The 57,671-nt window shown below is 38.7% G+C and carries 54 protein-coding genes and 1 other RNA gene (1 of these 55 only partly in view); 27 read left to right on the top strand and 28 right to left on the bottom strand.

Translation table 11 applies throughout. The features are described 5' to 3' along the window. From F0919_RS11640 to F0919_RS11655, 4 genes are all read right to left on the bottom strand, one after another. On the bottom strand, positions 1 to 518 hold the 5' portion of the coding sequence (locus F0919_RS11640) for a ClpP family protease (RefSeq protein ID WP_150032941.1). It extends 175 nt beyond the left edge of the window; only the first 518 of its 693 coding nucleotides appear in the window; it begins with the start codon at positions 516 to 518; its stop codon lies off the left edge, out of view. Positions 519 to 757: 239 nt separating this feature from the next. Further along, positions 758 to 1,219 carry a hypothetical protein gene (locus F0919_RS11645; RefSeq protein ID WP_150032942.1) on the bottom strand — a complete coding sequence of 154 codons (462 nt, stop codon included), beginning with the start codon at positions 1,217 to 1,219 and terminating at the stop codon, positions 758 to 760. Beyond that, on the bottom strand, positions 1,216 to 1,749 hold the full coding sequence (locus tag F0919_RS11650) for a YcxB family protein (protein WP_150032943.1): 534 nt from the start codon (positions 1,747 to 1,749) through the stop codon (positions 1,216 to 1,218). The genes F0919_RS11645 and F0919_RS11650 overlap by 4 nt, the downstream gene beginning before the upstream one ends. 6 nt (positions 1,750 to 1,755) lie before the next feature. Further along, positions 1,756 to 2,136: a RidA family protein gene (locus F0919_RS11655; protein ID WP_150032944.1), complete on the bottom strand. Its 381-nt coding sequence runs from the start codon at positions 2,134 to 2,136 to the stop codon at positions 1,756 to 1,758. Positions 2,137 to 2,175: 39 nt separating this feature from the next. On the opposite strand from F0919_RS11655, the gene tsaB reads away from it, so the two are divergent. The 5 genes from tsaB to F0919_RS18770 all read left to right on the top strand — a co-directional run bounded on the left by tsaB (position 2,176) and on the right by F0919_RS18770 (position 7,222). Further along, complete coding sequence (gene tsaB, locus F0919_RS11660; protein WP_150032945.1) at positions 2,176 to 2,823, top strand: tRNA (adenosine(37)-N6)-threonylcarbamoyltransferase complex dimerization subunit type 1 TsaB; 648 nt, start codon at positions 2,176 to 2,178, stop codon at positions 2,821 to 2,823. Between the two features lie 34 nt (positions 2,824 to 2,857). Then, positions 2,858 to 3,391, top strand: coding sequence for an acyl-CoA thioesterase (locus tag F0919_RS11665; RefSeq protein ID WP_150032946.1), 534 nt, complete (start codon positions 2,858 to 2,860; stop codon positions 3,389 to 3,391). Between the two features lie 39 nt (positions 3,392 to 3,430). Next, entirely contained in the window at positions 3,431 to 3,940 is a 510-nt protein-coding gene (locus F0919_RS11670) for a PH domain-containing protein (RefSeq protein WP_150032947.1), read from the top strand. Positions 3,941 to 4,191: 251 nt separating this feature from the next. Continuing rightward, positions 4,192 to 4,707 carry a T9SS type A sorting domain-containing protein gene (locus F0919_RS11675; RefSeq protein WP_150032948.1) on the top strand — a complete coding sequence of 172 codons (516 nt, stop codon included), beginning with the start codon at positions 4,192 to 4,194 and terminating at the stop codon, positions 4,705 to 4,707. A 52-nt stretch (positions 4,708 to 4,759) separates the two neighbouring features. After that, positions 4,760 to 7,222 (top strand): collagen-like protein, encoded by a 2,463-nt coding sequence (locus F0919_RS18770; protein ID WP_190277365.1) that lies wholly within the window; start codon positions 4,760 to 4,762, stop codon positions 7,220 to 7,222. A 75-nt stretch (positions 7,223 to 7,297) separates the two neighbouring features. Here F0919_RS18770 and F0919_RS11685 read toward each other — a convergent pair whose 3' ends face one another. After that, positions 7,298 to 9,136 (bottom strand): DNA polymerase III subunit gamma/tau, encoded by a 1,839-nt coding sequence (locus F0919_RS11685; protein ID WP_150032949.1) that lies wholly within the window; start codon positions 9,134 to 9,136, stop codon positions 7,298 to 7,300. 226 nt (positions 9,137 to 9,362) lie between these two features. Between F0919_RS11685 and F0919_RS11690 the strand changes: the two genes are divergently transcribed. The 9 genes from F0919_RS11690 to F0919_RS11730 all read left to right on the top strand — a co-directional run bounded on the left by F0919_RS11690 (position 9,363) and on the right by F0919_RS11730 (position 19,461). Continuing rightward, positions 9,363 to 10,262 (top strand): WD40/YVTN/BNR-like repeat-containing protein, encoded by a 900-nt coding sequence (locus F0919_RS11690; protein WP_190277366.1) that lies wholly within the window; start codon positions 9,363 to 9,365, stop codon positions 10,260 to 10,262. A 71-nt stretch (positions 10,263 to 10,333) separates the two neighbouring features. Beyond that, positions 10,334 to 10,639, top strand: coding sequence for a hypothetical protein (locus tag F0919_RS11695; RefSeq protein ID WP_150032951.1), 306 nt, complete (start codon positions 10,334 to 10,336; stop codon positions 10,637 to 10,639). A gap of 70 nt (positions 10,640 to 10,709) precedes the next feature. Then, positions 10,710 to 11,294, top strand: coding sequence for an RNA polymerase sigma factor (locus tag F0919_RS11700; RefSeq protein WP_150032952.1), 585 nt, complete (start codon positions 10,710 to 10,712; stop codon positions 11,292 to 11,294). Further along, positions 11,275 to 12,636 carry a hypothetical protein gene (locus F0919_RS11705; protein WP_150032953.1) on the top strand — a complete coding sequence of 454 codons (1,362 nt, stop codon included), beginning with the start codon at positions 11,275 to 11,277 and terminating at the stop codon, positions 12,634 to 12,636. Before F0919_RS11700 ends, F0919_RS11705 begins: the two co-directional genes overlap by 20 nt. 40 nt (positions 12,637 to 12,676) lie before the next feature. Next, complete coding sequence (locus F0919_RS11710) at positions 12,677 to 12,895, top strand: hypothetical protein (RefSeq protein ID WP_150032954.1); 219 nt, start codon at positions 12,677 to 12,679, stop codon at positions 12,893 to 12,895. Between the two features lie 168 nt (positions 12,896 to 13,063). Further along, complete coding sequence (lysS, locus tag F0919_RS11715) at positions 13,064 to 14,581, top strand: lysine--tRNA ligase (RefSeq protein WP_150032955.1); 1,518 nt, start codon at positions 13,064 to 13,066, stop codon at positions 14,579 to 14,581. A 145-nt stretch (positions 14,582 to 14,726) separates the two neighbouring features. Next, positions 14,727 to 15,674, top strand: a complete 948-nt coding sequence (locus F0919_RS11720) for a hypothetical protein (protein ID WP_150032956.1) — start codon at positions 14,727 to 14,729, stop codon at positions 15,672 to 15,674. Positions 15,675 to 15,710: 36 nt separating this feature from the next. After that, positions 15,711 to 17,138 carry a leucyl aminopeptidase family protein gene (locus F0919_RS11725; protein WP_150032957.1) on the top strand — a complete coding sequence of 476 codons (1,428 nt, stop codon included), beginning with the start codon at positions 15,711 to 15,713 and terminating at the stop codon, positions 17,136 to 17,138. A gap of 172 nt (positions 17,139 to 17,310) precedes the next feature. Beyond that, positions 17,311 to 19,461 (top strand): S46 family peptidase, encoded by a 2,151-nt coding sequence (locus F0919_RS11730; protein WP_150032958.1) that lies wholly within the window; start codon positions 17,311 to 17,313, stop codon positions 19,459 to 19,461. Between the two features lie 86 nt (positions 19,462 to 19,547). Here F0919_RS11730 and F0919_RS11735 read toward each other — a convergent pair whose 3' ends face one another. After that, positions 19,548 to 19,943 carry a hypothetical protein gene (locus tag F0919_RS11735; RefSeq protein ID WP_150032959.1) on the bottom strand — a complete coding sequence of 132 codons (396 nt, stop codon included), beginning with the start codon at positions 19,941 to 19,943 and terminating at the stop codon, positions 19,548 to 19,550. Positions 19,944 to 20,558: 615 nt separating this feature from the next. Between F0919_RS11735 and F0919_RS11740 the strand changes: the two genes are divergently transcribed. Then, a complete protein-coding gene (locus tag F0919_RS11740) occupies positions 20,559 to 21,077 on the top strand; it encodes a Dps family protein (RefSeq protein WP_150032960.1) in 519 nt (172 codons plus the stop codon). A 143-nt stretch (positions 21,078 to 21,220) separates the two neighbouring features. Then, positions 21,221 to 21,550 carry a phosphoribosylpyrophosphate synthetase gene (locus tag F0919_RS11745; RefSeq protein WP_150032961.1) on the top strand — a complete coding sequence of 110 codons (330 nt, stop codon included), beginning with the start codon at positions 21,221 to 21,223 and terminating at the stop codon, positions 21,548 to 21,550. A 327-nt stretch (positions 21,551 to 21,877) separates the two neighbouring features. Here the strand turns inward: F0919_RS11745 and pruA are convergent, their stop codons facing one another. Continuing rightward, positions 21,878 to 23,503: an L-glutamate gamma-semialdehyde dehydrogenase gene (gene pruA / locus F0919_RS11750; protein WP_150032962.1), complete on the bottom strand. Its 1,626-nt coding sequence runs from the start codon at positions 23,501 to 23,503 to the stop codon at positions 21,878 to 21,880. A gap of 289 nt (positions 23,504 to 23,792) precedes the next feature. Between pruA and F0919_RS11755 the strand changes: the two genes are divergently transcribed. Together F0919_RS11755 and F0919_RS18775 are read left to right on the top strand one after the other, a co-directional pair. Beyond that, a complete protein-coding gene (locus tag F0919_RS11755; RefSeq protein ID WP_150032963.1) occupies positions 23,793 to 25,517 on the top strand; it encodes a DUF7619 domain-containing protein in 1,725 nt (574 codons plus the stop codon). A 236-nt stretch (positions 25,518 to 25,753) separates the two neighbouring features. Next, positions 25,754 to 27,586 (top strand): PKD domain-containing protein, encoded by a 1,833-nt coding sequence (locus F0919_RS18775; protein WP_150032964.1) that lies wholly within the window; start codon positions 25,754 to 25,756, stop codon positions 27,584 to 27,586. A gap of 57 nt (positions 27,587 to 27,643) precedes the next feature. On the opposite strand, the gene F0919_RS11765 is transcribed toward F0919_RS18775, so the two are convergent. From F0919_RS11765 to F0919_RS11820, 12 genes are all read right to left on the bottom strand, one after another. After that, complete coding sequence (locus F0919_RS11765) at positions 27,644 to 27,889, bottom strand: VF530 family protein (RefSeq protein WP_150032965.1); 246 nt, start codon at positions 27,887 to 27,889, stop codon at positions 27,644 to 27,646. 1 nt (position 27,890) lies between these two features. Then, on the bottom strand, positions 27,891 to 28,661 hold the full coding sequence (locus tag F0919_RS11770; RefSeq protein ID WP_150032966.1) for an ABC transporter ATP-binding protein: 771 nt from the start codon (positions 28,659 to 28,661) through the stop codon (positions 27,891 to 27,893). A gap of 131 nt (positions 28,662 to 28,792) precedes the next feature. Then, positions 28,793 to 29,443: a fructose-6-phosphate aldolase gene (fsa, locus tag F0919_RS11775; RefSeq protein ID WP_150032967.1), complete on the bottom strand. Its 651-nt coding sequence runs from the start codon at positions 29,441 to 29,443 to the stop codon at positions 28,793 to 28,795. An 88-nt stretch (positions 29,444 to 29,531) separates the two neighbouring features. Next, an RNA gene (gene ffs, locus F0919_RS11780) (signal recognition particle sRNA small type) lies at positions 29,532 to 29,630 on the bottom strand. A gap of 96 nt (positions 29,631 to 29,726) precedes the next feature. After that, positions 29,727 to 30,605, bottom strand: a complete 879-nt coding sequence (locus tag F0919_RS11785) for a transglutaminase-like domain-containing protein (RefSeq protein WP_190277367.1) — start codon at positions 30,603 to 30,605, stop codon at positions 29,727 to 29,729. Positions 30,606 to 30,711: 106 nt separating this feature from the next. Beyond that, entirely contained in the window at positions 30,712 to 32,397 is a 1,686-nt protein-coding gene (locus F0919_RS11790) for a M20/M25/M40 family metallo-hydrolase (protein ID WP_150032969.1), read from the bottom strand. Between the two features lie 127 nt (positions 32,398 to 32,524). Further along, positions 32,525 to 33,430 (bottom strand): type IX secretion system ring subunit PorN/GldN, encoded by a 906-nt coding sequence (porN, locus tag F0919_RS11795; RefSeq protein WP_190277368.1) that lies wholly within the window; start codon positions 33,428 to 33,430, stop codon positions 32,525 to 32,527. Between the two features lie 28 nt (positions 33,431 to 33,458). After that, positions 33,459 to 35,000, bottom strand: a complete 1,542-nt coding sequence (gene porM / locus F0919_RS11800) for a type IX secretion system motor protein PorM/GldM (RefSeq protein ID WP_150032971.1) — start codon at positions 34,998 to 35,000, stop codon at positions 33,459 to 33,461. A gap of 113 nt (positions 35,001 to 35,113) precedes the next feature. Continuing rightward, positions 35,114 to 35,953, bottom strand: a complete 840-nt coding sequence (gene porL, locus F0919_RS11805) for a type IX secretion system motor protein PorL/GldL (protein ID WP_150032972.1) — start codon at positions 35,951 to 35,953, stop codon at positions 35,114 to 35,116. A 70-nt stretch (positions 35,954 to 36,023) separates the two neighbouring features. Continuing rightward, a complete protein-coding gene (porK, locus tag F0919_RS11810) occupies positions 36,024 to 37,304 on the bottom strand; it encodes a T9SS ring complex lipoprotein PorK/GldK (protein WP_190277369.1) in 1,281 nt (426 codons plus the stop codon). 543 nt (positions 37,305 to 37,847) lie between these two features. Further along, positions 37,848 to 39,881: a thioredoxin domain-containing protein gene (locus F0919_RS11815; RefSeq protein ID WP_150032974.1), complete on the bottom strand. Its 2,034-nt coding sequence runs from the start codon at positions 39,879 to 39,881 to the stop codon at positions 37,848 to 37,850. Positions 39,882 to 39,895: 14 nt separating this feature from the next. Further along, positions 39,896 to 40,519, bottom strand: coding sequence for an alpha/beta hydrolase (locus tag F0919_RS11820; RefSeq protein WP_190277370.1), 624 nt, complete (start codon positions 40,517 to 40,519; stop codon positions 39,896 to 39,898). 177 nt (positions 40,520 to 40,696) lie between these two features. On the opposite strand from F0919_RS11820, the gene F0919_RS11825 reads away from it, so the two are divergent. The 6 genes from F0919_RS11825 to F0919_RS11850 all read left to right on the top strand — a co-directional run bounded on the left by F0919_RS11825 (position 40,697) and on the right by F0919_RS11850 (position 49,549). Beyond that, positions 40,697 to 42,925 carry a TonB-dependent receptor plug domain-containing protein gene (locus tag F0919_RS11825; protein ID WP_150032976.1) on the top strand — a complete coding sequence of 743 codons (2,229 nt, stop codon included), beginning with the start codon at positions 40,697 to 40,699 and terminating at the stop codon, positions 42,923 to 42,925. Positions 42,926 to 42,992: 67 nt separating this feature from the next. Continuing rightward, positions 42,993 to 43,490: a thioredoxin family protein gene (locus tag F0919_RS11830; RefSeq protein ID WP_150032977.1), complete on the top strand. Its 498-nt coding sequence runs from the start codon at positions 42,993 to 42,995 to the stop codon at positions 43,488 to 43,490. Positions 43,491 to 43,557: 67 nt separating this feature from the next. Next, entirely contained in the window at positions 43,558 to 44,337 is a 780-nt protein-coding gene (gene rlmB, locus F0919_RS11835; RefSeq protein WP_150032978.1) for a 23S rRNA (guanosine(2251)-2'-O)-methyltransferase RlmB, read from the top strand. A 116-nt stretch (positions 44,338 to 44,453) separates the two neighbouring features. Further along, positions 44,454 to 45,425, top strand: coding sequence for a thioredoxin-disulfide reductase (gene trxB, locus F0919_RS11840; RefSeq protein ID WP_150032979.1), 972 nt, complete (start codon positions 44,454 to 44,456; stop codon positions 45,423 to 45,425). A 66-nt stretch (positions 45,426 to 45,491) separates the two neighbouring features. After that, positions 45,492 to 45,989, top strand: coding sequence for a methylated-DNA--[protein]-cysteine S-methyltransferase (locus F0919_RS11845; RefSeq protein ID WP_150032980.1), 498 nt, complete (start codon positions 45,492 to 45,494; stop codon positions 45,987 to 45,989). A 98-nt stretch (positions 45,990 to 46,087) separates the two neighbouring features. Beyond that, entirely contained in the window at positions 46,088 to 49,549 is a 3,462-nt protein-coding gene (locus F0919_RS11850; RefSeq protein WP_150032981.1) for a pyruvate carboxylase, read from the top strand. Positions 49,550 to 49,715: 166 nt separating this feature from the next. On the opposite strand, the gene F0919_RS11855 is transcribed toward F0919_RS11850, so the two are convergent. The 8 genes from F0919_RS11855 to F0919_RS11890 all read right to left on the bottom strand — a co-directional run bounded on the left by F0919_RS11855 (position 49,716) and on the right by F0919_RS11890 (position 54,632). Further along, positions 49,716 to 50,243, bottom strand: a complete 528-nt coding sequence (locus F0919_RS11855; protein WP_150032982.1) for a DinB family protein — start codon at positions 50,241 to 50,243, stop codon at positions 49,716 to 49,718. A gap of 61 nt (positions 50,244 to 50,304) precedes the next feature. Then, entirely contained in the window at positions 50,305 to 51,081 is a 777-nt protein-coding gene (locus tag F0919_RS11860) for a hypothetical protein (protein ID WP_150032983.1), read from the bottom strand. Continuing rightward, positions 51,078 to 51,809, bottom strand: a complete 732-nt coding sequence (locus F0919_RS11865) for a carboxypeptidase-like regulatory domain-containing protein (protein ID WP_190277371.1) — start codon at positions 51,807 to 51,809, stop codon at positions 51,078 to 51,080. The genes F0919_RS11860 and F0919_RS11865 overlap by 4 nt, the downstream gene beginning before the upstream one ends. 259 nt (positions 51,810 to 52,068) lie before the next feature. Further along, positions 52,069 to 52,374, bottom strand: coding sequence for a hypothetical protein (locus tag F0919_RS11870; protein ID WP_150032985.1), 306 nt, complete (start codon positions 52,372 to 52,374; stop codon positions 52,069 to 52,071). Positions 52,375 to 52,441: 67 nt separating this feature from the next. Continuing rightward, complete coding sequence (gene rpmA / locus F0919_RS11875) at positions 52,442 to 52,708, bottom strand: 50S ribosomal protein L27 (RefSeq protein WP_150032986.1); 267 nt, start codon at positions 52,706 to 52,708, stop codon at positions 52,442 to 52,444. 64 nt (positions 52,709 to 52,772) lie between these two features. Next, positions 52,773 to 53,078 (bottom strand): 50S ribosomal protein L21, encoded by a 306-nt coding sequence (rplU, locus tag F0919_RS11880; protein ID WP_150032987.1) that lies wholly within the window; start codon positions 53,076 to 53,078, stop codon positions 52,773 to 52,775. A gap of 49 nt (positions 53,079 to 53,127) precedes the next feature. Continuing rightward, entirely contained in the window at positions 53,128 to 53,562 is a 435-nt protein-coding gene (locus tag F0919_RS11885; protein WP_150032988.1) for an META domain-containing protein, read from the bottom strand. A gap of 44 nt (positions 53,563 to 53,606) precedes the next feature. Next, positions 53,607 to 54,632 carry a glycosyltransferase family 9 protein gene (locus F0919_RS11890; RefSeq protein ID WP_150032989.1) on the bottom strand — a complete coding sequence of 342 codons (1,026 nt, stop codon included), beginning with the start codon at positions 54,630 to 54,632 and terminating at the stop codon, positions 53,607 to 53,609. A gap of 177 nt (positions 54,633 to 54,809) precedes the next feature. Here F0919_RS11890 and F0919_RS11895 point away from each other — a divergent pair, with 177 nt between their 5' ends. The 3 genes from F0919_RS11895 (at position 54,810) to F0919_RS11905 (ending at position 57,022) form a co-directional block, all read left to right on the top strand. Next, entirely contained in the window at positions 54,810 to 55,595 is a 786-nt protein-coding gene (locus tag F0919_RS11895; protein WP_150032990.1) for a T9SS type A sorting domain-containing protein, read from the top strand. 122 nt (positions 55,596 to 55,717) lie between these two features. Continuing rightward, positions 55,718 to 56,233: a hypothetical protein gene (locus F0919_RS11900; protein ID WP_150032991.1), complete on the top strand. Its 516-nt coding sequence runs from the start codon at positions 55,718 to 55,720 to the stop codon at positions 56,231 to 56,233. 30 nt (positions 56,234 to 56,263) lie between these two features. Then, complete coding sequence (locus F0919_RS11905; protein WP_150032992.1) at positions 56,264 to 57,022, top strand: oxygenase MpaB family protein; 759 nt, start codon at positions 56,264 to 56,266, stop codon at positions 57,020 to 57,022. Between the two features lie 53 nt (positions 57,023 to 57,075). Here F0919_RS11905 and F0919_RS11910 read toward each other — a convergent pair whose 3' ends face one another. Beyond that, entirely contained in the window at positions 57,076 to 57,498 is a 423-nt protein-coding gene (locus F0919_RS11910; RefSeq protein WP_150032993.1) for a hypothetical protein, read from the bottom strand. Positions 57,499 to 57,671: the final 173 nt, after the last annotated feature.

Genomic DNA, 57,671 nt, shown 5'->3' on the forward strand with positions numbered 1-57,671 from the left:
TTAACGGTAATACTGATATCCGTTGCCTGTCCGCCAATGGCGCTGCTCGGCTGATGCATCATAATACGTGCGTGACGTAAAGCAGTACGTTTGCCTTCTGTTCCGGCACACATCAATACGGCACCCATACTTGCAGCAATACCTGTACAGATAGTAGCAATATCAGGGTTTACTATCTGCATAGTGTCATAAATACCCAAACCTGCATAAACGCTACCACCGGGACTATTAATATACATTTGTATATCACGCGTACGGTCTGTACTTTCCAGGAATAATAATTGTGCCGTAACAATATTGGCTACATAATCGTTTATGGGTTCACCCATAAAAATAATACGGTCCATCATCAACCGGCTGAAAACATCCATAGAAGCAACATTCATAGGACGTTCTTCAATGATATATGGCGTTAAAGCTGTTGGTTGTGCACTTATATGCGCGGCATAGCTATCAAATGTATTGCTGCTGATACCACGATGTTTGACCGCATATTTGCGAAACTCGTTAGAATTCATTTTTAAGAAATTGAATATTTTATAAAGAAATAAAAATAAGGCATTTTTGAATGCAAAATTGAAATGCCGTTTTATTAGGTGTAGCAAATATCAAACCAAACGGTAAAAATGCCAATTCGGCATTCCAACAAATAAAATGATGGATTTGTTGACGGATATTTTTCCATTATTGGCAAAATAACCCGCAGATTTCGCAGATACATACTGAAGAAAGGTCATTCCGAATTATGGAAGAATCTCTATATCTCTACTCCAAACTGTTTCAAATGATGTAAAGCATGTTTATGCAATAATTGAACCTGCATTTCAAAATTCAAATTACCAAAAAACGGATTCATAATTGATTTTTCCGGTTCCTTTTCATAAACCTGAAAGAAATCATCAATTTCTGTTTGAAGTTCAACCAACGCCGCCTGCATGTCAGCATGCTTTACAGATACCGGCTCTAAAGACATTAAGCTATTGGGGGTATTTTCCTTGAATGGCTTATCGCTCATCATGAAAGCCTGCATTTTAGGTATATGCTCTTCCTGTGTAACCAAAGTCTGCGGTAGTTTTCCGCTTGCAACCTGAAAGCCTTCACGGCTCATGTGCTCCGTCATTTGCTGCAAATTCATTTTGCCCCACAGCGGTTTGAACTCCGGAGAAATAGCGGCTATAGCCGGTACTAATTGTTCTTTTAAGAATTGTGATTTGCTCATGATTTTGAATTATTTTCTGTCAATTTTCTTTCAATAAATAACTTTATATCGTATTGTTCCTGTGAAAGTAAAAAGACTTTTTTGGGAATTATTATTGCCTGCAAGTTTGACACAAACAAGAAAAAATACTCCTTAGACTCGCCAAATTTCACGAAGCTGTTCCAGTTATAGCTTGTTTCAGCTCTGGATGTTTTAGCAAACAAAGATGTTTCTGAAAAAGTCAATATTCGTTCACCAAACCAGGAAGCATATTCTTTCTTACCATATTTATATTTCCAATACCAGCTATAAAACCATTTAGTCTTTGACAAAGTGTAGGCTAACAAAAAAATAATTAGTGCAATGTTACTTGTATCAAAAACTATCAGTTCCTGAAGAAAAAAATAATAATATAAAGTAGCAATCAGAATTATAAGCAACATTATCACAGGTAGAAGTGATATTGCTTTTTTAATACGGGATCCGTTTTTTCTGTTATAAAAACCAAAAGCAATTAAATCATCAATTGTCAACTCAAATCTTATGGTCATACAATCTTAATTACTTGCTATCACCGAAATCTCTACATTCACAAATTTAGGTAAAGCCGCTACCTGAACAGTTTCGCGGGCTGGTGCATTCGTTGGAAAATATTTAGCATAAATCTCATTTATCAACGCAAATTGGTTCATATCGGTAATGAAAATGCTGCTTTTAACTACATTTGAGAAATCCATTCCGGCTTCTTTCAAAATAGCAGCAAGGTTTTCCATTACCTTTTCAGTTTCATCCTGAATGCCTGATTTTACAATTTCGCCGGTTACAGCATCCATCGGTATTTGTCCCGAAACAAATAAGAAATCGCCCACTTTCATGGCTTGATTATAAGGTCCTATCGGAGCAGGCGCTCCTGTCGTATTGATAATTTGCTTTTCCATGAAGCAAATGTAATACTTTTGCACTCTTATTTTTTCAGGATGTCCAAGCTACTTTTTATAGATACTTCCGCTTCTGTGGCAACAGTTGCATTATCAATTGATGCTGAAACAGCTGTTATCCGAACTCATGAAAATGCGAATGAGCAAGCGGCGGTTATTAATTTTATGATTGAGGAAGTGCTTCAAAAAGGATCTTCAACCATTAATGACATTGATGCAATTTGTGTTTGTGCAGGACCTGGTTCTTACACAGGTTTGCGCGTAGGTTTGAGCACGGCAAAAGGATTGGCTTATGCAAGTGACAAACCTTTGATGCTTTTCAACAGGCTGGATATCTTGTCATGGAATATAAATGCTGATACCAAATTCATAGTTGCGTTAAAAGCCAGAACAGGCGAATATTTCATAGCATTATTTGATAAGGATGGCAATGCAGTAAATGAACCGCAACATGCATTTGAAAAAGATTTGGCAGAATATACTATAGAAGGCTTTCAGTTTTTCACTGACGACGAACATTTATCTATTGCAGCGCCAACAAAGGTAATGTCAATGGACACCGCTATCGATGTCCGAAATTGGATTACAAAAGCAACAGTAAGATTTACGTTGAAACAGTTTGATGACCTTGCCTATTCAGAGCCATTTTATCTGAAGGCCGCTTATACAACTGTGAGTAAAAAATAAATTTCAGATAACAAGTTTCAATTTTCATTTGAAAATGACTAATAAATCAGCAGAAACCAAACCTGCAAAAAAAGCGAGTAGTTCCTATACAATAATGAGTGAATTGGTGTTGCCGGGAGAAACCAATACTCTTGCCAATCTGATGGGTGGGAAACTAATGTATTGGATGGACATAGCGGCCGGCATTGCGGCTCAAAAACATTGTAACACTGTTGCTGTTACCGCCTCCGTCGATAATATTTCATTTGCCAATCCTGTAAAGCTGGGCGATATTGTGACCATAGAAAGTATCGTGACCCGCTCTTTTAATAGTTCTATGGAAATATATTTAAAAGTATGGGGTGAAGATCTCAGAGCTCAACATAAATATCTGAGCAATGAAGCTTACTTCACTTTTGTTTCCTTAGGCGCAAACGGCCGCCCGTATATGGTTCCCGAAATCACTCCTGAAACGGAAGAAGAGAAAGAAAGATACAACGGAGCGCTGCGCCGCAGACAATTACGTTTAATTCTGGGTGGCAAGATGAAACCTGAGGAAGCGGGAGAATTGAAAGCTTTATTTGTATAATTCTTTCCCTTATTTTTATGGGAAATTAAATTTGATCTTATGCAGCAGTTTAATCAAAACAATCTGGATTTACAAAATTCGGGAGAACAGATTGTTTGGAAAGGCTCTTCTTCTCAGTTATTGAATTTTAAGCATTTTACAATTGCAATCATAATAATCATTGCAGCCATCTGGGCATCTTTACAATTCAAAATAACGGCAATTTTATTAGTTGGTGTAATAGCTTTGGTATATGCACTTTATCATTATCTGATTGTAAATGCCGCAACTTATACTATAACAAATCAAAGGCTTATCAGCAAGGTTGGTTTATTTAACAGAGCTACATCTGAAATAGAATTATATAGAGTAAAGGATGTACATCTATTCGAACCTCTGCAATTACGAATGTTTGGCTTAGGCACCATTCATCTTATTTCCTCACAAAGAAGCTCTCCTCTTTTTGAATTAAAGGCAATAAAAGGCGCCGTAGAATTAAGAGAGCAATTACGGCATCTTGTAGAAAACAGAAGAAATGAGAAAGGTGTCGGAGAATATGATACGAATTAAATAGCTATATGAATAATATATATAATATTTCAGAATAAAAAAAGCATTTAACATACTTCATATTTATGAATATTACTACTTGCTATTTAGTCAATTCTAAATTTTAAGCTCTCTTTTTCTAAAAAAATGGTTAATAACATTAAAAATCAAATTTTCAATCTTGTTTTTAACATTTTATTGATATTTTTGAATTACAATTAAATGGTATAAATAATGTAATTACCTGTTAGACCTATAATAACACTATCTAAATGAAAACAAAAATTACTATCACTACGTGCTTGATAATAAGCATGGTTACGGGTGTGTATGCTCAAAGCATAGGCCCATCTACAATTAATGCTTCCGGAGGAAGCAAAGTTATTTCGGGCAATACCTACGAATTCTCTATTGGTGAAATGGCACTTGTAAATACTGCTTCCGGTTCAAACATTATTGTTACAAACGGAGTTTTACAACCTGTCGCATCTACTACAAGAGTAAAAGATGTCAATTATCTTTCCGACAATCTTAAAGTATATCCTAACCCAAGTGATAATGTACTTAATATCCAACCTGATTTTGAAACCGGTGGTCAACTTACCTATCATCTTTATGATGCTTTAGGCAGAGTAATGTTAACCGGTGAATTTAATTTAGCGTCGGGAAAGGAAAAACAGACTATTTCTTTAAGCCAACTGGCAGCAAGCAGCTACGTGCTACATTTAAATCTGAATAAAAAAGGGATTACTTATAACGCCTCCTTTAATGTGCAGAAAATAAATTAACGTATTACCCTTCTTCTATAACATCATCATTTTATTAAAAAAACATATCACAATGAATAAAGTTATTACATTGTTTCGGCTGACGTTTGTTACGCTGATCTTACCTTTTGCTTTAAGAGCCCAGGCGCCGGCAAAATTCAATTATCAGGGAGTCGCCAGAAATACTACCGGCGCGCCTATTGCCAGTCAATCCATCGGTTTGAAAATTTCCGTTTTGGATGGTTCAGCAACCGGTACCGCTGTTTATGTAGAAACACAAAATGCCACTACAAATGCTTATGGTTTATATAATCTTGCGATAGGCGGCGGCACGCCGGTTACCGGCACTTTAGATGCTGTAGATTGGAGCACCGGAAGCAAATTCGTAAAAGTAGAAATCGATCCCAACGGAGGAACAAATTATACTGATTTAGGGGCAGCACAGTTATTAAGTGTTCCTTATGCTTTATACGCACAAAGCGGAGGTAGCGGTGCGCAAGGGCCTGCAGGTCCGCAAGGGCCAACCGGCGCGGATGGCGCACAAGGACCAGCAGGTCCGGCAGGTCCTACAGGGGCAGATGGTTCACAAGGAGTACCAGGTCCGGCAGGACCAATAGGGCCAACCGGACCACAGGGAGCTGCAGGGCCAACGGGTGCAGCAGGACCACAAGGACCGGCCGGCACTATCGGAGCTACAGGACCACAAGGTTTGACCGGGGCAGCGGGACCACAAGGACCCGCAGGCCCTACGGGCGCAACGGGCCTTACCGGTGCAACCGGACCAGCTGGTACTCAAGGAGCTGCAGGGCCTACAGGTGCAACAGGACCACAAGGACCAATAGGGCCATCTGGTGGACCACAAGGTCCTGCAGGACCACAAGGGCCGGCTGGTGCTGATGGTGCTACGGGACCACAAGGACCAGCTGGAGCCATAGGTGTTACAGGACCGGCTGGACCAACAGGATCGCAAGGACCAGCGGGACCACAAGGAGCGACCGGACTTACGGGAGCACAAGGACCGGCAGGACCAATAGGACCTACCGGACTTACAGGAGCACAAGGACCAACAGGCGCTACCGGACTTACAGGAGCGCAGGGACCGGCCGGACCGGCAGGTCCGACAGGACTTACAGGGGCACCGGGAACTCCGGGTGCAACAGGACCTCAGGGGCCACAAGGACCTGCAGGGACCGGTTCTTATACTGCAGGAACAGGCATAACCATTAGCGGAAGTACTATAAATGCACAAACTTCAACAGCATTATGGAACGCCAATCAGCTTCAGGGAAAAGACATTTCAACTACACTACCTGCAACCAATCAAGTATTGAAATACAATGGAACTGCATGGGCACCCGCTGCTGATGGTGATGCACAAACATTGTCCATAACAGGCTCGAACCTGAGCATCTCCGGAGGTAATACTGTAACATTGCCAACTGGTGGTGGTAGCGGAACCGTAAACGGAACTACTAACTATATAGGAAAATTCACAGGGGCTACAACCATGGGCAACTCTGCTTTATATCAAACACCAGCAGGTTTATTAGGGCTTGGTTTTACAACACCTTCTTCCAAATTACATATTAAATCTGCTGATGAGGTTACACCACAGGAAATATCATATACCAGCACTTTATATACTCCAAACGGAGCATTAAGAGTTTTTGACAGCTCTGCAAACGGCGGTACCGCAATATTTGCCACATCAGTTGCAAATATAAATCTGGCCCAATCAACAGGAGTTTTGGGAGGCGGTACCAATGTAGGAGTAAGAGGACAAGGGCAATCAACTTCGAGTGATGGTGAGGTTTTCGGGGTATATGCAGATGGATATTCACCCGATACTACATTTGGTGTTTATGGTCTTGCCTATCTGTACGACGAAACAATTATTTCAGGAACAAAATATGGGGTTTATGGCCTTGGGGTCGGAGGAAATACCAATTACAGTGTCTATGGTGTTTCAATACCTTTTCCCGGCACCACCAATTATGCAGGTTATTTTGACGGAGATGTGCAGATTATAGGTAGTATTAGTAAATCTGCAGGTACATTTAAAATAGATAATCCTATCAATCCTGAAAACGAATATTTATATCACTCTTTTGTAGAAAGCCCTGATATGATGAATGTCTATAATGGTAATATTGTTACAAATAATTCAGGTTATGCAACAGTTACCTTACCAGATTATTTTGAAACATTAAATAAAGATTTCCGTTATCAGCTGACTGTTATCGGAGGCACTTTTGCTCAGGCAATTGTAAGCAAGAAAGTAACAGGCAATACATTTGAAATCAGAACAAATGAGCCGAATATTGAAGTAAGCTGGCAGGTTACCGGTATCAGACAAGATGCTTATGCAAATGCACACAGAGTAGTACCTGTCGTTAAAAAAGAAAAACAAAATATCGGCAAATACCTTAATCCTGTGGAATTAGGAAAAGATCCTAATCTGAGCATCTCGCCTAAACCTGTATTCAAGCCAAATAAAGAATTGCTAAAACAATCAGCAACTCAAAAAAGGAAATAATCTTTTGAAAGACTAAAATGGCCATCTTCTAAAAAAGATGGCCATTTTAGTCTTTCAACATTATCAAACTGTCTTTTACTCCACCTGCAGGTTCAACGTATCTTTCAGCATACGCAATGCCGGATTTTGCCTGGCCATCAGGTCAAAAATTTCAAGCTTGCCAAGCTTACGCTCCACAATTTCTTCTTTTTTTGCCGAAGCATCTAACTGAACCATGATTCTTAAATCAGGAATACCGGTTTTTTTCTTGCCGAAATCCATGAAAACCTCACGTTGGTTATTGGCATAAATCTGGTTTACTTCCGTAACACAAACTATCTGTAATTCATTATAGGAAACAAACCGGATACTCATCATGTCCAACTGGGAAGCTAAAGGAATCTGCTTCAGTTCCACTCTTACATGCTCTTTAAATTCATGAAACAGTTGTTCCGCATTAGCCTGATTCAATTCAATCTTCTCGCCTGTATGTTCTGCATCCTGTAAGCTTTGTTCCTGAATTTCCTGTAGTATATTCAAGCCCAATTTTGGTCTTTTGGATGTTGGCGCAGGTGAATTACCGCTTACCGGTTTTGGCAAAGAAACAGGTTGAGCTTGAACAGCAGATACAGGAATTTGCGGAACTGCAGTATTAACTACCTGTTGTTGAACAGGTACATTCGTCTGAATTTGAACCTCAGGATTAGGCGACTGAAAATTATCAGTAGATGCAGTGTTATTTACCGGTGCAACAGGTTTCTGAGGAAGCACTAAGCCATTTGGCTCATCCCGTTTTTTTTTTAGTTCAGAATTATTTTCTGATTGAGTTGTATTCAAAACATCATTGACATAACACAGTCTTATCAGGCAAAGTTCCAGATGTAACCGTTTATTCAAAGCAGTCCTGAATCCTAACTCTGCTTCATTCAGAAGGCTTAATGCACTCAGAATATATGCCGAAGGCATAATCTGTGCCTTATCGAAATATACTTTTCTGTGCTCTTCCGGAACGTCCAGAAGCTGTGCCATACGCACGTCTTTGCTCAATAACAGATTCCTGAAATGTTCAGCAAAACCATTTAATATCACATCACCTTCGAAACCTCTCTGAAGGATATTGTCCAGTCGCAACAAAGCCCCACCAACATCTTTACTTAATAAGATATCGCTTAATTGAAAATACACATCGGCATCCAGAATATTAAGATGCTCTACCGTTTGTGCATAAGTCAATTGCCCATTCGTAAAACCTGCAATTCTGTCCATCATAGACAAGGCATCACGCATGCAGCCCTCGCTTTTTTGCGCTATGATGTGCAATCCTGTATTTTCAGCCACCACACCTTCTTTGCTGCAAATATTTGCCAGATGTCCTACAATGTCTTCAGTCTGGATGCGCTTAAAGTCAAATATCTGGCAACGGCTTAAAATAGTAGGAAGTATTTTGTGTTTTTCGGTAGTTGCCAAAATAAAAATGGCATAAGATGGTGGTTCCTCCAGTGTTTTAAGGAATGCATTGAAAGCTGCCGTGCTCAACATGTGTACCTCATCTATAATATAGATTTTGTATTTACCGTGCTGCGGTGCATAACGGACTTGTTCCGTTAAAGAACGGATATCATCCACCGAGTTGTTACTGGCGGCATCCAGTTCAAATACATTGAAAGAAGTATTGTCTTTAAAAGAAAGGCACGTACTGCATTCACCGCAGGCTTCCATGTCTGCAGTCGGATTTTCGCAATTGATAGTACGCGCCAGAATACGTGCACAGGTTGTTTTACCCACACCACGCGGTCCGCAAAACAAATAAGCATGTGCTAAATGTTGGGTACGGATTGCATTTTTAAGTGTGGTGGTAATATGCTGCTGTCCAACGACGGTATCAAAAGTCTGTGGGCGATATTTCCTGGCTGATACAATATACTGTTCCGACATGGCTGCAAGTTCAGAAATTTGACGGAGATAGCAAAAATTTGAATTAATCAATATTTATACCTCATCATCCTGCATTTCATTTTCTTTAATTAATTTTAGCGCTCGTCTTTATTGAAAAAATCAATTGTTTTATTTATAAATGAAATTCATTCCGGGTTATTGCAATACAAAATCATACTTACAACTACTTCTGTCATGTATTTTCTTTTTTTCATGTAAAAAAGACATGCTTTATCCGCAGGATTCGCAGGAAATTGTAACCGGAGCAAAAAGCGATATTAACGGCATTCTTTTCATTAACGATTCCGTAGGTTATATAATCGGGGGTGAAAAATATGATTCTACTTTATTAATGACCACAAATGACGGGGGCAAAACATGGATTCGTTTTGCTTATAATGGCGAGCATCCGAAGGGAGTCTTTGGCATTGCCTATGATGGCAAAAAAGTAATGGCCGGAGGTTTTGAAGGTCGCTCTTATTCACCTGTCGGAAATTCGGCAGATTGGGAAATGCGGCAGATGCAAAATTGGGATTGGATTCAGAATATGACATTTTCGGCCCCAAATAAAGGCTTTTTAGTGACGGGTGAAGGTTATGCTTTCGGAAGAATTTACAAATTCGACACAGCATTTAATGTAAGTCTCGTCGACACTTTTGCTTATCAGTTGAGCGATATTGCGTTTGCCAATGAGCAGATTGGTTATGCCTGCGGATATGGCGCTGTTTTAAAAACCACAGATGGCGGCAACAGCTGGCAGTTACAGGATATTCAGGGCGATTTTTACAAAAGCCTGAGCGTAATGGATGCGGAAAATATATGGGCAGTGGGTTACAACGGCAGCATTATCCATACAGCTGACGGGGGAAAACATTGGGAAAAGCAAAGAAACGGCGATAATCCATTAATTTCAAAATACAGATTCAGAGACGTGGTGTTCAAAAACAAAGAAATAGGATATGCTGCAGGAGACAAAGGCCTTATTGTTAAAACGGTCGACGGTGGAATACATTGGTCTTTATTTAAAGAGGTTACAAATGAAGATTTAAAATGTATTACATTAAAATCCGATGGCAGCCTGTGGATTGGCGGTTCAAACGGATTTGTTTTACACATAACAGAATAATTACCCAATATTTAGATAACTTTATGCGTCTATACCATTACTAATCAAATTAAAAAGTTCAGAAAATTCTTATGAAGAAGATTTCGATTTTATTAGGTGCTGCCTTAATCTTTTTAGGTGCTTGTACAAAACATGACCAAAACAGGAATACGGCTCAGATTACCGGCTATGCTACAACAGCAGATCCATGTAGCGGAGGCTTTACCATTAAAGTTACAGATGACGACGACAAAGGTAATTTGGTAGCAAAAACTTTACCTGCCGAGGCAGGCATTACACAATATTCCGTTTTTCCGATAAATGTGGAAATTGATTATACACAAGACGATAAAACCTGCGAAAGCCTTATTACGGTTACGCGCGTAAGAAAATTATAAAAAAACGGAAGATCTGTAAGCGAATGTAGAGACTCAATAAAGGATAAACAGCAAAAGCAGCGAGGTTTAGATGCCCGAATATACTGAACAGGATATTATTGAAGGTTGCCGACGTAATGATCGTTTGCTTCAGGAACATCTGTACAAAAAATACTACAGCTTGTTCCTGAAACTTTGTGCTCGTTACGCAAGAGATTTATATGATGCGGAACAATTATTACAGGATGGTTTTTTGAAGATATTTAACCATATCAAAGATTATGCCGGTTCGGGTTCTTTTGAAGGTTGGATGAGAAGGGTGATAGTCAATACATGCCTGGATTATTTGAAGAGTAAGTATTTAAAAAATGCAATGCAACTTCATTTTCCAAATGAAATGGCCGAATCACCCAAATTTGTTACAGACAATACAGCGCTTGATAAGATTGCAATGAAAGATCTTTTAGGTATTATTCAAAAATTACCGCCCATGAGCAGAACAGTTTTCAACCTGTTTGTGTTTGATGGGTACAGCCACAAAGAGATAGGAAAATTATTAGACATGAGTGAGGGGACATCTCAATGGCACGTGAACAATGCCCGTAAAAACCTTCAGCAAATCATTATAGCAAATCAAAAAAAAGAGAATAAATATTATGAGCAAAAACGAATTTGATGCGTTGCTCTTAAAAAAACTTCAGGAAGAAGCGTTTGAGTACAATCCGGAAAGTTGGAAACAACTATCGGACAAACTCAATATTGCCATGCCTGTAAATGAGGAAATTACATCTTTTGATACGCTTCTTGTAGCAAAGCTTCAGGAAGAAAATTTTGAGTACAACCCTAAAAGCTGGAATCAATTAGCTGAAAAACTTGACAATAAAGTTCCTGAAAGTAAGCCTGTAATGCCTTTCCCATTAAGAAAATGGGGCATTGCCATCGGAACTGCAGCTGCAATAGTTGTTGCTGTCGGATTAGCCGTTAAATTCAATAACCCTGATAATAAGATCGAGACAAATAATCCTGCTGTTGTAAAAAACACAACATCGGGACAGCAAGTACCGGAAATTTCGCAACAACAGAACGAAGCACAACAGAATCAACCTGTAACAAATCCGGTGCCTTCTCAATCAATGGCGCAACAATCCCAATCAGGACAAATTCATAACAGCAATATTTTATCCAATCTGCCTGTTGCAAATAATCAGAATGCGGTTTTAAACCCTAACAATAATCAGCCGGTAATAACGGTACCTGAAAATAAAGCAGAAGCAGTTCAGACACCGAATGCTCCTGTAATTGTTAAAGCACAAACAAATGAAGTTAATACCATTAATAAAGAAATAACTGCCCCGGCAAAGCAGGAAAGCAATTCCGGTTATATTGCTCAAAATCAATCTAATCATTCATGGCCCGTATCGGAATATGGTACTCCTGCTCCATCAAAACCCAAGACAAATATTTCTTTCGGTGGCGGCGTTAATTATGGCAACATCAATACAGGCTACACAGCAGGCATCAGTGTTAAAAGAAAAATCGGCAGCGACTTCTTTGTTGACGGAACTGTTGCTATGATGTATAATAACAATGCCAATAATGTTGCCGCTAACAATGGCCCTTCGGTAAATCCTGCAGGCACGGCAGCCAGACCATCCAGCAGCTCTATCAATAGCTTTAGCACACCGGCTTTGGATCCTATTCAGAAATTGTATTATGTACAGATGAATCCATCATTCGGTTATCAGATAGAAGATAAGATAGCGCTTAGCGTAGGTGGTGACTTCCAGAAAATGCTCAACAAAAAAGATGAAATTGTTCAGCCCGACAACAATAACACCAAAATATTTCCGACAATGGATATTGGGCTGACTACCAAATCCGAGTTTATTATTTCTCCGAATCTTCAGGCAGGCCTGGTTTACAGAGAAGGCTTGAACAATCTTTTCAAGGGCGACGCTCCTTATGTTAACAGACGCTACGTACAGGTTCAGTTTAAGTATAATATTCCTTTGAGGTAGAAGAAAATTATTACTTGCCGAAAATTATCAACTTTGGATAATGAAAATAGAACTTCAATATGTAAATGACATTCATGGGGAAACACAGGCCGTACAACTACCTTTGACAGATTGGGAAAAGATTTTGAACAAGCTGAAAAAATATGAACAGGCCCTTAAACTTAAGTCAGACCTTAAAGAAGCGTTTGAACAGGTATCACATCTTAGAAAAACAAAAGGACCTAAGCAAACTCTAAATGATTTTTTGAATGAGCTTTAGTTTAATCCCAAGCGAGAACATTATTAAAACATTATAGTTCAGGTTATTTTTCCATTACAGTTATAGGTGCGGCCTTCCGGCATGCACCTTATTTTTTTGATATCACATAAGCCATACATTCCGTACTTTTGCAGCCATATTTATAAAAAACATTACATTCAACTGATTATGCAAACAACACTAAGCGAACAGGAATTGGTTCGCAGAGAGAAACTTTCCAGATTGCAGGCAGCAGGTATTGATCCATACCCCGCCCCTTTGTATCCTGTGACACACCATTCTGCCGATATAAAGGCAGCGTTTACAGAAGAAAATAAGGAAGCATTCAGTAAGGTTTGCGTGGCAGGAAGAATTGTAAGCATCAATGATAAAGGAAAAGTATTTTTCATAAAAATCCAGGACAGCAAAGGAATTTTTCAATTGTATGTAAAACGCGATGAGCTTTGTCCTGACGAGGATAAATCTTTCTGGGAAAATGTAGTGAAACATGGCCTGGATTTAGGCGACATTATCGGCGCAACAGGCTATGTCTTTATTACAAAAACAGGAGAAACTTCTCTTCATACAGAAACAATCACCTTACTTTCAAAATCATTGAAACCTTTGCCGGTTGTGAAACGCGACGAAGACGGCAATGTTCACGATGCGGTTACTGACCCTGAATTCCGCTACCGTCAACGTTATGCGGATCTGATAGTTACTGATGGCGTTAAAGAAACTTTTGTGAAAATCACAAAGATGAAAAACGCTATCCGTGAATATCTGAACCAGCAAGGAGCATTGGAAGTAGATACCCCTGTATTGCAAAGCATTCCGGGCGGTGCTGCTGCGCGTCCTTTTATCACGCATCACAATGCATTGGACATTCCTTTGTATTTGCGTATTGCAAATGAACTTTACCTGAAACGCCTGATAGTAGGCGGTTTCGACTTTGTATATGAGTTCAGCCGTAACTTCCGTAATGAAGGTATGGACAGAACGCACAATCCGGAATTTACGGTATTGGAGTTCTACGTTGCCTATAAAGACTATTACTGGATGATGGAAACAACCGAGCAAATGTTGGAAAAAGTAGCGCTCGCTACCAATGATACAACCGTTGCAAAAGTTGGTGAAAATGAAATCAACTTCAAAGCGCCTTATGCCCGCGTAAGCATTTATGATGCTATCAAAGAGCATACAGGCTTTGATATAAGCGAAATGGACGAAGCAGGTTTGCGTGATGTCTGCAAGCAATTGAATATACCTGTTGCACCAAGCATGGGACGTGGTAAATTGATTGATGAAATCTTCGGAGAGAAATGCGAAAGCAATTATATCCAACCGACATTTATCATCGACTACCCTATCGAAATGAGCCCGCTGACTAAAAAGCACAGAACCAAAGCCGGATTGGTAGAGCGTTTCGAACTTATGGTTAACGGCAAGGAAGTGGCAAATGCATACAGCGAGTTGAATGACCCGATTGAACAGCGCGAACGTTTTGAAGACCAGCTGAGCCTTATGGAAAGAGGTGATGATGAAGCTATGTTCATCGACCATGATTTCTTACGTGCACTGGAATATGGTATGCCACCAACTGCCGGTATCGGTTTTGGAATTGACCGTCTGGCAATGATGCTTACCGGCCAATCTTCCATTCAGGATGTATTGTTCTTCCCGCAAATGCGCCCGGAAAAAGGATAATAACGAATCAAACAAAATCCTGTTAAGCCTGCGTAGCTTGACAGGATTTTTTATTTGAACCACATCTGTAAGATAAATCCGCTTTTACATCTGATACAACGGAATAAGATTATCTTGCTTCTTATTATAAAATGAATCGCTGAAAATGTTGCCTTCTATAAAAAATCTTTGCCCCGCTTTATTGCTTCTTATTGTCAGCATGCTTTCTTTTCGTGCGCATGCACAAAAGAAAGAATATATATTGACAGGCTATATGGGCGTGCAAGGTGGTGAATCTTTCCATTATGACATGAAGCTGAAAGATTCTGCGGGCAATATGCTGAGCGGTTACGCAAACACTTATTCCAAACCTGAAAATAATGTGAGGGCATACGTCGTAGCTGAAATAGACCGCGATGCAAGGACTATCCACATAAGGGAGAACACTATTGTAGAGAACAATTATTTTGTAAGCGAATACATCATCTGCCTTGTAGAGGCAAACCTTAAATTTTCCGGCACGGAGAAAACATTATCAGGGCCACTTATAACCATGACAGCCGGAAACGGCGCCAATTGCAGCAAGGGAAGCATCACTTTTTCTGACATGAATGAAATAAATGCATTGTTCAATCCTGCTGCTAAAGCAGCACCTCCCGCTGCTGTAACAACCGTTCCTAAAACAACGCCCAAACCACTCAAAATCGTTTATGATACGGCAAGCAAAAGCAAGCTCGTTATCGCAAGTCAGGTACCTGTTGTTCCGACGCAGGTAATCATCACTGAAGGTAAAGACAAGACTTATAACTGGAATAGTGATGAGGTAATATTAACTATATGGGATGGCAATACGGAAGACGGTGATAAAGTAACGATATCTTACAACGGCAATCCTGTTATAAAGGATTACGTACTTACGAAAAAGCAAAAGGAAATAAAATTACCTATTGGCGGTAATGAATTAAACATCATAAGCATCCAGGCTATTAATGAAGGAGGAGAGCCGCCCAATACTGCAAACATTACCATCAAAGACGGCGATACCGCGTATGATATTATTGCACACAATACCTTTGGTAAGACGGCTTTAATTAAAATCAGGAAAAAGCTGTAGGAATATTATTTTTGCGTACGCAAATAATAATGTTTTATGTTTCTAAAGATTGCCAAAGTACCCAAAGGACATTCCGTTTTTATCATTGATAATATTTCACAATTAAAGACACTTTCTTTTTCAAAAGAAGAAACAGTCTTTGCGGAGCAGCAAATCAAAAATGATAGAGGCATCATTCTCATCAATCACCTGGATGTTCAGTTGTTCATCGTTTATGTCAATCCTGAAAAGGAAAACTATCTCACAAAAGAGCTTTTGCGTAAACGTGGAGCTGCTTTGCAATTGCAGCTTACAGCATTATCTATAAAAGAAGTTGTCATTACCAATTGCGGGAAAGAACCTATGGCCGCATACCATGTTGTGGAAGGCCTGGTATTGGCAAACTACCAATTCCTGAAATATAAGGCGGATGCAAAAAAGCTTGCCAATTCCCTGAATGAAATTGCATTCGACAAACAAAGTATTACACTAAAAGATTTAAAGCAGTTACAAGCTATATGCGATGCTATTTATCATGTTCGGAATCTTGTAAATGAGCCGCTAAGCTATCTTACAGCAGAACAACTTGCGCAGGAAATAGGCAACCTTGGTAAAGAGGCGGGTTTTAAGGTAAGTGTTTTAGGCAAGGCCAAGTTGGAACAAATGAAGATGAATGGATTGCTTGCGGTTAATAAAGGCAGCATCTTACCTCCTACATTCACCATTATGGAACACAGGCCCACAAAGGCTATCAATAAGAAACCGATTGTACTGGTGGGTAAAGGCATCGTATATGATACCGGCGGTTTGAGCCTGAAGCCTACGCTTAATTCGATGGATAAGATGAAGAGCGATATGGGTGGTGCGGCATTGGTTACAGGTGTCATGTATGTAGCGGCACAACTGGATTTGCCTTTACACCTTATTGCTTTGGTACCCGCAACGGAAAACCGCCCGGGAGAAAATGCTTATGTGCCGGGCGATGTAATTACGATGTACAGCGGAACCACTGTTGAAGTGCTGAATACGGATGCCGAAGGCAGAATGGTGCTTGCAGATGCATTGCATTATGCAAAAAAATACAATCCTGAACTGGTTATAGATTTCGCAACCCTTACCGGAGCTGCATCACAGGCTGTTGCAGACGTGGCGATGGTTGCCATGGGAACGGCAGATATTTCGGTAAAAAGTAAAATGCACATCAGCGGGTACAATCAATATGAAAGATTAATAGAATACCCCTTATGGAGTGAATACGGAGAAATGATTAAATCGGATATTGCAGATCTGAAGAACGTGGGTGGCCCGAGAGGCGGTGCTATTACTGCAGGAAAATTTCTGGAACATTTCACCGATTATCCATGGATGCATTTTGACATTGCAGGCGTTTCCCATCATGATACAAGGAAAGATTACAGAACCGCGGGGGCTACGGCGTATGGGTTGCGCATGATGATTGATTTTTTGTTGAATTATGGGAAGTAAACCCCAACCCAGAGCTTCGCTCGTAACCTATCGGTTACCCCAAAGGGGAAGGGGACGCGGGAAAAAAGCTATTTAACCTCCCCTCATTCCCCTCCTTTGGAGGGGAATGAGGGGAGGTTAACAACCTAAACACATACGAAACATTTTTAAATAATAAAACAACACAACTTTTATGAAGAAAATTCTATTGAGTTTCATCGCCACAATGACCTTTTTTGGGTTGAAAGCTGATGAAGGTATGTGGATTCCGATGCTGATCGGGAAGAACTATGAAGAAATGCAGCGATTAGGCCTGAAGCTTACTGCAGATGATTTGTACAATGCCAATCATTCCAGCCTTAAAGATGCCATCGTTCAGTTTGGCGGCGGATGTACTGCGGAAATGATTTCTGCATCCGGCCTGTTGATTACAAACCATCACTGTGGTTACGGAAGCATTGCCGATGTCAGCACAGTAGAACACAACTATCTGGAAAATGGTTTCTGGGCCAAGCGCATGGACGAAGAAATTCCTGCTCCCGGCCTTACCGTAAAGTTCCTGGTACGCATGGAAGATGTCACTAATGACATGAACAAAGCGAACGTCGGCACTACCGAGGATAAGAAGAAAAAGTCATTTGACAAGATGAAAGATGCTCTGGAAAAGAAGGCTGCTGAAAACGGTAAATATACTGCTGTTGTTACGCCTTATTTCAACGGCAATCAATACATCCTGCTGGTGTATCAGATTTATACCGATGTTCGTCTGGTAGGTACGCCGCCAAAGGCTTTGGGTAAATATGGCGGTGATACGGACAACTGGATGTGGCCACGTCATACTGCCGATTTCTCTATGTTCCGCGTATATGCGGATGCCAATAATAATCCTGCAGCTTTCTCCAAAACCAATGTACCCTATAAGCCAAAGAAATTTTTGCCTGTAAGCATCGGCGGTGTGAAGGAAGCGGACTATACGATGATTATGGGTTATCCCGGCCGAACCAATCGTTATGAAACATCTTATGGTGTTGACTTATCGATCAATGAGCTGAATCCTTCTATCGTTAAGATACGCGATATGCGCCTTACTATTATGCGTGGTTATATGCGCAAAGATGCGGGCGTTAACCTGAAGCTTGCTTCTACTTACGCCAAGATTGCCAATTACTGGAAGTATTTCATAGGGCAGACAGAACAGTTGAAGAGACTGAATGTTATTGACGAAAAGCAGCAACAGGAAACCAATTTCACTGATTGGGCGAAAGCTAACAACAGTGATTATAACGGACTGATGTCAAGATTCAGCAAGCTTTATGTGGATTACAAGCCTTATGCCAAGCAAAGCATTTATTTCACAGAATGCTTCAAAGGTTCTGCATTGGCGGCCCTTGCTTCAAAAACAGATACCTTGTATCAATTGTTGTCTGATAAAAAATCTACGCCTATTGCTATTTCCAATGCAGTACAGGCTTTGAAGAAAGCACGTAAAGAAACCATGAAAGAGTTTGTGGCGGCTCCGGAGCAGGAAATATTTGCACGCACGGCAGAGATGTATTACAAGGATATACCTCAAAGCCAGCAACCGGACATCTTCCAGAAATTCATTTTCAAGCAGTTTGGAAGCAATGACTGGACCAAGACTTTCAATGACTTTGCAAACTATACTTTCCTGAATACTTTCTTATTGGATGATGTTAAGTTTGAAAACTTCTGCAGCAATCCTTCACTGGATAAAATGAATGCTGACCCGGCCATTCAGTACGCGCTTAGCTTCACCAAGAATTACAATGATAATTACAAACCTATCGTTGATGCGTTCAACAAGAACAAAGGCGAGTTAGCTAAAACTTATATCAAAGGACTGATGGAAATGAACAAAGGAAAAATGTTCTATCCTGATGCAAACAGCACGATGCGTATTTCTTACGGAACCGTTGGCGGGTACCGCCCGCAGGATGCCGTTAATTACGATTATTATACAACGATTGATGGCCTTCTGGCTAAATACAAACCTAATGATTATGAGTTCGGCCTTCCGGATGATTTCTTAACGCTTTGCAAGAATAAGGACTATGGCCGCTATGCAAATGAAAAAGGTGAACTGGTAACATGTTTCCTTACCAATAATGACATCACCGGTGGTAATAGCGGAAGCCCTGTTATCAATGCAAACGGTTCTTTGTTAGGCCTTGCGTTTGACGGCAACTGGGAAGCCATGAGCGGCGATATTGCTTTCGACAAAAAGTATAAGAAGACGATAGTGGTTGATATACGTTTTGTAATGTGGTTGATTGATAAGTATGGTGGTGCGCAGAATCTGATTAATGAAATGGTAGTTCAGTAATAAATAATCAAAATACAAGCGTCCGACACCTTAAGGTGTCGGACGCTTGTATTTTGATTATTTATCTCAACCAAATGAATAATTATTTAAGGTACCACTTTCAAACTAAAATTATAAATTTTAGCTTCAGTTGAAGCACTTTTAAATTCTAATGCCAACTGATATATTTCTCCAACAGGTGCATTAGCTGCATGAAATCCAATGCTAGTTGCGAAGTCAGGAGTTCCAACAATGTATGAGTTTTCAAGCACAATATGCGTTGATAAGACACCCCTCACTTGCATTTTTACTTCTTCTGCTGTTCCTGTTAAACGAGAAATTGATATTGGCATTGAAATACTATCTTTGGATGACATTGTTAGATCATGTACACCTTCTACAGAATAAGTAAATGTTTCAACTTTTGGTTCCTCCTTTTTCGAGCAAGAAAAAATAAATATTGATACTATTGATACTATTAATACAAATAAGAATGTCTTCATTTTTTTAAAATTTTCTGCAATGTAAGAAAATTTATATAGGCTAAACAAGGCACTAAAAAATCATTTAATAATAATTTATCAGGCAGACAATCACAATAAATTCCTCTTAAATGGCGATTTTTATCCTCTATTTTTTTTGTATTCAGATACATATTCATCACTTTTAGCAGTGCATTGAAATCGCCCATTTATTGTACCTTGAGTATAAGTAAAGTGATATGCTTTACTTTCTTTGGCTTAAGCACATTTGCAACAGTATTAAAAAGAATGCATTACTTACGGTAATAATATCTCTTTTTCTGGGAAATATTACTAAACTGAAGACATAGTATATATTCTAGAGGCCCCATGGGCTTTCAGAATCATAACTTTGATTATGATATAATTTCTATTATAAAAAATATGGTTTCCGATTCTGAACCAGTATCCCATTCTTCCGTCTTATTGCTTCTGTTTTAACAAATATTGTATTTTACAGCAGTAGCAATATTGCTGTTTTTCAACATTTTATGTGTAAATTGGGAAATATAATTACTATGTTATCTAATCTGTTTTTCTAAACTTTTTGTGTAAACAATTGTATTTATAATAACAATCAAAACCAATCATTAAATCATGGCAACAACAACCAAAACAAAAGCCACGACTGCTGAAAGTAAGGAAACCAATATCGGCATTGTGGAGTCCAACAAACAATCAGTAGCCGATGAGTTGAACAAACTTCTTTCCGATGAATTTGTTCTTTATACCAAGACAAGAAAATTTCACTGGAATGTGGAAGGGGCGCAATTCCATGACCTGCATCTCTTTTTTGAGAAACAATACAATCAGCTTGCGCTTATCATTGATGAAGTTGCCGAACGTGTAAGAAAACTGGGACATTATGCTTTAGGTTCGATGAAGCATTACCTGAAAGAAGCCTCTTTGCTGGAAAATGAAGACAAGGCCAATACTGCTGAAAGCATGTTGCAGGAATTACTGGATGACCATGAAACTATTATAAGGCGTTTACGTTCTGATATTGAAAAGTTTCAGGATAAATATAAAGATGCGGGCAGCGCAGATTTCATTACGGGATTGGTAGAACAACATGAAACAATGGCCTGGATGCTGCGGGCTACCGCTAAAAGATAAAACAATAAGGTTGTTTTATTGTTGAATTGCAAAAATTGCTTTCTTGATGTGCGAACCATTTGCATTTGATTATAAAGGATGAAAAACAATTAAACCATAGAACAATTAAACCATTTAAATTATCATTACCTAAAACTAAGACAATGGCAGATATACAAGATATGAACGAACACCCGAGATTTGCAACCGTGACGGAAGCTATGGCATGGCTGGAATCGAAGGGATATACTTATGATTTCAATCTTGATAATGATTGCATAAGTTACGACGGAGGTCAGAAGAGACTGAATCCTGAGGATTTCAATATTGATATGATGTTCCGTTTTGAAGGGGCAACAGACCCGGGCGATGAGAACATCGTTTACGCTATTTCATCGGGAACACATGATGTAAAGGGTATCCTCATGAATGCTTTCGGGGTGTATTCCGACCCGATATCAGATAAGATGATAAAGAAACTGGCTACGCATTAAACCGTAGTCTTTTGTTAAGAATAGGTGGAGCCGCATATATTTTGCGGCTTTATCTATTTTCAGGAAACATATTATGGCTCATCATCCCTTCCCCCTTCATCTCGTCATCTCGACCCGAGTGTTTTAATGAAGCGATAGCGGAATTAAAACACGAAGCGGAGAGATCTCCCGGGGCTGAGTTAACTCAACGCTTGGGAGATCTCTCCGCTCCATAAAAATCACTTGCTGTCGCTGCGTGATTTTTATTCCGGTCGAGATGACGGGGTAATAATAATAAGAGAGGCACATGGTGTTGTGCCTCTCCTTTTTTATAATGTAAACAAAGCCTTATTGATGAAAAGGATAACGATAATTCGTTACCGGAACATAAGTTTCTTTGATAGTACGTGCGCTCAACCAACGGAATAAGTTCAGGATAGAACCTGCTTTATCATTCGTACCGGAAGCTCTTGCTCCGCCAAAAGGTTGCTGGCCCACTACTGCGCCGGTCGGCTTATCGTTGATATAGAAATTACCTGCTGCATTTACTAATTTCTTAGTCAGGAATTCAATAACGTTGCGGTCTTGTGCAAAGATAGCTCCCGTTAATGCGTAACCTGATGTATGGTCAACTTTGTCTAAGATACCTTCCCAATTATCGGCATCATAAACGTGGATAGTCAATACCGGTCCGAATAATTCATCGCACATCGTAACATAATCCGGCGTTTTTGCTTCGATTACTGTCGGCTCGATGAAATAACCTTTTGACTTGTCGTAAGAACCACCGTGAATAATTTCGGCATCTGCACTACCCTTCACGCCATCAATGTATTTCACTAAGCCATCAAAAGATTTTTCGTCGATAACTGCATTGATGAAATTGCTGAAATCATCAACGACACCCATTTTCAATGTCTTCAATTCGGCAATGAACTTGGTTTTTGCTTCTTCGGCAATATTGGATGGCAAATAAACTCTTGAAGCAGCAGAACATTTTTGCCCCTGATATTCAAAAGCGCCACGAACCATATTGGCAACTACTGAATCTACATTAGCAGAAGGATGCGCAAAGATGAAATCCTTACCACCGGTTTCACCTACAATGCGTGGATAAGTTTTGTATTTCGCAATGTTATTACCGATGGTCTTCCACATTTGCTGGAACACACCTGTAGAACCTGTGAAGTGTACACCTGCAAAATCAGGATGCGCAAAACAGATATCGCCAACTACTGGTCCGCTTGTATATACCAGGTTGATAACGCCATCAGGCAATCCTGCTTCTTTCAGTATTTCCATGAAAACAGAAGCAGAATAAATTTGTGTGTTGGCAGGTTTCCAAACTACTACGTTTCCGCACATGGCGGCAGAGGTAGGTAAGTTACCGCCAATCGCTGTAAAGTTGAAAGGCGTAACGGCCAATACGAAACCTTCCAATGCGCGGTATTCCATACGGTTGTTGAAACCTTCAGGAGAAATAGGTTGCTGGCTGTAAATCTGGCTTAAGAAGTGAACATTGAAACGCAGGAAATCTATCAATTCACATGCGCTGTCAATCTCGGCCTGAAATGCATTTTTACTTTGTCCCAACATCGTAGCAGCATTCATCCTGAAACGATATTTGTTTGCCAGTAATTCGGCGGCTTTCATAAAAACGGCAGCACGATGTTCCCAGCTTGTATTTGCCCAGCTTTCTCTTGCAGCAAGTGCAGCAGCAATCGCATCTTTCACATGGCTTTCATCGCCGGCATGAAACTGACCCAATACATGCGCCAATTCATGAGGCGGACGGATTTCTTTTGTGTTACCACTGCGTACTTCCTGTCCGTTGATATACATCGGAATGTCTCTTTGCTGCGCTTTCAATTCAGCTAAAGCAGCTTTCAATTGTTTTGCATCTTCCGAACCCGGTGCATAACTGCGAACCGGTTCATTTTTCGGCTCGGCAAAATAAAAATATCCGTTATTCATTTGTAAGAAATTGTTTTAAGATTTTGGAAGCGCAAAGATAAATATTAATTATGGAAGGGAAGAATAGGGCGAAACAAATCGGGTATTCGGAATGTCTATAAAGTTGTTGCCTGCACCATCAAACCATAAAATTGCCTTAAATCCTACGTTATCAAGAAAAAAGCCCCGTTCTCAAAAACGAATCAAACAGCATCATTTTTCATCATATATTCGTATTTACAGGTAACCGGTAAAACAATTCAGCTCTTCAATTACCATCAATTAAGTCATCATTTAACCACCAAGCATCATGACAAAGAAATTATTTTGTTTCATTCCGATGTTAATGTTTATAACATTAACCAACTTTGCGCAAAGTCCATCCTTTACTTCCTTTATTCATAGCGGCGACAGTTGTTTATCGAATACTCCTGAACATTTGATACGCGTTTACGGTTCAGTTACCAATGCGGATAACGCCATGGATATAACCATATATTGGGGCGATGGGACATCAATAAATCCACAAATAATTTTTTCTACAGGTCTTCCTCCAAGTGCAATATTTTATCCTTCCCATACTTATTTACTGCCGGGAATATATACAGCCATCGCTGTTTTGTTCGATGCTAACGGAGATCCGGTTGATAGTAGTCAATTAACCATAAATGCATTTTGTCATTCTGTTATGGGTAAAGTTTACAAACGAAATGATGCAAATTGTGCTTTTGACCCTGGCACTGACAATCTTCTTAATATTTTTCAAAAGATAGAGGTTAGGAAAAACAATATACCGATTGATACTTTTGTTGCAAATTCACAATATCATTATAGCATTCCTCAAGTAGATTTCACATCTGAATTTAGCTTTCATCCATTAAATACGTCAGATTATCAACAAGTTTGCCCGGGTGTTAACAGTCCCTATAAAGTAAGGTTAGATACACTTAATGGTTTGAATAACAATATGGATTATGCTTATGAATGTAACGCAACAGCTTCTCCGGATCTATTTGTGTATATGTCGGGTTATCTCAGGTTTGTCAATAATTCTTCTTTAACCATCACTACCGGCAATCTATCGTGTACGCCACAAAATGGGACAGTAACATTGAATATCGATCCACAATATACTTATTACACTGCATCTTTAACTCCTGCAAGCGTCAACGGACAAACTGTTACATGGAATCTAACCAACCTTTCCGGCAATAATTATCCACATATTTCTGTAATACTTCACCCTGCTGATACATTAACACCCGGCGATACTTCATGTCATACAGTATCAATTACTCCAATTGCAGGAGATATAAATGTAGCGAACAACACTTACACTTTCTGCGATACCATTCATGCATCTTATGACCCTAATGAGAAAAAAGTTTCTCCTATGGGAGATATTGCCGCAGGACAACTATTAACCTATACAATCAATTTTGAAAACCTTGGAAACGATACTGCTTTCAATATTCACATCGTTGATACGCTTTCGGCTAACGTTGATCCGAGCTCTTTTGAAATTATTGCAAGTTCCCATCATGTCAATACCGATTTGTTTGATTACGGTACAACCAAAATTGTAAAATTTGAATTTAACAATATCAATCTTGAAGACAAAGACCATCCTGATGGCAATAAGGGATTTGTGATGTATAGGGCAAAAGCAAAAAGCAATCTGGTTGCAGGCAGTGAAGTGAAAAACACGGCTCATGTCTTTTTTGACATTAATCCTGCTATTGTAACAAATACAGTTTCCAATAAAATTCCGATTCCTAACGGAATCAAAGAAGTTGGCAAATATGACGGATTAAAAATCTATCCTAATCCTGCAAAGAGTATGGTAACTATTGAAAATAAAGACGGGCTTTTCAATCAGGTAAAAATATTTAACGCAATTGGTCAGGTGATTAAGGAAGTAGCCTTAAAAAATGGGATTAATAAAGTAGATGTGTCAGCAATGAATGCAGGTATTTATTACTTGATCATTAACGGAAATAATGGCGCGCGTTCTATAAAGTTTGTGAAACTGTAATTTATGGTCCATTGTTTTCATACAAAAATAAATGGGGTGGCCAAAAGCTACCCCATTCCTTATGTGCCATGCCTTTAAATTTAAATATCTGAATTAGTATAAAAGCAGTAAAATAATTCAAAGTAAACAGATGCGCGATGTATAGTTCAGAATTTTATTTTCCTTCCGGATAAGGGTATTTTAATTTTTTGACCTCTTAGGTATATTCTCACAAATCATTAAAAAACAACAACCTTATGAAAAAGATTTTCTTTCTCCTTCTGTGCTTTATAACAGCAGGAACAACGGCATTAAATGCCCAAACCTGCAATGCAGCTTTTGGCTGGCAGGCAAACCCAAATGGCAATAACATATGGAATGTGGATTTCTACAATAGCTCAAGCTCCAGCTCTGGTTCCAATACTTATAGTATGTGTACTATTAATTACGGAGACGGAAGTGCGGTGCAATATTTTGGTACGGGTTCTCCTTCCACAAGCCATAATTACGCTAACTCCGGCACCTATAACGTTACCGTAAGCATCCAAACGTACGACAGTAGTTCAAGCGGAAATACCATTGTTTGTAGTGATGTAGAAACACAAGTAGTAACTATAAGCGGTTCAGCTTGTGCCTCAACGGTAGCTACACAAAACAACGGCAGCGGTTCTTATACTTTCACTGCTACCAATCCTGCAGGTACATCAGGTATGACTTATTCATGGGATTTTGGTGATGGCAATACGGGTTCAGGCAATCCTGTAACGCATACTTATTCAACAGGCGGAAATTATACTGTAACGCTTACAAGCACAGGTGGCGGATGTAGTTACACTAACGCACAAGCTGTCAATTATTTTTCATCTACTTTTAATTGCAGCAGCGCGACTGCAGGTTTTACAAGTACTGTAAACAATTCTCTTGTTCAGTTTACCAATACTTCTTCGGGCAACCAGAATGTACCCGGAACTATGTATCAGGGAAGCTGGGACTTTGGAGACGGTACAACTTCAACTTTCAATTACCCGAATACTTATACAGCCAGCCCTACCCACAATTATACAAGCACCGGAACTTACAGCGTTACACTTACTTATGAATGGGTGGACAGTTCAGGCAATCAGGTATTGTGCACTAAAACAGCAACAAATAGCGTTACTGTTACCAATCTGACCAATTATATTGACGGATACATCTGGGGCGATACAGCTTACAACAATCCGGGAGGTTTTACTTCAGACGTAAAAGTATGGCTTATCGTACATGATGCAAATGCCAATACATTGACTGCCGTAGATTCTGTTGCCTTATTGTTCACACCTTTTTCCGGCACACATTATCAGTTTGACAATGTTCCGGCAGGAGATTATTTGGTTAAGGCGGCTGTTCAGGGACAAACAGCGGGAACGACAGGTTGGTTACCAACATATCACGACGCAAGCGTTTACTGGACTAATGCAAATACTATTAACCATACCGGAAATATAAGTACCGACAGAAATATCAATATGCAAAGCGGTACAGTAACTTCCGGCCCGGGATTCATTGGTGGTAATATCAGTGCAGGTGCAGGAAAAGGAACAGGCACTGGTGTAGAAGGTATGCTTGTTTATTTAAGAGGCAACAATAATCAGTTAATTGCGCTTGCCTTTACGAATGCAGAGGGTGACTATTCGTTCTCCAACATTCCGACAGGTACTTACAGCGTATATCCTGAAGCAATCAATTATGCCACTACACCATATAACACGATTAACGTAACAGCGTCACAAGCACATGTTTCAGCTATTGACTTTGAACAAACAAATGATGAGATTAAACCAAAGAATACAACTGGCATTACAAAAGTGAGTGAAAAGGACGGCCTGAAAATCTATCCGAATCCTGCAAAGAATTCATTTACTATTGATAATCAAAACGGTCTTTTCAACGAGGTTAAAATCATGAATGCAGTAGGTCAGCTGATTAAAGAAATCAGCCTGAAAAACGGCATCAATAAGGTGGATGTTTCTGAAATGAATGCAGGTATCTATTACCTATTGATTAGCGGTAACGATAGTTCCCGTTCTATGAAGCTTGTGAAGCAATAATTTTGGTAAAAGTAAGTATGATAAAAGCCATCTCTAAATTTGAGATGGCTTTTAGTTTTATCTGTAATCTTCCAGAATATCAAGATATAAATTCTCTACTTTTTTACGTGCCCAATCTGTTTTGCGTAAAAATTTAAGGCTGCTGTTCATGCTTGGTTTATTGATAAAACAATTGATTGGAATATTAATGCCTAATTGCTCCCAGCCGCCATAGTATTCCAACAGATAATCGAGTATCATTTTAAGCGTTTTGCCATGTAGCGGGTCATTGGATGCCTGTCTGTTATTTTCCTGTGTCACCATCTTACTTTTCTGTTTCTTCCATTCTTTTTGCTTTTGCGTCTCTTAAAAACTCTGATGCAAAAATGAAATTGTTTAATAATTCGTCCTTACTGAAAATAATGTCTTTATTGGAGCCTTCCCATTGTTTTTTGCCCTGATGCATATATACAATATGGTCGCCGCTTTCCATAACCGTATTCATATCATGAGTATTAATAACGGTTGTGATATTATATTCCTTTGTCAATTCACTTATCAACTGGTCAATAACCATAGATGTTTGCGGGTCGAGGCCTGAGTTAGGTTCATCACAGAAAAGATATTTGGGATTCAGTACCAGGGCTCTTGCCAGGGCTACCCTTTTCTTCATACCGCCACTTATTTCAGACGGAAACTTTTTGTTTGAATCTTTAAGGTTTACCCTGTCCAGAACTTCCTGTACTCTTCTTATTTTTTCCCTGTAACGTTGAGTGGTAAACATATCGAGCGGAAACATCACATTATCCTGCACTGTTTTGCTATCGAATAAGGCGGAACCCTGAAATAACATGCCTATTTGCTGGCGCACTTCTTTCTTTTCCTTTTCTTCCATCTGTATAATGTCCTGCCCTTCATACAAAATCTGACCTGCATCAGGCTGAAACAATCCAATCATACACTTCATCAATACTGTTTTACCACTTCCGCTGGTTCCGATAATCAGGTTTGTTTTGCCGGCTTCCATTTTGAAACTTACATCCTGCAAAACCTTTTTGTCTCCGAAACTTTTCTCTACGTTTTTTACTTCTATCATAATTGCCGGCTATTATTTTTCAGGTTGCATTTAGCTAAACAAAAAAGCGTATCACATTGAGGTGATACGCAAATGTAAAGAATAACATAGCAAAAGCAATAATGTTGTTCTTCTTATAATTTCTAATCTGATTAAAGGCTTTTAGCGTCTTCCAGGAATTTTGCCAACCCGATATCTGTCAATGGGTGGTTCAACAAACCAACGATAGAGCTTAAAGGACAAGTGCAAATGTCGGCGCCTACTTCAGCACATTGAACAATGTGTAACGGCGTACGGATAGAGGCAGCAAGCACTTCAGTCATGTAACCTTGTGTATTGTATAAATCTACGATTTGCTTGATTAAGGCAACGCCATCCCAGGTAGCATCATCAATGCGGCCAATAAATGGAGAAACCATTGTTGCACCTGCTTTTGCAGCCATAATAGCTTGTCCGGCAGAGAATACTAATGTACAATTGGTTTGAATTTCGTTATCGGAAAAATATTTGATTGCCTTGATGCCTTCTTTTATCATTGGTATTTTCACAACGATATTATCATGCAAGGCAGCCAGCTTTTCGCCTTCGGCAACCATTCCTTTGAAATCTGTAGCAATCACTTCCGCACTTACAGGGCCATCCACAATAGCACAGATATCTTTATAGTGTTTCATGATTGCATCCTGACCTTTAATGCCTTCTTTGGCCATTAACGACGGATTGGTTGTTACGCCATCAAGAATACCTAAATCGTGTGCTTCCTGAATTTGGGCAAGATTGGCTGTGTCAATAAAGAATTTCATATTTGATTCTGCTTATTTTACTTATTGTAGAGGAGAAAGGGTCGGAGATAATATTGTTCTTTTGATTGTAGCAACAGAAGAAAATAAAAAATGGCAAGTTACTTATATCGCACCGCTCAACCGCTTATCCTTGCTGCATTCCTGCCCTGGGGAGGTTCAGCAGGAGCTGGTCGTATAAGACTTGCCGCGGCAAATGTACGCCCCCTTTTTGAGATAATAAAATTTAATTGTGAAGTTTTCCGATAATTGATGGTTTTAATGATCTCCGAATATAAATTCAAAGTCATTGCGGCTCCTTTAAAACTGCAATTAACTGATACATTTCCTGCGATTTATCATCTTGTTGTGTGTTTTCATAAGTCAAAGCCATCTCTTCCAACATTCTTACTATAACAGCTTTATTAGACAATGGCTGGAAAAATTGCTCTTCGTGGCCTGCTTTTATTTTTTTCAGATAAATCTCTACGTCATTCTGCGTATATACCATACCATTTACAGGATCGATATAAAACTGAATGGTTTGTAAAGGTTCCGTATCCGGTGTAAGAAAGCTGTATTGTGTATCGAAAAATGCAATTACAAACTGGCGGGGTAAGCCGACTGCAAAAATGGGAATATCCAACAACTCACATAAAGCCAGGTAAATAACCCCTATTGAAAAAGCATTGCCTTGCTTGCTTTCCAGCGTATGGTTAATAAAAAAAAGATTGGGATCTCTTTCTGTAATCTCATGTCCCTGCAATTTGTAATAATTGTACAAAATGCTGTTCACAATATTGATTTGCTCCAGCGGAGTAAGATAAGAATTGAGTTCCAGCCAGATATTACGCCGCATCTGATCTAATTGTTTCAGAAATGTCTGCGTATTCAAATCGGGATAACGATACTTTGCAAGCAATAATGCTCCTTTAAAAAGAGAGGGTAATTCTTCTTTTCCCCATGCGGCAAGTTCTTGTTGCAGCTCCGTAAACAATGCTCTATGAATCAGATGTTCAATTCTGTATTGAACATTTTCATCTTCCGTCGCTTCCCACAATTGCTCCAAATTCGGAATAATTTCCTTGCCATAACCCAATAGTCGATTCGCTACCGTTTCAAAAACCTCCGTATCCGGGTCATCAACCAAATGAAGCAAAGCTGTTATTTCCTTATTCAACTGCATACAATCAATATTCATTTATTATGCTAAAATACTCGATTTAAAGCAAATATTCCCGGTTTTTGCCGAAAACCTTACTGCTGTAAAACCGATTACTTTAAATTTTTCACTAAAACAATACCGTAAAATCAAGTATGGATCGGGCACGTTTTAATTTAACTTTTACCTGATCACCGGTTTTAAAATTGGCAATTGCCTTTTTGTAAGAATCTATATCAGTGATATTAAAATTGGCGATTTGTAAAATAATATCACCTTGCAAAATTCCTGCTTTAGCGGCAGGCATGTCACCAATTAAACCATCCACCTTTACTCCTACATCCTTAAAATTATAATCTGGCAAAACACCGAAATTGACTTTGCCGCTTTCTTCCTGAACAATTTTTGTTGCCTGATAAGTAGCGAATAAAGGAGTTGGTTGAGCTTCCATTGCCTGTGTTACTCCTAAAACATAATCAACAACATCTCTAATCCCTATAAAGTTTAAGGAAGGTACATCATCGCTGGCCTGATGATAATTAGGATCGGGTCCCGATGAAAAAGAAAGAACCGGCAGGCCAATTTTATAAAATGAAGATTCGTCTGAAGAAACTGCAGCAGCACTATCTTTTATGAGCTTGAAATTAGACTTAATGCCTGTAAAAGCAGGATTCCAACTCAAAGAACTTCCAACTCCGTTAACCCAGAGATATCGGTTGATAGCAGCGAAACGACCTACCATATTAAGGTTGATCATGTAAGCGAAAGCACTTTTTGAAAAGTCAGAAGCATCTACAAAGGCGCGGGAACCCAACATACCATACTCCTCGGCCGAAAATGCTATGAATAAGTAATTGTATTTTTTACCGGGTTGTTGTTTCAGCTTATTTGCCAAGGCCAACATTGCAGCTACGCCACTTGCATTGTCGTTAGCACCATTATAAATTGCTTTTGAATTGCTTTTTGTATCAAAGAAGTCCGTACCATTTCCTAAATGGTCATAATGTGCAGCGATTATAACAGTTTGTGTAGCATTGTTATTGATGATTCCCATTACATTGGTGCCTGATTTATATAATTTCTTATACACAATGTTCACCAAAATCGGCTGCATGACTTTCATATTGGCAATATGCAAATCATAAATCTTCTTACTTACAAGTAACACAGGTATATTTAAACGTTCGCCCGCAAATACTCCTTTTTTATAGGCCGGGAAAAATTTGCCGCCATAGTTATCATAAAACAAAACAGAGGTTGCTCCACGTTCTGCTGCTGTTTTTGCCTTTTTATAGGATTCTGCCTCCCAGTTATAGTTAGGATTTTTTGCATCATTCTCAGTTTCATATAACGGAATAATCCAGGGACTGCCGGCTTCTTTACTATCAGGCAAAACATAATTTTCATCTTTTCCTCCAATAGAGTAACTGGCAGGAAAGGCATCTTCCGGAACAGATATAAAACGGTTATTGATACTGAATCTTACTTCAGGAGAAAGCTCCGAACCTCTTTCAAATTTAAAAGACCGGTTATAGGATTTTCCATAAGGGAGCAAGCCAATTTGAGCCATTCGCTTTTGAATATATGTACCGGCCAGCATTTCGCCATTGGTACCGGTCAATCTTCCTTCCAATGCATCAGAAGCCAGATAATTTATATCGGCGTGCAATTGCTTATCGACGGCTTCATTCTCCAGTTTTGTATCTGCAGCGGGGTCTTTTCCCGGAATAACTTTTTTCCATATCTGAGCTTCCACCTGAAAGCTATATGCTGTACATAAAAAGGAAAGAAGAAATACCCGAAGAAAAAGGCTCATTAAAATATAATTAAGGTTAAATAAATTAAGGGGAAAACCGAAACAAATTTAGGGAAAAACATTGCTAAGATTTAATAAAAAAAGAGCCGGAAGTTCCGGCTCTTTACTAAAAATATATTGTGTGGGATTAACGTGACCACATGTCATCATCTTTTTCACGCAAAGTCTCTGTTACTTCACCGCCTTGTTCTAAACCTCTAAGTCCTTTTTCAAAGGTTCTTCCGTCAGGATTATCAGCAGTAGATTTAATCACATAACTTGCAAAGTATCTGCCATCAAAATAATCTGCCCAAGACATTCTGTGTACATCATTTTGTGGGTTGTAAACTTCATAGTTAACCAATAATTTTCTTAATTGGTCATAGTTCAACCAGAACATCGGAGATGAACCAACATATAACCCTGTGCTTTCACTTTTGATATCGACCATAGGTGCAATTCCCACGATACGAACAACCATACGACCTAAGTTTCTGTCAAAAATCCAGTCTTCTTTAATACGATATTGAGTAACGGAGTTGATGTCAAATTCTTTATGAATCACTTTCAATTCCATTTCACCGGTTTCGATATTAGGTACTTCTATCGTATCTGTAGTTCCACCTATTTGTTTTTCAAGGCTCGGCATATCCAATGCAGTAGTAAACCTGTCATCGATGTTACTGTAAGCATTTACTTTCCCTTTTCTTACAGCATCAATTAAGATCTCAATAAACGCACCACCACCAGAATACTCGTCACCTTCAAAGATAAATGCCTGGTTTTGCTTTTGCCTAACATCAATCACACGCCAAACTCTTCTTTTCCATGCAACATCAATTTCTCTGATTGAAGTCTGATCCAATGATCTGTTAACGTGAGGGACAGCGTCAATTGCTCCGTCCTTTACCAGAGAAGGTTTCCAATAAGCATTTACAGCATCAGTGTTTGGAGTCGTTGATGCAGGATCAACTGTGCCAGGTCCTTGTGCAAAAACCGCGCCGGAACACAACACAATGCTTGCAGCAAAACTATATTTTTTCAAGATATTCATCTTCATTAGTTTATTATAAAGAGATCAATTAATTTAAAGTTAGAACAATCGGGTTAATAGAGCGGACTTTTTTATCAGGCCCAACTGCTTTAATACTTTCAAAGAAAACTCTATCACCAGGTCTTGCTCTTTGCATAACTGCTTGGCAAGCCTCGTTAAATCTGTTACCGTTAACATCAATTACCTGCAAATCGCCTACTCTTGGTGCGTACATAAATCTAAAGGCAGTAACTTTAAATTGTGTTTCAAAATCGAAGTTTTCCAATTTAGCAATAACACCTGGTTGAGCTTTGAAAACAGCGGCATTAATAAGACCACTAACCTTATTACCCACAGTAGCGGTAGGGTCAGGAATCAACTTCACACGAATTTCACCACCACCAATTTTGGCCGTTGCACCTCCGGTACGGGATTTACCCATAATTGCCCATTGAAGCTTGCCAACAGTTGTAACATTAGCAATATAATGACCTTTACCGGTTGTAGACAGATTAGCGCCAGGAACTGACAATGATACATCTTCAATATTATAACCTGATGCTGATAGTGTAATCGGATTATCAACTCCGATATACATTACATTCATTTTATCCAGTTGAAGAGATGCTCCTGCTGTACCAACCATGTAATTGAATTCGTAAGGGAAACTTTCCATTTTTCCATTCAAAGGTACTGTAATTGCTCCTTTTCTGGTTTGCATACCAACACCAGCAGCTTGAAACTTCATTGTACCAACACCATCTTTAACCTGAACACCTGGTCCCATATTTGTTACCATAGTCTTGTTATAGGCGGCAAGTATAATAGTTGCTTCAATTTCCTGTCCTACTAATGCATAGCTGGTTTTAGGAGTTGCCACAGCAATAACGTTATCAAATTTCAATACTGCCGCATCCACTTGTCTCAATAGATTTTCTACTACTACAGATTCAGAGTTCTTTACGTCATTCTTAAATTTAGACAACATTGCAATAGTAGCTACAACCGGAATATTGTGGAATGTTCCGAATGACCAATCCCCTGTCGGATTTTCATCGCTCTTTTCAAGGTCAGTTAATTGGATTGGTAAATCTGCTTGTAAACTTGCTTTTGCAGTAGGATTATCAATCTGGTTAATTAAAAACGCTTTATAATCTTCTAATTTTTTACGTAAGGTAGCGCCTTCTTTTTCTTCAACAAAAAGCTTTGTTGAAACATCGATATTATCCAACCCTTTCAATTCTTGCTTACCATTACTTCCTGTCTCATAACCGCCGGATTTTTCAACTACCATTTTAGAAAGACCATCCAGATATGCCATCATCTTTTCAGCTTCAGCTTTAACAAGCAAAGCCTTTTCTCTTGGCTTTTCAGCTCTTTCTTTAGTTTCAGGATCTTTAGCTAAATCATCAAATGTTTTATAAAACTGCTGATTTTTACCATCAATTGAAGTAATTGATTTTTCAATACTTGTATTAATAGTCTGGAAAGCGGTAAGTACTTCTTTTGTAATATTTAGGGCAAGCATTGCTGTCAACACCAAATACATGAGGTTGATCATCAACTGCCGGGGATCTTTAGGTAAAGCCATCCTTTAAACTTTTTCTTATTGTTTAAATCTTTAACAAGGATTATAACAAAGCGTCAACCACCTGAAATTATATCCGATTGCTATTTAATGAATAAAAATAATTGTGCTTTTTATTAGCGTCCTTGCATTGCGCTCAGCATATTACCATAAATACTGTTCAATTGAGTCAGATTCTTAGATAACATAGCAATTTGCTCTTTTGCATTTACTGCATCTGTAGCACTTGAAGCCATTGCATCAGAAGCATTCACCAAATTGCTATAGAATTTATTCATTGCTTTCAAGTGATTGTTAGCATCTTGTAATTCTACTTCATAAATCTGATTTAATGAACCAAGATTTCTTGATAGAACCTGTACCTGATCGTGGAATTGGGCAGTACTGTCAGCAGCATTGTTGAAAGATTGCATTGTACTTGTAGCACCGATGAAAGTATCTTTCATCTGACCTAAAGCATCTGCAGCTTCACGAGCGCTTTGAGAATAAGAACCGGTTGCAGCTGTAACATCTGTAATATCTTTCATTTGATTTACAGTAGTATTGAAGCTTTGGAAATTATCACTTAAACGTTTCAAATTAGCCGGATTCAAATTAGCTTCTTCTAACATTTTATCCATATGAGCAGTAGTGTTGCTGCTTGAAGCAGAAGAACCGATTGCTGCTGTAGGAGGTGTAAATTTCACACCTTTCTTGTAAGCTTCTACATGTGGGTTCTCATCCAGATTAGGATAATAACGTTCCCAATAGTAATCTTTATGAGGAGGCAAAATACCTAATAAACAAAAGATAAATGCTTCTGTACACATACCAACTGTCAACATCAAACCTGCACCTGGCCAGTGTTGTAATTTAAAAAGCGCACCTAATAATACGACACCCGCACCTACACCGATGATAAGATTTTTAAGATATTTACCTTGCTTGGTTTCAAAAAACAAAGATATTGAGCCCATTTTCAAAAATTGATTTTACGATTGATTGATTGAATTAATTTTTTATAAAGTCCACGCCACTAATGATAAACTATCTTGAAGCTCTTCCCGGTTCGTTAGTTAAAGCACCTGCTACCTGAGTGTAAATACAACGGAAGCCGATATATGCTTTTGCAGTATCTGCATATTCATAATCTCTGTTGCTTACATTTAAGTAAGGCAAAGGATCTCTCCAGCTACCACCTTTTACAACAACTCTGCGTTGCCATGTAGGATCAGTTTCATTAAGTTTTGCTCTGATATCAGGATTGATGTCTGCGGTCATGTTAACACTATATCCACCTTGAGAGTAAATAGAGCGTGTCCATTCTGCAACGTTACCTGACATATTATATAAACCGTAGTCATTAGGCCAGTATGCATTTGCACGTACTGTGTAAAGACCACCATCAGCAGAATAATCTCCGCGGTCAGGTTTGAAGTTTGCTAAGTAACAACCTTTTTGGTTCTGAGCATAAGGTCCGCCCCAAGGAAATGGAGATAATTGGCGGCCACCACGAGCTGCCCACTCCCATTGACTTTCGTCAGGTAAGCTGAATTCACCTTCAAAGTATAATTTTCTGCTTTCGCGGGCACCTTTCCATAATTGTGTACGCCAGTTACAGAATGCATTTGCCTGAATCCAGTTAACACCTACAACTGGATATTCATCAAAAGCGGAGAACCAGTTATATTGACGGGCAATAGGTTCATTGTTAGAGTAAGCAAATTGCTTCACCCAAACAGTAGTATCCGGATAAACAGCAACAGTTTGTTTTGTATCGAACGTAGAACGAGGTTGTCCCGGATTCATAATAGAAGCGGTCAAGTCGAACTGACGCACTACATACATATATTTTTTTACGTCCAATTCCTTCTTACCGGTTCCCGTTTGAGACGCATCAATATACATGCCGGCCAGTTGGTCTTGCACATCCGCATCGCTCCATTTTACTTTAGTGGACCAATCGATTTGTTGAGTACCATCTTCGTTATCTTTAAACTCCCCTAATGTAGTTTTTGCAATAGAGTCACGAACCCAGTTGGTAAACTGACGATATTCAGCATTGGTAATCTCAGTAGCATCCATGTAAAAACCAACCATATTATAGGTTCTCACAGGCGCATCCAAAGAATTCTCAATATCCTGATCGCTATATCCTGATTTCATCACACCGGAATTTACATAAACCATTCCAACCGGTGCAGGAGCCCTGTAATTAGTTCTGTTGCTATAGTCGCCTACTAACTGACCTTGCGAAGTAGGCTGCCCACAACTTGCTGCAAACATAGCCATCGCCACTGTGGCAATACTCAGGGAGAGTTGTTTCATCTTTGTGTTTTTTGTCATTGTTATTGCTTCAAACATTTGGTTGGATTTTCAGCCTTCCTTTTTATTTTATATCAATCAGAATACCGAAACCTTGTAAATTTTGAATTACATATTTCTTGTAAATCCTGTAATAAGCTTATTCAATTCTGCTCGAAAGATAATCATTCTTTTTAAAAACAAATGCTTTGTCGTAAAAATTTCAATTTCCTTCGTTGTTCTTAATCTTTATCAGGCAGCATCCCTTCCATTTCCTATTTATCACGCCCGCTACAATAATATTTAATGTTATTCGTTTATACTAAACAGGTTTAATCTTATTGCTTCAGAACCAATTTCTTTGCAATGGGTCACAATATTCAAATAAATTTTTGAAAATGCAACAATACCGTTAAAATTTTTTTCTTTCTCCACATTCAGATGTGAAAAGAAGGGCTAAATAAAGAATTTTTTTTCTGCAATCCAACTGTTCTTCCATTTTTTATTTAAAAAAGAAATTCATAAGCACATTATCAAATTATTTCACGGACTCAAATTCCTTAATAGTTATAATTTCAAATCGTCGATTTCACTTACAGGCATCCGGCACGCAAAATCTTTACACAGATAAATCAAAGTCTTATCTTCCTGTAATTTTCCTTTTGTAGCAATAATATCCCGTTCCTCCTGTTTCGTTGCCAAAGTATAGGCTTCAGGATGAAAATATGCCCGCCATTCTTCTAGTTTGAGATTGGCATCCTTTCCGCAAATCAATACCTGTTTCAATCCTTTTTGATACCGCTGCATCTGAACAGCCCATCTTGCAAAAGAAGATGGATATCTTAAGGAAGATTGCAATTGGGCGAGCATCATTCCTTCACTTTGTTCCAGCCATTTTCCCGATTCCATAAGATTACCAAGAATTGCCAATTGCTCCATTAAAACGGCATTGGCAGATGGTGTTGCGCCGTCATATAACTCTACTTTTCTCACAGGTATATCTTTCTGAATATCAGATGAAAAATAATAGAAAGTGTGGTCTTCAGTGAGAAAATGCGTTTCAACAAATTGCAGCCATTTATTTGCCTCTACAATATATTCCGGCTTAACCATTGCAGAAGCCAGTGTTGTCAAGGCTTTTACTAAATAAGCATAATCGTCCAGCTTTGAGGGAATAGTAGCCTTGCCATTTTTAAAAACATGCGCCAAACCTTCTTTGTCCTCTATCTTAAATGCTTGTAACATCCAATCCATATGTCTTTCGGCTTCGCGGATATAATGTGTTTCATTCAAAGCCAATCCCGCATCCACCAATGCAATATTCATCAGTGCATTCCATGATAATAATATTTTATCGTCTGTTCCGGGACGTATCCTTTCCTGCCTTTTATAAAACAATTTGCCTTTTGCATCTTTATAAATTCTCTCCCACTCCTCTTCTTCCATATTAAATTTTGCGAGGATTGCATCCTTGCTTTCCGCCACATTCAGAATATTGGTTTCTTCCCAATTACCCTCTTTTGAAACACCAAAATAAGCAAGCAAAGCGGAATGTGCATCCGGCAAAATTTCATTCCACTGCGCCCATGTCCAGGTATAATATTTACCTTCCACACCTTCAGAATCCGCATCCAGCGCACAATAGAATCCTCCGGATTTATCATCCTTCAATTCCCGGTTACAAAAATCAATAGTTTCAATAATAACTTTTTTATACCTTTCCTTTCCTGTAATTTTATATGCCTGGCTCAATACCGAAATCAACAAAGCATTGTCATAAAGCATCTTTTCAAAATGTGGCACCAGCCATTCCCTATCAGTAGCATAGCGTGAAAAGCCTCCGCCAATCTGGTCATAAATACCACCTTCTATCATCTTATCCAGACTCAGTAATGCCTGAGATAAGGCATTTGAGGCAATCGCACTTTCTTTATGATAATGAGAAAATTCCAACAAATACTGAATAGAGCCCGTTGCCGGAAACTTAGGAGCTGCGCCAAATCCTCCCCATACAGCATCAGCTTGTTGCAACAAATTATTTGCGGCAAGCGCTGTTTCCTTTTCAGTAATATGTCGTTCTGAAACATTTAAAGAAACAATAGAAGCTTGCTTCAGATGGGCGATCATTTGATTGGATTGCAATTCAATTTCCTCCTGTTTTTCTTGCCAGGCAAGATGCAAAGCCTGTAAAAGCTCCATCCATGAAGAACGTCCATACATGGCTTTAGGAGGAAAATAAGTACCGCCATAAAATGGCTTTTTATCAGGAGTGACAAACATATTCAAAGGCCAGCCCCCTGCCCCGCTCATGGCCTGCAATGCATCCATATAGAGATGATCCACATCGGGATGTTCTTCTCTGTCTACTTTTATGTTTACAAAGTGCTTATTCATGAAATCCGCTACTACCGGGTCTTCGAAGCTTTCATGTTCCATAACATGGCACCAATGACAAGCTGAATATCCGATGCTTACCAATACAGGCTTATGTTCCAATCGTGCTTTTTCAAACGCATCTTCTCCCCAGGGAAACCAATCTACCGGGTTGTTGGCATGTTGCAATAAATAAGGGCTTGATTCAAACTGAAGCTTATTTGGCATATTAAAAATGGATTTTACTTTAGGTGGTAAAGGTAGTCAAGGATAATCTTTTGAATGGTGCCGGCTTTATTAAGAATCATTAAATGCCCGCCGCCTTCAATAGCCTTCATATATTTTGTTCTGCGAAATGGTATAAGTCTGTCCGCGGTACCATGAATTTCAATCAGATGTTCCGGCAATGCCTGATTTTCCCATTTTGACATTGCACTTAATGCCCATATTAGAAAGGAAGCATTCGTATCAGCAATAATTTCAGCTAATATTTTCCTGTCTTCATTTCGATTGATACCCATTAAATATTCAAGAATAAAATTGCTTCTTTTAAGTAAAAATTCAGGAAGGAGCTTTAATACATTAAACTTCATTAGCCAAGGAAAGGATGTATGTAAATCGTCTTTGTTTCGTGCCGAAGAAATTAAGATCAGCGCAGCCGGCTTTATAAGCTTTGAAAGCTCCAGAGCGACCATTCCACCAAAAGACAAACCGATTAAAACAGGTCTTTCATCTTTAATCTGAGGCAATAATCTCTTTGCGTAATCAGATAAAGATTCATCCTTCAAAGAAGCGATCCATTCAATAAATACAAGATTATAACCGGAAAGATATAATCGCTGAAAAGCTCTGTAATCAGCACCCAAGCCGCTTAATAAATATTCATCATAATTCGTTATTACCTTTTCATTACACCCTAGAACTAAATGTAGACAAAAATGAGCTGTTTAATGAATGAGGGCAGCTTAAAATAATAAATAGCCAATTTGTAAAAATATTTTAGACTAATCTAAAATTATATTTAGCTTTGCGAAAAAAGAATAATGTCATTAAGATTTACATTACTATTAATACTCAACATAACAGCGTTGAATGGATACGCACAGACAAGATTCAAAGGAAGAATAACAGACACAACAAATCATAATGCAGTTGCTGATATTTCTATCCGACTGAATGTGATTGATAGTATTTTCATAACAGATGCTCAAGGCAGATTCAATATTCTCACATCTTTAGATTATGATAGCTGCGTTGCTATTATTTCAAAAGAAGGATACAATACGATTACACAAATGCTATATAAAGACCGGGAGAATGAAGTAATGCTTTCCCGGTCTTTACTTGAAGAGGTAGTAATAACAGGCAATTCCAGTCCTGTAAAACGTAGCAGCAGCGCTATTCCTACGGAATTATATACACCTTCATTCTTCCTGAAAAATCCGACACCTTCTTTGTTTGATGCTATGAGTATGGTAACAGGTGTAAGGCCACAGCTTAACTGCAACGTCTGTAATACAGGCGATATCCATATCAATGGAATGGAAGGCCCCTACACTTTAATCCTTATTGACGGAATGCCTGTTGTCAGTGCACTTTCAACTGTTTATGGTTTAAGTGGCATACCTAACAGTCTGGTAGAAAGAATTGAAATCGTGAAAGGACCTACTGCAGCAATGTATGGTAGTGAAGCGATGGGTGGTATGATTAATGTTATAACAAGAAATCCTCAGAAAACGCCTTTTATTCATTTGGACATAATGACGACAACATGGGCCGAAGTCAATACAGATGTCACTTCTAAATTTAAAATCAATAATAAAATCCAATCGTTGCTTGGCATTAACTATTTCAACTATCAACAACCGAAAGACAATAACAAGGACGGCTTTACCGATATGACCTTGCAAAATCGGATTTCCATTTTCAATAAATGGTCTTTTTTGAGAAATGAGGACAGGATTGCCAGTATAGCGGCAAGATATGTGTACGAAGATCGCTGGGGCGGTCAAATGAACTGGGACAAACAATGGCGTGGAAGCGACAGTATTTATGGAGAAAGCATTTATACAAACCGATGGGAAGTATTAGGACTGTATCAATTGCCGGTCAATGAAAAAATAATATCACAATTCTCTGTAATAGGCCACAATCAGGATTCTTATTATGGCAAGACATCTTTTCAAGGCAATCAAAAAGTTGCTTTCGGGCAAATATATTGGGAAAAGAATCTCAGACAACATAAAGCCACGATAGGCACTTCTCTCAGATATACTTATTACAACGATAATACACCTGCTACTGCAAATGAAGCTGGCCGCGACAAACCAAATTCGACTGCGTTAACAGGGCTTTTTATACAGGATGAATGGCATTTTGCATCAAAGCATGATCTGTATTTAGGATACAGGCTGGATTATGACCCGATTTTAAAAGGCATTCATTCACCACGACTCGCTTATAAATGGTCACCTGATAATAGCAATACGTTTAGAGCAAGCTTTGGCAAAGGCTTCCGGGTAGTGAACATATTTACAGAGGATCATGCCGCGCTTACGGGTGCAAGAAAAGTAGAAATTGCGGAAGCCTTAGCTCCTGAAAAATCTTATAACAGCAACCTCAATTATTCGCATACAACATTTATTGGTGGCGGATTTGTGAATATAGATGTATTGGCTTTTTACAGCCTTTTTACCAATAAAATAATCGGTGATTTTGATACTGATCCTGATAAAATAATTTACAAAAACATTGATGGACGAGCTATATCAAGGGGGCTTACAATCAATACAGATGCAACTTTCAGTATCCCATTAAATGTAAGAATCGGTGTAAACTATATGGATGTTTATCAAAAGAATAAAGACAACATTAAAACAGAACAATTATTTGCTCCGAAATGGTCAGGTAATTTTTCCTTTAGTTATACATTACCCAAACAGATTGTTATTGACCTTAGCGGACAAATAAACGGTCCTATGCGATTACCCATACAGCGAAATGACTACAGACCGGAATATTCACCAGTATTTTGCCTGGCAAATATTCAATTCAGCAAGAAAATTGACACCAAGTGGGAAGTGTATGCAGGTATAAAAAACATACTGAATTTCGTGCCTAAAGATACTTATATGAGGCCTTTTGACCCATTTGATAAACACGTTAATGATGCCGTTAATAATCCGAACGGTTATACTTTTGATACAGAATATAATTATGCGCCCTTACAAGGCATAAGGGGCTTTGCCGGCTTGAGATATACACTAAAATGATAGCGGCATCATCATTCTCACTAACCCGTATTCTGGTTTAAACAGCAATTAGTCTTAATTTTGCCGGATGAAAAAACTATTGATATTCGCTTCCTTTATTCTTTTTGCTTTTGCGTCGCAGGCACAGGAAAATACTAAAGAAAAGCTATACGATACTGCTGCGAATCCGCAAACGGATATTAAGAAAGCAATTATTCTGGCAAAAAAGGAACATAAAAATATTTTGCTTCAGGTTGGCGGCAATTGGTGCATTTGGTGCAAAAGGTTTCATCAAACGGTTGCAGGAAATGACACTTTGAATCAGCTGATGCAACAAAACTATGTAGTATTGCACGTGAATTATGACCAATATAATAAGAATGCTTCTATATGGAAAACCTTGGGCTATCCGCAACGATTCGGCTTTCCCGTTTTTGTTATTTTAGATGAAAGCGGTAAGCAAATCCATATCCAGAATTCATCTTATCTTGAAGAGGGTAAAGGTTACAATAATGGGAAAATCGAAGATTTTTTCAATGCCTGGACACCTGCAGCTATTCAGGGTAAAACGCTGAAAGGCAGTTAAACCGTTCAAACAACAAATCAGTACCTTTGCAAACTTGCTTTGATGCAAGTATTAAATTTCACATACATTGAACAAACCGCATTTTAAAAATAATAACCGCTCTTCTGTTCCTAAAAGCAGATTGATTATTGGTCGCAAGCCTTTATTAGAAGCCTTGAATAACGGCGCAAACATAGAAAAGATATTCATATTACAATCTGCCATCGGAGATGAAATTACTTCCATTCGCAAGGTTGCAAGAGAAATGAATATTGCTGTAAGTTCTGTGCCCCAGGAAAAGTTGAACCGCTTTACTATGGCCAATCATCAGGGAGTTGTTGCTATTGGTGGTTTAATAGAATATCAGCCTTTACAGGAAATCATAAGTCAGGTAGTTGACAGAGGTGAAACGCCCTTGATTGTATTGTTAGATGGGATCACAGATACAAGAAATCTCGGCGCCATTGCCCGTTCCGCACATTGCTATGGTGCACATGCTTTGGTAGTGCCTTCTTCCAACAACGCAGCCATTACCGAAGATGGATTGAAAGCCTCAGCCGGCGCACTCGAAATTATTCCTATTTGCCGCATGGCTTCTGTGGAACAAGCAATTGATGTCCTGCATTTAAACGGTATTCAGATTGTAGCAACCGCCTTGCAGTCAAGTGAACCGATACATAAAGTTGATTTGACCAATCCGCTTGCAGTGGTAATGGGTTCAGAAGATAAAGGTGTAAGTGATTTTGTATTGAAAAATGCGGATCATCTTGTTCAGATTCCAATGAGCGGAAACTTTGATTCGCTAAACGTATCAGTAGCAACCGGCATCATGCTATATGAGATTTTCAGGCAGCAGAATAAAGCCTGAATTTCCTGATTTCAGGAACTAAAGAAAGCTTATACCTGCTTAGGATCTGCCTATTAAATTTAAATAAATTAAATTCCTATTTTCGCTAAAGAAAAAGTTACAAAAAATTTTAAATAATGTCAGAAAGTACAGAAAAAGTTCATTGCCTTATTATAGGTTCAGGCCCCGCCGGTTATACTGCGGCTATTTATGCTGCACGTGCAGGAATGAATCCTGTTTTATATTCCGGATTACAACCGGGCGGTCAATTAACGATTACAACAGATGTTGAAAACTATCCCGGTTATCCTGAAGGCGTGATGGGCCCTCAAATGATGAAAGATTTTGAAGAGCAGGCGCGCCGTATGGGTGCAGATTTACGTTGGGGGATGGCTTCAAAAGTAGATTTTTCATCACGCCCGTTTAAGGTTGAAGTGGATGAAGAAAAATGGATTGAAGCAGAATCGGTAATTATTGCTACAGGCGCTTCCGCAAAATGGTTAGGTATCGAATCTGAGCAAAGACTTAACGGATACGGTGTTTCTGCTTGTGCTGTTTGCGATGGCTTCTTCTTTAAAGATAAAGAGGTTGCAATTGTAGGTGCCGGCGATACTGCTTGCGAAGAAGCTATGTATCTTGCAAAGCTTTGCAGCAAAGTTCACATGATTGTTCGCCGTGGCGAAATGCGTGCTTCAAAAGTAATGCAGGAAAGAGTAATGAAAACGCATAACATTCAGGTGTATTGGAACAGCGAAACTGTTGAAATCCTTGGTGAGAAAAAAGTAGATGGTGTCATCATCAAAAACAACCAGACTTCAGAAGTATCAACTATTCCATTAAGCGCATTTTTCGTTGCAATCGGCCATCAGCCTAATTCCGGGTTGTTTAAGGATTATTTGCAATTAGATGAACAAGATTACATTATCACAACACCGGGTTCTTCTAAAACAAATATTGAAGGCGTGTTTGCCTGTGGCGATGTTCAGGATAAAATCTACCGTCAGGCTGTAACGGCAGCAGGAAGTGGCTGTATGGCAGCTTTAGACGCTGAAAGGTATTTAGGCGCATTAGAACATGAGGTAGCAGACGCAGCACATTCCAACGCTTAATCTTTTTGTTTTGTAAAAGTATTATCCGGAATCGTGTAAATGGTTCCGGATTTTTAATTCCGTTGTATGTTTCAAAAAAGATATGAATCACCTTTAGGGATCATCAAAATAAAAGCCTCGGAAACCGGCTTGCAGGAAGTTCTTTTTATGGATGAAGCAAAAGACAATATAATAGACTGGTCGGTTGCTGAAAATGAAATCTGTACTGCAACTGCTATTCAATTAGATGAATATTTTAAAGGCGAAAGGATAATATTTGATTTGCCATTAAGCCCGGTCGGAACCGAATTTCAGCAAAGCGTCTGGAAAGAACTCTTACTGATTCCTTTTGGTAAAACAAGTACTTATAGCGCCATTGCCAATAGTTTGAATAATCCGTTAAGCGTAAGAGCTGTCGGAACATCAAATGGCAAGAACCCCATAGCGATTATCATTCCATGCCATCGTGTAATAGGTGCTGACGGAACTTTAACAGGCTATGCAGGCGGCTTATGGCGGAAAGAATTACTTTTAAAGCTGGAAGGAAACTTACATTACAATCAACCTACGCTTTGGGATGATTAATCTTACAGATAGAACAATATTTGCTTCTTTTGGTTATTAAAACCTATATCGCAAATAAGCATACAGTCAATCAAAATAGCTTCAATTAGCCACAACTCATGAATACAAACACTGCACTTAAATCAATCCCTATAAAAAGATTAATGGTTGCAAACCGCGGGGAGATCGCCATTCGTATACTCCGCGCAGCATCGGAAATGCGCATACGCACCATCGCCATCTACACTTATGAAGACCGTTACTCCCTGCACCGTTACAAGGCAGACGAAGCCTATCAGATAGGAGAAGAAGAGGATCCGCTAAAACCTTACCTGGATATAGAAGGCATTATAAAAACCGCCAAAGATAATCAGGTAGATGCCATTCATCCGGGTTACGGTTTTTTGAGTGAAAATGTACAATTTGCGAGAAGGTGCAGAGAAGAAGGTATTATTTTCATAGGTCCATCACCTGAAGTGATGGAACAATTGGGCGATAAAATTGCTGCAAAGAAAATAGCACGTTCTGTTAATGTTCCTGTTATTGAAGACAGCACTATTGAATTTGCAGATCATGATAAAGTTATTCTTGAAGCTGAAAGGATTGGTTTCCCTATTATATTGAAAGCTGCTGCAGGTGGCGGCGGGCGTGGTATGCGCGTCGTTCGTAAAAAAGAAGACTTAATTCAATCTTTTAACGAAGCACATAGCGAAGCAGAGAAAGCTTTTGGTGATGGTACTATTTTTATTGAGAAATTCATTGACCAGCCCAAACATATTGAAGTACAATTATTGGCCGATAATCATGGAAATATCGTGCATCTTTATGAGAGAGATTGTTCGGTACAACGCCGTTTTCAGAAAGTAGTGGAAATAGCACCGGCGCCTAATCTCGCGACAGAAGTAAAGCAAGCAGTTTATGATTATGCCTTAAAAATTGCAAAGGCAGTCGGCTATAATAATGCTGGTACTGTTGAGTTCCTGGTTGATCAAAGCAACAACGTTTATTTCATTGAAGTAAATCCGCGTATTCAGGTAGAACATACGGTTACAGAAGAAGTAACGGGTATTGATATTGTACGTAGTCAGATTCTGATTGCACAAAATGTGCCTTTGCACGATCCAACTATTTTCATACAGAATCAGGATGATGTAAAAGTCAATGGATTCGCTATCCAATGCCGTATCACAACTGAAGATCCGGAGAATAATTTCAAACCGGATTATGGCACTTTGATTACGTACAGGAATGCCGGTGGTTTTGGCATTCGTCTTGATGAAGGCAGCGCTTATTCAGGAATGAAAATTTCACCATTCTTTGATTCAATGATTGTAAAAGTTACTGCTACAGGAAGGACGCTGGCAGGTGCTGCGCAACGTCTGAACCGCTCCCTGCGTGAATTCAGGGTGCGTGGTGTTACTACAAACATCCGCTTTCTTGAGAATGTAATCGGCCATGAAGTATTCCGCAAGGGTTTGTGCACGGTGAATTTCATTGACAATAATCCGGAATTATTTTCTTTTGATCGCCCGAAAGACAGAGCCACGCGTATTTTGCGTTATCTGGCCGATATAAAAATAAATGGGCATCCGGATGTAAAGCATTACGATCCTACGCGCAAGTTCAGGGTTCCGGAAATACCTTCTTATAATTCTTTCAGTGAATTTCCGAAAGGAACAAAGGATAAACTGAACGAATTGGGAGCAACTGGGTTCATGAAATGGCTCAAAGAAGAAAAGCCTGTTTTATTTACAGATACAACTTACAGGGATGCGCACCAGTCTTTGCTTGCAACACGTATGCGCAGCCGCGATATTCTGGCCGTAGCGGAAGGTTATGCACACAATCATCCTGAACTTTTTTCTATGGAAGTATGGGGCGGTGCAACCTTTGACGTAGCGCTTCGTTTCCTGCATGAATGCCCCTGGACAAGATTACAGGAAATAAGGAAAGCCATGCCCAATGTATTGCTGCAAATGCTTTTCAGAGGATATAACGCTGTTGGTTATTCTGCCTATCCGAGAAACATCATTCAACAGTTTATTGAAAAATCATGGGAGAATGGCGTGGATGTTTTCCGCATTTTTGATTCGCTGAATAACATTGAATCTATGCTTCCCGGTATTGAACATGTGGTGAAACATACCGGTGGTATTGCGCAGCCATCCATTTGTTATACAGGTGACATTTTAAGGAAAGACAACAATAAATACAATCTTCAATATTACATTGACCTTGCCAAAAGACTGGAAGATACAGGCGCTCACATGCTTGCTATCAAAGACATGGCCGGATTACTGAAGCCTAATGCAGCAACAGTTTTGATACAGGCATTGAAAGAAAATGTTTCGTTACCGATTGCATTACATACGCATGATACTGCAGGAACACAAATTGCCACTTACCTGAATGCTATCAATGCGGGAATTGATACGGTAGATTGTTCATTGGCATCTTTCAGCGGTACAACTGCCCAGCCCAATCTCAATTCTCTGAAAGCTTTACTGGAAGGCCATGAGAGAGACAGCAACATTAATCTGCATAGCTTGAATGCTTACAGTAATTATTGGGAGGCTGTACGGGAGTATTATTATCCGTTTGAGTCAGATTTAAAAGCTGCAACTGCCGAAGTTTATGAAAATGAAATTCCCGGCGGGCAATATTCTAATTTACGTCAACAAGCCGATGGCGTTGGTTTAGGCGGGCAACTCACTACTATTAAACACAATTATAGTGTTGTAAATAAATTGTTCGGAGACATTGTAAAAGTAACGCCAAGCTCTAAGGTGGTAGGCGATATGGCTTTATTTATGACAGCGAATAACCTTACAGCCGAAGACGTTTTAAACGAAAAGAAAAACCTTTCTTTCCCTGCATCCGTGATAGGATTTTTCAGAGGTGATTTGGGTATTCCCTATGGTGGTTTTCCTGAAAAACTAAGAAAAATAGTATTGCGCAATGAACCGGCAAATCAAAGCGCCGATGCTCAGATACTTCCTGATATTGACTTAGAGGAAGCTCAAAAGAAATTTAACGAACAATATACGGGAAGCAATTTCCTCGATTTCCTTTCCTATCAAATGTTTCCGAAGGTTTATGATGAGTATTATAATTATCAAAACACCTTTGGCGAAGTCAGCAATATTCCAACACCGTACTTCTTTTATCCATTAAAAAACAATGAAGAACTTTTAATTGAACTGGGTAAAGGAAAAACCATTCACGTAAGATTGATTTATGTCTCCGATGCGGATGAAAGCGGCATGCGTACTGTTTCCTTTGAATTGAACGGCTATAACAGAACTATTAAGGTGAAAGATAATGCTGTTCAATCATTAAAGCCACAACATAAAAAAGTAACCAATGCTGAAACCGAAATCGGCGCGCCGCTGCAAGGCAAGCTGAGTGTGGTTTTGGTAAAAGAGGGTGATACTTTAAAAAGCGGAACGCCATTATTTGTAATTGAAGCTATGAAGATGGAAAGTACCGTAAGCGCTCCAAAAGATGGTGTTGTAAAAGCAGTGCACATCACATCAGGCACTATGGTAGATCAAAATGACATGGTGATTGAAATGGAGTAAAAGCTGGTTGGTGGTTTGTGAGAACTCAAACCATGTCGGAGTGATTGAAATGGAAAAAAAATCCTTAAGTTAAAGTTGTCAGCTTTTAAAAAGTTGACAACTTTTTGTTTGTTACTGGCGAAACAAACCACGACAAGAAATTTCAGGAAAGAGGCAGATATATAGCTTACATCATTGATAAATATCTTTCTCTGATAATCTTGAGGTGATGTAGTTCATGGCCTAAAATTATCCATGCACAAGCCCTTACACTCATAGTAAAATTGCTGGCGATACCCGTCACCTGCATTTGTGAAACAGTAAGGTTATTAAAGAAAGCAATGGTCAGGCTACGGCAAGCATTAAATTCTTTGAGCAGTTTGGTAGTATTGATTTTATTTGCGTTAGCATTTTGGGCAAATTCATTCTCATCAAAAAAAGGAACAGGCATTTTATCCAGTCTTGCAAATCGCATAGCCCGGTAAACAAACACCCGTTCTGCATCTATAAGATGCATCAATATATCTTTCATGCTCCATTTACCTTCAGCATACGGTTTCATTAAACGTTCTTCATCTAAAGATTTAAATAAGGCCGTAATCTCTTTCGCAGATGTTTTAAGCTGATCCAAAATACTGGAATCATTGATCAGATTAATATACGTTTCATAGTACATCGCAAATTCTGTAAAAGAAGGCTTACTTATTTTCTTCATCCCGGTAGTTTTATAATATTCAATGCTCCTGTCGGCAATCAGCAAAAGTAAAAAAGAAACCTCATGGTTTCTTTAATGTATCGGCATCTAAATCCGGCAATGATGCAGTGGGAGGCTTCTTAATCCATTCTTTATAATTGTACTTAATCCACATTTTGATTTCCAGGTCAGATGCTGCCCTGGCAAAGGAATAAGATAATGGATAGGCTTGCATAAAAGTCAACAATGAGTCTCCATGCAATCGTGTAAGTTCTGTAACCAATGCCGGAGCATATCTCGAATCAATAAAACGCCGCGTTTCGGTCTTGATGTATCTTTGTTGAAAGGCTTTTAATCTTTTATATTTCTTTTGTCGTTTTTCAATAAAACCGGAAATAGGAGCTGTAATAACAAACGGCTTGCCAGCCTTCAGGTCTTTTAATTTAGGTAATTGAGGCTTAGCCGGCCTGTAATCTACTTTCTTTCCATAAATTTCCCTGTTTTCCAACGAATCTTTCTGGTATGCCGTAAGTTCTTTCCTGACAACAACAGTATCAATAACGTAGCTCTGAGGCCGCATTCCAATCCAGGAAAACCAACCTTCATTTTCACCATTGAATACAACTACTCTTTGTGAAAATCCCAATGAAGTAAACTTTATAGAATCTCCATTCCTGGCGATAATAGAATAATTTCCTTCATCATCAGAAATTGCATTGTAAGCGGCATGACTAAGGTTTTCAATAACCACTCCCTGTAAGGGAACCGCGTCATCATCATTCACAATCCGGCCATGAATGGTTTGTGCATGCATGGAATTTATAACTGCAAAAAATGCTACACAGCAAAGAAGTCTCATGGCTTTTTTAATGTATCTGCCTCTAAATTTGGTATGGATATGCCGGGAGGAATTACAATAGGTTTCTTAATCCATTCCCTGTAATTGTATTTGATCCACATTTTGATTTCTATGTCAGTAGCAGTCCGCGCATAATCAACAGGCATAGGATAAGCCGCAATAAAAGCTGCAAGCGTATCACCTGTAAGGCTTGTAAGCCTGGAAACTTCTTCAAAAGAATAACGTGTATCTATAAATTTCTGGTCTTCCCATTTGAAGTAATTCCGTTGAAATCGTTTAATTTGTTTACTTTTTTTATCAAATTGCTCGGCTAATGCAGATGCGGGAGAAAACACCGAACCTAATACAGAGCTACTTGCAAAGCCTCTGTTAAGCGCAAGGTTATAAGTTTTTCTTCTTTCTATTGAATCCAGTTGATAAGGCGTATAATCAGGCCGGATTACTATATCGTCCAGTTCAAACAATTTTTTCTTAAGGCTTACCTGCCTGTATACATTTCCCTCCGGCACACGCATCCTGAAAGAATAATATCCCAGATAGCTGAATTCAATTTCATCATCTTTTGATGCTCTTATTTTGAATTTTCCATCAATGCCACTTACTGCACCCTGATTGGTTTCAATATTACGAAGCACAACACCTGCCAAAGCCGTACCGCCATCGTAATCTGTTACAACTCCTTCAAACTCCTGCGCGAACAAGGCCAGAGGAGACAAGTATAATAACAAAAAGGATAAAATAATTTTCAAAATAAAAAATGAAAATAAAGATGAATAGAAAAATAAGCCGGTAAGGAAATTAAACGCTAAAAAAAATATCCTTATTAATTGGCATCATATTAACGCTAACAAAACATTTTTATTTTAGTTCCTTATAACTATAAATTGCCCCTATCTAAAACGAAGCATATTTTTTCAATCAGGAATTTTTGAAATAAAAAAATCCCGGCAGGAAACTACCAGGACTATTTTCATAAATGAAATAAACTTACTTTTTCTTAGAAGCAACTTTAACAGGAGTTGGCTTCTTAGCAGCCATTTTCTTTGGCGCAGCTTTTTTAGCAGCAGCCTTCTTAGGTGCAGCTTTCTTTGGAGCAGCAGCTTTTTTAGGAGCGGCTTTCTTTGGTGCAGCAGCCTTTTTAGGTGCAGCTTTTTTAGGAGCAGCAGCTTTTTTAGGTGCGGCTTTTTTAGGAGCAGCAGCCTTTTTAGGCGCAGCTTTTTTAGCAGCGGCTTTCTTCGGAGCCGCTTTTTTTGCAGCTGCTTTCTTCGGAGCAGCTTTTTTTGCAGTTGCCATACTTATCAATTTATGGGGTTAGAAAATAAAAAGCTCTTTTATTTATGGCAAAACCGCAAGAAGTGGATTAAGCTTCTGCGGCACTTACTTCACTAACTGATACTAATGTTTTACTGCGTGTTTTTCTGAACTCAACAATACCATCTGTCAATGCATATAAAGTAAAATCTTTACCAACACCTACGTTTGTTCCAGGATGATATACTGTACCTCTTTGACGGATGATAATATTTCCGGAGATAGCTGGTTGGCCACCGAAAATTTTAACGCCCAATCTTTTACTACGTGAATCGCGACCATTTCTTACGCTACCTTCACCTTTTTTATGTGCCATTACTTTCCTATTAAATTGTAATTACTACAAAGTTAAATAATAAATTGATTTATCCAAAAAATCTTTATGCGATTGATTGAATCTTAATTTTAGTCAAAGATTGACGATGACCGTTCAATTTCTGATATCCTTTACGACGTTTTTTCTTAAAGATAAGAACCTTATCGCCTTTAGAATGATCAATAATTTCTGCTTTCACTACGATTGAATTAACAGCTTTACCAACAGTAATATTACCATTGTCGCTTGTCATCAATACATCAGAAAATTCTACGCTATCACCGGCGTTTCCGGATAAGCGGTGTACAAAAAGTTCATCGTTCGCCTGAACTCTGAACTGCTGTCCTGCTATTGTTACAACTGCAAACATGCTCCAAAAATTTTGCGCAAAATTAGTAGAATTTTAATTTATAGCAAAATTATTTTTCCTCTTTTTTAAGGGGAACGAATTCTGCCAGCACTTTTGTGCCTTGCATCAGCACTAATTTCCCGTCTGAAATCTTATAATTATCAGTATTATTTAAGGCATTATAAAGCGTCGATTCTGTCTTCATTCCGGGCATACAGGCTTTCAATGTCCCAAGAATATCTTTCATTTTTAAGGAGGTGCCATTCACTTCATAAGAGCCACCGTAACCGTTACAACCTGAATATCCACCTATTCTGTTGGTGGTATCATTGAAAATAAGCGTTGCTGTGCTTTTCAATTTTTCCATTTTGAAATTCGGGAAACTGCTTAATGTCCATGAAGTACCATTCAGACGGGCTGGTTTTTCTTTCTTTGCATCAGCCTGGTTTTTTACAGAGCTGCAAGAAAACAATAATAACAGTGATAATGACAATAGATATCTCATAAAAATGTTTTTAGATTAAGTAAATTATAGCATGAATATATCAATTATTGATCAGAGAGCTCTTTATTTTTCCAGAACTGATTTACTTTTTCAACCATTTCGGAAACATTAATTTGCTTCATACATTTGAAATGCTTTTTAGGACAATGGTCGTATCCGATTTTACTGCATGGGCGGCAACTTAAACCTTTAACTTCCAATATAACAGACAAAGGAGAGACGTTTTGGTTTAAATTATTAAAACCAAAATATGGAAACATACCAAACTCTGGTGTGGTATTACCCCATACTGACACTATAGGTTTTTTGAAAGCAGCAGCGATGTGCATCAAACCGGTATCGTTAGAAACTATAACTCTGGCGCGTTTCACAAGATCGGCAGATTCGGTAATGTTGAATTTTCCACAGGCATTATAAACCTTTGCGGCATCTGTTTTTGTAATCTCATTCCCGTCTTCTCTATCTTCAGGACCACCTAAAAGTATAATAGGATAAGGACATAAGGCGACGAATTCTTTCCATTTCTCAACAGGTAATTTCTTTGTGAAATAAGAACCACCTATTACACAACCTACAAAACCGGCCCAATGTCCGAATGGAATATCGTCTTGTTCCGTCTTCAGATTTTCAGGTATAAAATAGTCCAGCCCTGCCCCGTCGTTTTTTAATTTCAATTCCTTCATGCCTTCAAAGTATCTGTCAACAATACTTTTATCAGGCATTACTTTCATTTTGAAATTTACATAAAGCCATTTGCGGAAATTAAGTTTATCAAAACTTAGCGAAGGCGTGCCCATTGCCTTTTTCACACGCATGGTGCGCAGGTTTTTATGCAAATCAATTACGTAGTCAAACTTAATTTTCTTAAGCGTTTCAATATTTTCATTCAGGTCTTTATCAAGTGTATGAATGACGTTAATGTATGGATTGTGGGCTATTACCGTTTTGAAACTTTGCTTAACTAAAAAATGAATTTCTGCATCAGGAAACTGCTTACGAACGCTACGTATAACCGGTGTGGTCAGTACAATATCGCCGATGGAAGAAAAACGAATGAGGAGTATTTTCATAACTTATCTGAGCAAAAGTAATAAAGACTTTAAGATTAACATTTATTCCATTCAGGTTAATATTTAAATCATACAAACTATTGCAAATATTAGCAATAAAAAAAAAGATGTTCTTTTTAGGAATCATAGATAATTTTATTATTTTTAGCACTTACCAATTTAAAACCAAACAGAAAAATGAAAAAATCTACAAAAATGATGATAGCATTCAGTGCTATCGTAACCCTGTCTTCCTCTGCATTTGCCCAAAAGGCATGTAACCTTGGATTAACAATGGTAACTCCTACCGCAAATCAGGAAATTCCATTCACAGATCCTAACAATACAGCGACTCAAGTCGGCGTTACATTTAATGTCAAAAACAATGGTACTGCTGCTATTGTTCCTACCGATACAATATTTTACATATCGGAGTTCAGCGGAAATGTAAGGTATATTACCGGCCAGTCAATTGCTGCCAATGCGACTGTGCTGATTAATCCGAATTTCTACATCACTAATGCTGCTACAGCACAAACTACTACTAATTATTGTCTTCGTTTATTCCCTCAGGGAAATGTTTATTACAGCGCAACAGCTACTGATACTGTTTGGGCAGGCGTAACTTATACAGATGCTGATACTACAAACGACAGAGGTTGTGTTTCTGTAATTTTTAAGCCTAAAGCCACTACATCGGTTTTTGAATTTGGCAAAATAAGCAACCAACAACTTAGCTTATATCCTAATCCTGCGAACAATGAATTGATGTTTCAATTGAAGCTGGAAAAAGCTGACAAGGTTATTGTTTCGATTAAAGATATTACAGGAAGAGAAGTATTACGTAAAGATTACGGAATGATCCAAGGTGGTATAGAAAATACTTTTAACCTGGATGTAAACAGCGTCAATAACGGATTGTATCTGGTTGAACTGATTGCAGGTGAAAACAAGGCCACCGGTAAAGTAGAAATCATGCACTAAGTAAATCATAAGTGTTATTAAAGCTGTCCGATATCGGACAGCTTTTTTTATATCTATTATGCAAAGTATTTTTTGCAGAAAGAGAAGTTTTATTTTACTTTGTAACTAAAAGTACTTTTAAAATGAATAGCAAACAAGCAACTCTAAAGTCGGTCCGTATCTGGATAATCGTTTTTATATTTTTTCTGTTATTAAGTGGTGTCACAGCTTTTCCTTTGGAAACGGAATTAAAATGGCTTGTGGCTCAATTTGAAAATCAGGATAACATAATGTACCGCTGGCTCAATAATATTTATTATGCTATTAAAACCACTAATCAAACCTTTCCCCAGTTGCCTTATGGTACCGACTGGCTTGCATTTGCACACATCGTAATTGCAGTTGCATTTATCGGCCCGCTGAAAGATCCGGTAAGGAATATCTGGGTTATACAATTCGGGCGTATTGCCTGTATAATGATATTGCCTTTAGCCTTAATCGCGGGACCCATCAGGCATATACCTCTTTTCTGGCAGTTGATAGATTGTTCTTTTGGCTTAATCGGTTTAATTCCACTCAGCATTTGTTATCACAAGATAAAAAAGTTGGAACCATTGACAGAAAAGGCTTCTATTGAAGAATATCACTTTAGCAAATAATTGTTTTACAATAACCATTTTTATTATTTCATGAAATATTTTGTCCGGCCCGATTCAATTGTAAGAGAAATATGGGGAAAAGCTGATACTATTCTTTTCATTTTTGCGGGTGCTGCCGCCGAATTTTCACTGAATAAAGCTGTGGACTGGCTTTACTTTACAGGAAAGTTACCTGCAGACCCTATTGGACGTTTATTCTCTACAGTCGGCTATGCCAAACAGATTATTTTTTCAGAAGAGGATAAAGCTCATGCTGCCATTGACAGAATGAGGATCATACATTCAGGCGTGGAGGCTAACCGGGGACATGTTATACCTGACTGGGCTTACAGAGATGTACTGTATATGCTGATACACTACTCTATCACTTCCTTCGAATTATTAGAAAGAAAATTGACACAAGAAGAAAAGGAAGAAATATTATCAGTATTTCTTAAAGTCGGCAATAGAATGGGCATTCCGTCATTACCTAAAACATTTGAAGAATGGCTGGATTCTCATGAAGTTCAATTAAAAGAGGATTTAATAAAAAGCGATTTTACCGCCGATCTTTACAAACAATATAAGAAGCATCTCGGCAAATTGCGCTATCAGGTTTTATTAAAAGTGCAAAGCAGAATCGCCCCTCAGAAAGTGTTGGATCTCTTAGCATTAAAACCTTCAAATATTTTGCCTGTGGCCCTATGTGGTTATAAAATTTGCAGAAGGTTGCAATTGGATTCGATGCTGAAATCTTTATTATTGCCACAAAAATATCAACCGCAAATCGCTCAATTAAATGAACATTAACTACTGAATAAAACCTTGTAAGCGTTAAAACTTACAAGGCTCAATATATAAAATCATTCACTTTTGTAGGCTATTATATACCTGCACCTCGATTCATAATTCGGGTCGGAGGATTTATAATTCTTTATAACAACCTTTCCTTCAATTTCCCGGTTAGGTGTAAAACTTACTACAGCAATATTATCATCTTCAGTATCTCTTTTCAAAATTTCATCATCAGAAGTATCATACACATAAATATCAATATCTGATACATCGCCATCCTCGCTCATGGCATAAACGATATAAGTCAGGCCTTCATAAAAGGTTTTATAGGAATATCCTGTTTGTCCTTCTGATATGTTTACCTCCATTTCTTTTGAAATAGTATAACCCATATCTTCTATTTTACTGCGGGCTTTCTGATAAGCAGTCTGGGCCTGGGCCTGAATACTGAAACCCGCAATCAAAGCGAGCAAAAATAATTTTCTTTTCATATCCTGATTTTTTAATTTGATAAATGATTTTGATTTCGTTTTTTGTTATTACCATCTTTAAGAAAGGTGACAGGGCAAATAGCTATGGGCTGATTTCGAAGACAAAGATGCCGCTACTGTGGCCGTTTTACAAGAGCAGAAGTACTGATTTTTATTGTGAAAATTTACGGGAA

It is taken from the genome of Taibaiella lutea, assembly GCF_008629695.1.
Lineage (GTDB): Bacteria > Bacteroidota > Bacteroidia > Chitinophagales > Chitinophagaceae > Taibaiella > Taibaiella lutea.

Bases quoted from the DNA above. Each gene is read 5' to 3' on its own strand.
- F0919_RS11645 (WP_150032942.1), bottom strand. From the start codon at position 1,219: ATGAGCAAATCACAATTCTTAAAAGAACAATTAGTACCGGCTATAGCC.
- F0919_RS11650 (WP_150032943.1), bottom strand. From the start codon at position 1,749: ATGACCATAAGATTTGAGTTGACAATTGATGATTTAATTGCTTTTGGT.
- F0919_RS11655 (WP_150032944.1), bottom strand. From the start codon at position 2,136: ATGGAAAAGCAAATTATCAATACGACAGGAGCGCCTGCTCCGATAGGA.
- tsaB (WP_150032945.1), top strand. From the start codon at position 2,176: ATGTCCAAGCTACTTTTTATAGATACTTCCGCTTCTGTGGCAACAGTT.
- F0919_RS11665 (WP_150032946.1), top strand. From the start codon at position 2,858: ATGACTAATAAATCAGCAGAAACCAAACCTGCAAAAAAAGCGAGTAGT.
- F0919_RS11670 (WP_150032947.1), top strand. From the start codon at position 3,431: ATGCAGCAGTTTAATCAAAACAATCTGGATTTACAAAATTCGGGAGAA.
- F0919_RS11675 (WP_150032948.1), top strand. From the start codon at position 4,192: ATGAAAACAAAAATTACTATCACTACGTGCTTGATAATAAGCATGGTT.
- F0919_RS18770 (WP_190277365.1), top strand. From the start codon at position 4,760: ATGAATAAAGTTATTACATTGTTTCGGCTGACGTTTGTTACGCTGATC.
- F0919_RS11685 (WP_150032949.1), bottom strand. From the start codon at position 9,136: ATGTCGGAACAGTATATTGTATCAGCCAGGAAATATCGCCCACAGACT.
- F0919_RS11690 (WP_190277366.1), top strand. From the start codon at position 9,363: ATGCTTTATCCGCAGGATTCGCAGGAAATTGTAACCGGAGCAAAAAGC.
- F0919_RS11695 (WP_150032951.1), top strand. From the start codon at position 10,334: ATGAAGAAGATTTCGATTTTATTAGGTGCTGCCTTAATCTTTTTAGGT.
- F0919_RS11700 (WP_150032952.1), top strand. From the start codon at position 10,710: ATGCCCGAATATACTGAACAGGATATTATTGAAGGTTGCCGACGTAAT.
- F0919_RS11705 (WP_150032953.1), top strand. From the start codon at position 11,275: ATGAGCAAAAACGAATTTGATGCGTTGCTCTTAAAAAAACTTCAGGAA.
- F0919_RS11710 (WP_150032954.1), top strand. From the start codon at position 12,677: ATGAAAATAGAACTTCAATATGTAAATGACATTCATGGGGAAACACAG.
- lysS (WP_150032955.1), top strand. From the start codon at position 13,064: ATGCAAACAACACTAAGCGAACAGGAATTGGTTCGCAGAGAGAAACTT.
- F0919_RS11720 (WP_150032956.1), top strand. From the start codon at position 14,727: ATGTTGCCTTCTATAAAAAATCTTTGCCCCGCTTTATTGCTTCTTATT.
- F0919_RS11725 (WP_150032957.1), top strand. From the start codon at position 15,711: ATGTTTCTAAAGATTGCCAAAGTACCCAAAGGACATTCCGTTTTTATC.
- F0919_RS11730 (WP_150032958.1), top strand. From the start codon at position 17,311: ATGAAGAAAATTCTATTGAGTTTCATCGCCACAATGACCTTTTTTGGG.
- F0919_RS11735 (WP_150032959.1), bottom strand. From the start codon at position 19,943: ATGAAGACATTCTTATTTGTATTAATAGTATCAATAGTATCAATATTT.
- F0919_RS11740 (WP_150032960.1), top strand. From the start codon at position 20,559: ATGGCAACAACAACCAAAACAAAAGCCACGACTGCTGAAAGTAAGGAA.
- F0919_RS11745 (WP_150032961.1), top strand. From the start codon at position 21,221: ATGGCAGATATACAAGATATGAACGAACACCCGAGATTTGCAACCGTG.
- pruA (WP_150032962.1), bottom strand. From the start codon at position 23,503: ATGAATAACGGATATTTTTATTTTGCCGAGCCGAAAAATGAACCGGTT.
- F0919_RS11755 (WP_150032963.1), top strand. From the start codon at position 23,793: ATGACAAAGAAATTATTTTGTTTCATTCCGATGTTAATGTTTATAACA.
- F0919_RS18775 (WP_150032964.1), top strand. From the start codon at position 25,754: ATGAAAAAGATTTTCTTTCTCCTTCTGTGCTTTATAACAGCAGGAACA.
- F0919_RS11765 (WP_150032965.1), bottom strand. From the start codon at position 27,889: ATGGTGACACAGGAAAATAACAGACAGGCATCCAATGACCCGCTACAT.
- F0919_RS11770 (WP_150032966.1), bottom strand. From the start codon at position 28,661: ATGATAGAAGTAAAAAACGTAGAGAAAAGTTTCGGAGACAAAAAGGTT.
- fsa (WP_150032967.1), bottom strand. From the start codon at position 29,443: ATGAAATTCTTTATTGACACAGCCAATCTTGCCCAAATTCAGGAAGCA.
- F0919_RS11785 (WP_190277367.1), bottom strand. From the start codon at position 30,605: ATGCAGTTGAATAAGGAAATAACAGCTTTGCTTCATTTGGTTGATGAC.
- F0919_RS11790 (WP_150032969.1), bottom strand. From the start codon at position 32,397: ATGAGCCTTTTTCTTCGGGTATTTCTTCTTTCCTTTTTATGTACAGCA.
- porN (WP_190277368.1), bottom strand. From the start codon at position 33,430: ATGAATATCTTGAAAAAATATAGTTTTGCTGCAAGCATTGTGTTGTGT.
- porM (WP_150032971.1), bottom strand. From the start codon at position 35,000: ATGGCTTTACCTAAAGATCCCCGGCAGTTGATGATCAACCTCATGTAT.
- porL (WP_150032972.1), bottom strand. From the start codon at position 35,953: ATGGGCTCAATATCTTTGTTTTTTGAAACCAAGCAAGGTAAATATCTT.
- porK (WP_190277369.1), bottom strand. From the start codon at position 37,304: ATGAAACAACTCTCCCTGAGTATTGCCACAGTGGCGATGGCTATGTTT.
- F0919_RS11815 (WP_150032974.1), bottom strand. From the start codon at position 39,881: ATGCCAAATAAGCTTCAGTTTGAATCAAGCCCTTATTTATTGCAACAT.
- F0919_RS11825 (WP_150032976.1), top strand. From the start codon at position 40,697: ATGTCATTAAGATTTACATTACTATTAATACTCAACATAACAGCGTTG.
- F0919_RS11830 (WP_150032977.1), top strand. From the start codon at position 42,993: ATGAAAAAACTATTGATATTCGCTTCCTTTATTCTTTTTGCTTTTGCG.
- trxB (WP_150032979.1), top strand. From the start codon at position 44,454: ATGTCAGAAAGTACAGAAAAAGTTCATTGCCTTATTATAGGTTCAGGC.
- F0919_RS11845 (WP_150032980.1), top strand. From the start codon at position 45,492: ATGTTTCAAAAAAGATATGAATCACCTTTAGGGATCATCAAAATAAAA.
- F0919_RS11850 (WP_150032981.1), top strand. From the start codon at position 46,088: ATGAATACAAACACTGCACTTAAATCAATCCCTATAAAAAGATTAATG.
- F0919_RS11855 (WP_150032982.1), bottom strand. From the start codon at position 50,243: ATGAAGAAAATAAGTAAGCCTTCTTTTACAGAATTTGCGATGTACTAT.
- F0919_RS11860 (WP_150032983.1), bottom strand. From the start codon at position 51,081: ATGAGACTTCTTTGCTGTGTAGCATTTTTTGCAGTTATAAATTCCATG.
- F0919_RS11870 (WP_150032985.1), bottom strand. From the start codon at position 52,374: ATGGCAACTGCAAAAAAAGCTGCTCCGAAGAAAGCAGCTGCAAAAAAA.
- rpmA (WP_150032986.1), bottom strand. From the start codon at position 52,708: ATGGCACATAAAAAAGGTGAAGGTAGCGTAAGAAATGGTCGCGATTCA.
- rplU (WP_150032987.1), bottom strand. From the start codon at position 53,078: ATGTTTGCAGTTGTAACAATAGCAGGACAGCAGTTCAGAGTTCAGGCG.
- F0919_RS11885 (WP_150032988.1), bottom strand. From the start codon at position 53,562: ATGAGATATCTATTGTCATTATCACTGTTATTATTGTTTTCTTGCAGC.
- F0919_RS11890 (WP_150032989.1), bottom strand. From the start codon at position 54,632: ATGAAAATACTCCTCATTCGTTTTTCTTCCATCGGCGATATTGTACTG.
- F0919_RS11895 (WP_150032990.1), top strand. From the start codon at position 54,810: ATGAAAAAATCTACAAAAATGATGATAGCATTCAGTGCTATCGTAACC.
- F0919_RS11900 (WP_150032991.1), top strand. From the start codon at position 55,718: ATGAATAGCAAACAAGCAACTCTAAAGTCGGTCCGTATCTGGATAATC.
- F0919_RS11905 (WP_150032992.1), top strand. From the start codon at position 56,264: ATGAAATATTTTGTCCGGCCCGATTCAATTGTAAGAGAAATATGGGGA.
- F0919_RS11910 (WP_150032993.1), bottom strand. From the start codon at position 57,498: ATGAAAAGAAAATTATTTTTGCTCGCTTTGATTGCGGGTTTCAGTATT.